Source organism: Epibacterium sp. HA2-3, assembly GCF_055693725.2.
In genome coordinates, this window is sequence record NZ_CM172490.1 from 994518 (window position 1) to 1052188 (window position 57671).

The following is a 57671-nucleotide window of genomic DNA, read 5'->3' on the forward strand; positions in this document are numbered from 1 at the left end:
AGGGCTGCGAGGAACTCGGTGTGGCCGGGATAGGCAAAGCCGGCGCCATCAATCAGCGCTTTTTTGTGAATCGGAGCCGTGCAGAGCGCTGCGGCCTTGCCCGAAGTTACAAGCTCCACACCGGTCTTGATCGATTGGATCACACCTGCTGCGTTTTGCGGGTCGGCCTCGCCCTTGGTGGTGTTTCCGGCAAATTCCAAGGGCCATACCGGCAGCGCATCTGCGCTGACTTGCAACGCCTCTGCGGGGGCAGAGACGGATTGCCAAGGGTGGGATGAGGGCAGGTGACGCGGATCGCCGATCCAGACGAAGGGGCAGTCCGCGCGCAGTTGATCCCATGCGGCGACAGCGATTTCCGGTCCGATCCCGGCAGGTTCGCCGCAGGAGAGCGCAATGACCTGCGGCGCGCCTGTCATTGGAAATCGATCCGGGCGTTGGCCTTCAGCTGTTCGACATGGGCCTCGGCGAGTTCATTCAGGCGCTGTTGCACAAGAGCGTTGGCCACAGCGACACGGGCGTTTTCCTGCGAGGCGACAACTTCGCTGGTGCGGCCGCAGAGCATCACAAACAGAAGCGTCTGGCCGTTGTCACGGGTGAGCGTCGCTGAGGATTCATTCTCGTCGAAGCGAGAGAGTTCCAGCGCGATATCCTGTGGGATTGCACCGGGGGCCTCGCTGCCGCGGAACAGACGATCGGGGTCTTGCCCTTTGTTGATGCCATAGAGGTCATCGCAGGTGTCGATCTCGTCGCGGATTTCAGTGGCGCGCGCAAGCGCCTCGGGGCTGCGCCCACCGGGGATGCGGTAGGTGGCGTAATCAATCGCGGCGTAGGTCGCGCTGCGCCCGTCCACCTCGCGCAGACCACGCATGCGGAAGATCGCGATGGCACCCTGCATGGGCAAGGGCTGGGTGATCTCGCCGGGTTCCAGCCCGAGGACCACTTCCTGCAGCTGCGGAGGCAGGCGAGAGAGCGACATCCACGGCAGGCGTCCGCCGTCAGTGCGGCTGTCGGCGGCAGAGAATTGTGCGGCGGAGGCGGCGAAGGCCTCGGCGCGGGTCAATTCGGAGATCTGGATCGCAAGATCCTGAACCTGTGCGGCGTTTTCTTGCGTGAGGGGAAGGATGATTTCAGACAGCAGCACCTGAACGCTGCCGGAGCCAGCGGTGCCCATGGCACGATCAATCTCGGCTTCGGAGGGGCGGGCCTGCGACAGGAACCGGCCGCGGACATACTCGCGCCAGCCAAGACCTGCTGTGGTGAAATCACGCACGGTTTCCGGGGCGACACCGGCCTGGTTCAGGCTGGCGAGAAACTCCTCGAGCGTCAGATTGGCACGCTGCGCAAGCTCGCGCATGCCTTCGGTGACTTCTTCTTCACTGAGGGTCAGGCCCACGTCTTTCATGACCTGACGCTTGAGCCGATCCTCGATCAGATCATCGCGAGCGGTTTCAAACGGATCGCCCTGCACCGAGCCCAGAACGCTCAGGAAAAGGGCACGTTGCTCCAGTTCATAGGTGGTGATCACATCCTCGTTGACGGTGATCGCGGGCGAGAACAGCCCCTGTGCCTGAAGATCCGCCGGGGCAGCCGCGGCAATGGCAAGCGCCAGACCTGCTGCGTAGCTCGCGCGACGGGTCCAGTTGATCAGGGCCAGCGAAATCTGGCGGAAGGTTAGGTTTTGCTGCATGATCGCCTGCTTGTTGTGTTGCCGCTTTTGACGGAAAAGCCGTTGAGCGACAGTGTAAATCCGAAATCCGTTGATGGCTCAACACTTGTCGTCGAGGTATAGCGACGGCTGAGCGATAGGTCGAGTGTCACGCATTCATTGCTGTAGGTGAGGCCAAGACCCGCACGGGTCGCGCGCCCATCGGTGATGTCGTAGCGCATGTTGGCGCCCGCGCGCCATGTCTGGTTCAAGTCATAGGTGCCATCGAACCAGAGTTCCGAGGTTTCTTCAGTGCGGTTCTCGCTCGCGTCGGCCTGCAGCCAAAGATAGCTCCCTGCAAGACTGACCCGGTCACGTTCCAGATCGCCGCGAAACTCTGCCTTGGTCACCGACCACTCCTCGTCAAAGAGGGTTCGGGCGGTCAGCGTCAGGTCGTTGCGCAGGCCCAGCTGCCCCGCCACCAAGACGTTGGAGTTGCGGCCATCCAGCCCCGAGGAGGAGGTAAAGCCCGATTGCGCTTGATCGCGGTGGATCTGCGCAATGGTACCTGTTGCAAACCAGCCGGAGGTGTCGAAATGCGCAAAGTTCACGCCATAAACAAACGTCTCGCCATCCTCGCGCACGTCGGATTCGGGGAACCGCGAGAGCGCCATCAGGTTGCCCTGATCGAACTCGGAGATATTGCTGGCCTCATTCGGGGTGTCGTCGCCATTCACATGGGTCCAGCCAAGCTGCACGATGGGCTCGAGCACCTGAACCGCCCCTGATGCGGTCTGGCGCGTCATCGGGCGGCGCAGGGTCAGCGCCGCCTTGGGCGTGACGCGGGTGGCATCATTGTCAAAGGCTGCATCATCTGACAGCGCAAAACTGTCGATCCCGATCCCGGCGGTCCAGACCGATTCAATCCCCCAGGGCAAAATCCAGCTGCGCAGCCAGGTGGCATCGGCGGAAACCCGGCTCATGTCGCGCCCGTTAGCATCTGTGAGGGTGGCATCAAGCGAGGATTCGCGTCTGAATTGCGAGGCGTTGAGCCGCAGACGGAGCTCGCCGCCAACGGCCCTGGGAAAGAGGCGCTGCTCGAAGGTGCCGGTCACGATGGTCGAGGGAATGAAGTCCTGGTTCTCGGCGTCGCGCAGGGTTTTGTAGTTGGAGATCTTGCCTTCGATCAGCTGGTCGCGCCGCACCCGGATCAGCGAGATTTCGGAGCGAATGCGGTCGGTGTCAGAGATGTCATAGTCCGCGTAGTATCCGTCATCCGAGACAGTGTTCAGATCAAAGCTCAGCTTGAAGTCTCGCGGGATGTCGAAGGCGCCGCGCAGGCTGAGGTAGCCCCGGCCATCATCAGGCTGAATGTCATCGCGGCTGAAGGCGCCGGTGATCTCGATCTGGCCGTTGCGAAAGGCCTGACGGTAGCGCAGGTCGAGCGTTCTGGTCTTCTCCGACAGGTAGGGCGTGATGGTGAGGTCTCTGTGCGGGCCGATTGTTTTGAAATAGGGGATCTTCACCCCTACGCCAAGCGTCGAGGAACTGGAGAGCGAGGGCACCAGAAAGCCATCTGCCCGCTCGAGTGTCGGGTCTGGCAGGCGCAGTGCGGGAAAGTAAAAGACCGGAACATCTTTCACCATCAGCTGCGCACCCTCCAGATAGAGCTGGCGCTCAGCCTGATCATGGGTGATGCGCTCGGCGCGGATTTGCCAGAGCGGGGGGCTGCCATCTTCGCAAACATGGCAAGAGGTCACGGCGGTCTTGTAGAGCTGCGAATAGCGCCCCTCGACGCGGGTCATCTGCAGGGCTGCGAGCTGCACCTGCTGATCAAACACCATCCGCGCCCCACGCAGTATGCCATTGCGCAATTCACTGTCCAGCTCGGCGGCATTGGCGAGTACCGTGATCGAGCCGCTCTGGTCGATGCGGATCGGCCCCTCCATCTGAAGGATGCCGGTTTGGCGATCATAAGAGATGCGCCGCACCTGAAGGCGGATATCGCCCTGAAATGCCTCGACATTTCCTTCGGCTACCAGCTTGCGGTCGGGGGATACAAATACCCGGTCCGCCACCAGCATCGCCGGGGCTGGGGTTTCCTGTGCAGAGGTCGCGTTTTGCGCCAGGGCGGGCGCTGCCGCAAGCGCCAACCACAGGGGCACCACCGTCCGCAGCAGCGCGCCTCGCCGCCGTTTCTTCAATTCAACCGTCTTCGGCATGCAGGAGCAATCCCATCGTCAATAGTATCGAGGCCACCGGCGGCGCCCAGGCGGCCAGCAAGATCGGAATCTGCCCGTTTTCGCCCAATATCCGCGCGAAATTATGGACAAAGTAAAGCGCAAACCCCAGGAGAACCGAGGTCAGCACGGCAACGCCAGTCCCGCCAAGGCGGGTGTGGCGCATGGTAAAGGCAGCGCCCACCAGCACCATCGCCACCAGAAACAGGGGGCGTGCCAGTTCGACTTGCAGCCAGACCTGGAAACGGGTGGTTGAAAAACCGGCCTCGGAGAGAGACTGGATCGTCTGGGGCAGGTCATAGATCGAAATCCCCTCCGCATAGCCAAGCGTGTCGCGAATGCGCTCATTGGTGAGCGTGGTGGGCAGGCGCAGCTCGTCATAGCGTTTGGCGCTGCGTTCGGGGTTCACACCAAGGATCAGCTGCCAGACTTTTGCATCGCGCAGCACCCAATCATCGCCTTCAAGGCGCGCTTCGGCGGCAACGGTTCGCCGCGTTGGGCCGCCATCGGGCGCGTAGGTCAGGATCGAAACATCGTAGAGATAGAGGTTCTCGGCATCGCCCCGGTAATTGGCAGCGTGAATAACCGATTGTCCGTTCTGTCCCCCCTGACGCAGCCAAAGGCCTTCTCCGCTCAGCGAAACTGCGGCGGGGCCACCGGTCTGGCGGTAGCTTTCCGAGAGGGTCTCAAACCGGTTTGTGGTCGCCGCAACGATGGGATTGAGCGTGCTGACCGCAAGCCCCCCCAGCACCAGCGCCACCACCACTGGCGGCACGAGGGCCCGAATGCCCGAGCGCCCGATCGCGCGCGTGACCACCAGCTCGCTGCTGCGTGCCATGCCGACAAAAAGCACAATCGTGGTCAGGATCATGATGAGCGGCAGGAACTCGCTAAAGGCTGCGGGCGCATTGAGCAGTGTCAGCTCCAATAACTGCCCAAACTGCAGGTCTTGCGCGTCAAAGCGGCGGAATTGTTCGCTGAGGTCGATCAGCATCACCAGACTCATGAGGACGGCGGCGATCACCATGAACCATTGCAGGAAGCGGCGGGCATAATAGAGATCAAGGATCATGCGTCTGTCTCCTGCGTCTTGCGCCTCGTGAGCCGCATCAGGGCCTGTGGCCGCGTCGCCAGATGCAGAAACAGAACCGAAATCATTACGCCCAACGTCGCGGGCAGGTAAATGAGCGGCCACATCGCCGCATTTTCCCGTACCGGGTCGGCAACGACCCCCCGCATGCCTTCGATCAGGATCAACAGCACAAAGGCCCCAAGCACCTGTTTCCAGATCCCAAAGCGACTGAAGCCCCCCATCAAAAGGGTCGAGACCCCGATCATCACGACAGCAAAGGTCACCGCCGCTCGCGCAAAACGCAGGTGCAACTCTTCGGCCTGAGCCCCGGCGCTATGGCCTTCCTCTTCGGTGATGCTTGCGCGTTCGCGCAGCAGATCAAGCGTGGGAATATTGCGCAGCGGGCGCGCGCCTGCAGCGCGTGCGGGCGACAGATCCCCAAGCGGATATGAAAAATCCGAGAACGCCGTGGTCGAAAGACGATCGTTATGGGCCTCTTTGCGCTGCGCGAGCCCGTCCACAAGGATCAGGTGGGCTTCGTCGTCTTCACGCACCAGATAGGCGCGATCACTGGTGTATGTGATTTCCACAGAGGGGTCGCGCTGATCCGTGAGGAATACATTCTGCAACGTTCCATCCGGCTCAATCGAGCCGATGAAAAACGTGATGCCCGCGCTGGGATGAAGAAAATTCCCGGCATTCAACAGCTTGGCGCTGACACTGCGCGAGAGTTCCGCCTCGCGAAACTGCATTTGCGCAAGCGAGGCCGGCAAGAGAAACAGGCTCAGGGCCGACATCATCGCCGCGCTCAACAGCCCAAAGACCATGGCCGGACGGGCCAGTTGCCACGGGCTTGAGCCGGTTGCGCGCAATACCGTCAATTCGCTCTCAGAGTTCAGCCGGTTGGTGACCCAGACCGTCGCCGCAAACGCGGCCAGCGGGAGCACCATGCGCACAAGGTTCGGCAGGCTCAGCGCAGAGATCTCGAGGAACGCGAGAACGCTTTGGCCATCGCCAATGAGCCAGTCAAACAGGCTTACGGCCCGGTTGATCCAGAACACGGCCACCAGAATCAAGGCAAAAAAGCCAAAGAACAAAAGATATTGCGACAGCACATATCTGTCGTAGCGTGACACTCGATCCCCCCATAGATCTTGCGATCGAATTGTTCGCAGGACCTTAGAGGAATTGTGCGAAGGGGAAAACTGCAATCTTCCGCGCCAGATGTCGGATGGGCAAGGATTTCAATTGACGTGCTGCCGCACTGGTATTCGGGACCACCAGCCGCTACCTGTTAGGGGACGATCGCCGCGATGTCTGAACGGCGACACGAGCAGATCAACCACAGGAGACCCGAATGAGCGCGCTCACCCCGATCCGTTTTTCCGCCTTTGATCCCAAATCCCTGGCCGATGTCGAAGGTCATCTGGCTGTGGTGGTCACGCCCGAGGGCACAATGGATCAGGCCGCCCGCAGTGCCAATCGGCTGACCAAGGGCGCGCTTGCCCGACTGATCGCCTCCGAGGCCTTTGCCAAAGCCAAGACCGGGCAGGTGATTACGCTCGCCTGGCCGGCCGGTCTTGCGGTCGAGGCGCTGCATGTCGTTGTCCTGCCGCGTCGCCTCACGCCGATCGAGGCCCGCAAGGCCGGGGCGAAACTTGCCGAGGCAAAAGGGCGCAAGCCGCTGGTTGTGAAGGCGGGGAATATGGCGCGCGCCGCGGATCTGGCGCTCGGTCTCGCGCTGCGCAGCTACAGCTTTGATGCACATAAATCCGCCGAGACCGAAAAGGCGGGCACCATCACGATTGGTCACAACAAGCCTGAAGAGATGGAGGCTGCCTTTGCGCCGCTCCTCGCGGTGGCCGAGGGCGTGCATATGACCCGTGATCTGGTCAGCGAGCCTGCAAACATCCTCACAACAACCGAGTTTGCCAACCGCCTCGAAGAGATGACCGCGCTTGGTCTCGAGGTCGAAGTCCTTGAGGAAGCCGAACTCGAAAAGCTTGGCATGCGCACGCTGCTCTGCGTGGGGCAGGGGTCTGCCAGCCCGTCCAAAGTGGTCGTAATGAAATGGAACGGCGCCGATGATAAAGAGGCCGCGCCTCTGGCCTTGGTCGGGAAGGGCGTGGTCTTTGACACCGGTGGCATCTCGTTGAAACCCGCCGCGGGCATGGAAGACATGACCATGGATATGGGCGGGGCCGGCGTTGTTGCTGGCACAATGCGCACGCTTGCGCTGCGCAAGGCCAAGGCCAATGTGGTGGGGCTTGTGGGGCTTGTTGAGAACATGCCCTCAAGCACCGCCATCCGCCCCGGTGACGTGGTTAAATCCATGAAGGGCGATACCGTCGAGATCATCAATACCGATGCCGAAGGGCGACTGGTGCTCTGTGATGTGCTCTGGTACGCGCAAGAGCGTTTCAAGCCCGCCGGGGTGATCGATCTGGCGACTCTGACAGGCGCAATCATCATTGGCCTTGGCCATGAAAACGCAGGCGTTTTCTCAAATGACGATGCGCTCTGTGGAGCCTTCCTCAAGGCCGCCGACGCCGAAGGAGAAGGGGCTTGGCGCCTACCGCTCGGTCAAGCCTATGACGATCAGTTGAAATCCAATGTGGCGGATATGAAAAACGTTGGTGGTCGTCCGGCGGGGTCAATCACTGCGGCGCAGTTTCTCCAGCGTTTCATCAAGGAAGGCACGCCCTGGATTCATCTCGATATTGCAGGTGTGGCCTCGGTCAAGGCCGCAACGGACTATGCGCCCAAAGGGGCGACCGGCTGGGGCGTGATGGCACTCAACCGGCTGGTGCAAGATCAGTTCGAGGCCGAGTAACGCGCAATGGGGGCCGCCTATTTCTACCATCTGACGCGCAAGCCCTTGCAGGAAACGCTTCCCGTGCTTCTTGACAAGGCGCGCGGCGCGGGCTGGCGAATTGCCGTGCGCGGCCGCGATCCCGAGCGGCTGGCGTGGCTCGATGATACGCTTTGGCTTGCGGGGGATGCGTCCTTTCTGCCCCACGGCATTGCAGGAGGCCCCCATGATGCGCTGCAACCGATCCTGCTCACCACTGCGTCGGAGGCTGCTAATGGTGCCGATTGCGTGATGTCCGTGGATGGTGCTGAGGTGCAGCCAGACGAGGTGGACGCGCTGGAGCGGGTCTGCATCCTCTTTGATGGCACAGACCCCGAGGCCGTGCAGCATGCGCGCGGGCAATGGAAAACCCTCACTGCGGCAGGTTGCTTGGCGCAGTATTGGTCCGAGGAAAGCGGTCGCTGGGAAAAAAAGGCTGAAAGCGGAGGCTGAGGGGCGCTGCCCCTCTTGGCCTGCGGCCAATTCACCCCGGGATACTTGGCGTTAGAAGAACGCAAGATCCGCGGCGCAGAAGGATTTCGTTAACCAAGATCTGTCCTGATATATGTGCGGTACAGGCTGGGAAGCCGATGGCCGCGTTAGGAGAAGGCCTGCTGCAGCGGCGCGCGGCGTCTGTGCAGCAGGTTTTGCTTCTTCTAACGCAAAATATCCCCGCCGGAGGCACGCGCCCCAAGGCGCGTTCTCAACGGGTCAGGATCAGCTCATTGTTGCGAATTTCAAACCCTGAGAACCGCTGAAGATATCCCATGCCCAGGAGAGACTGCGCCAACGCGCCCTCGTTGACCCAGGCCGACACATCACGATCCGTGATCGGCCCCAAGGCAACGGTATCGAGAGTCACGCGCGCGGTGCGTACTTCGCCATTTGCAGTCATGGCGCGTCCAAAGTAGCTGAGCGCACTGGGATCTATGCCGAGGCGCTCCGCGGTGTCGGCATTGAGCACCATATCGCTGGCACCCGTATCGACCAGGAATTGAACCGGCTGATCATTGACCTGCAAAGTGAGGTAATAGTGACCATCGCTGGCACGGGGGACGCGGATCTGGCCGTCCTCCGAAAGAACTGCCTGCTGCGGGACTACGGTCGTTCGGATGTCATCCCAAAGCCCATAAGCCGCAATCACGCCCAGAAAGATCAGGGCCCATATCATGAGTTGCTGGGCGGTTTTCCCAAGGCTCTGGCGGTTTTGCACAAAGACCCAGGAGCCCACCACCAGTAGCAGCAGCACCAGATAGATCAGCTGGCCAATATCGTCTGAATTCATGGATCAACATCCTCCGTCACAAGGAGGTAGGTGCGGGCGCCGGCTCTGTCTAGCTGGCAAACCCAAAAGCGCTCAGCCCGTCGAGGACAAATTGCACAGAGAGTGCCGCGAGAAGCATCCCCAAAAGGCGTGTCGCGACATTGATACCCACGGGGCCGAGCAGGCGTTCCAGTGCGCCGGAGATGGAAAACATCCCAAGCATCAATGCGATGACCGCAACAACGATGGCCATGACCGAGGCAAACCCTTCGATACCGGGGTGCTGCCCGGTCAGAAGGATCACTGTCGCAATGGAGCCGGGTCCCGCGATCAGCGGAATCGCCATTGGAAAGACCGAAGGGTCATCCTCGGGCGCAATCTCGTCGCCCTGGTGCTGACGACGGGCCGTGCGGCGTTCAAAGAGCATGTCGAGCGCGGTCAGGAACAACAGGATACCACCCGCCACACGGAAGGCCGGCATGGAGATGCCGATAAAGCCCAGAACGCTTTCGCCAAAGAGCGCAAAAACCGCAAGGATGCCAATACCAGTGATCGAGGCGCGAATGGCAATGGCGCGGCGCTGCTTGCTGGTCATGCCTTGGGTCAGGGCCAGGAACACCGGCATCAATCCAATCGGGTCGATGATCACAAATAGCGTCACAAAAGAGGTAATCAGAAACGCGGTATCAATCATTAGGTTTCTGCCAGCTCCAGTTTTTCCAGCGCGTCCATCCAGATCGCTTCCGCGCGCTCCAAGGCCTCGATGCACTCGGCATGCTTTTTCTGCCAAACTTCGATGTCGGCCTGTTTGCCACTTTCATAGAGGGCAGGGTCCGCGAGCTTGGCATCCAGTTTTTCGCGCATTTCGCTGAGTTTTTCCACCCGCGCCTCGGATTTTCGCACTTCCGAGCGCAGCGCAAGGAGCTGATCGCGACTGGCGCGTTTGGGTTTCTCAGTGCGTTTCTCGGCTGCACTTGCAGCCACAGTTGCGGCCTTGGCGGCGGGTTTGTCGCGCGCCAGAAGCATCTCGCGATAGCTGTCGAGATCGCCGTCATAGGGTTTGACGGTTCCCTCCGAGACCAGCCACAGACGATCGGCCACCATGCTCAGAAGATGCATGTCATGGCTCACAAGGATGACCGCGCCGCTATAGGCGGTCAGTGCCTCGACCAATGCTTCGCGGCTTTCGATGTCGAGGTGGTTCGTCGGCTCGTCGAGGATCAGCATATGCGGCGCATCAAGGGTCGCAAGCAGGAGGCTCAGGCGGGCCTTCTGCCCTCCCGACAGACGCTTTACCTCTACTTCTGCCTGCTGGGCGCCCAGGCCAAAGCCTGCAAGGCGCGCGCGCCATTTTGCGGGCGGCTCGTCAGGGCGCAGGCGGCGCAGATGGTCCAGCGGGGTCTCATTGATATAAAGCTCATCCACCTGATGCTGCGCAAAATAGCCGATCCTGAGCTTTGAAGAGCGCACCATTTTGCCCGCCATCAAAGGCAGCCGGTCCGAGAGCAGCTTGGAGAGCGTGGATTTGCCCTGACCGTTCTTGCCCAACAGCGCGATCCGGTCGTCCTGATCAATCCGCAGGTTCAGACGCCGCAAGATCTCCACATCGCCGTAGCCGGTGATCCCGCCTTCGATCTGGATGATCGGCGGCGACATCTCCTCAGGTTCGGGAAAGCTGAAGGCGCGTAGCGCCGCTTCTTGCGGGGTCGAGATCGGCTTCATCTTCTCGATCATTTTCAGGCGCGATTGGGCCTGCTTGGCCTTGGAGGCCTTGGCGCGGAAGCGATCCACAAAACTCTGAAGATGCGCGCGGCGGTTTTCCTGTTTTTGCGCTTCGGACTGCGCCACGGCGATGCGGGCGGCGCGGGTCTCGGCAAAAGTGTCGTAAGGCCCCTGATAGAGCGTGAGCTTGCGATCCTCGAGGTGCAGGATGGCGCTCACCGCGCGATTAAGAAGCCCGCGGTCGTGGGAGACGATCAGAACCGTGTGCGGATAGCGCGCGATATAGCTTTCAAGCCAGAGCGCACCTTCGAGATCAAGGTAGTTCGTCGGCTCATCGAGGAGCAGCAGGTCGGGCTGCGCAAACAGCACTGCCGCAAGCGCCACCCGCATGCGCCAGCCGCCCGAAAAGTCAGAACAGGGACGCAGCTGATCCTGATCGTCAAAGCCAAGCCCCTTGAGGATCGAAGCGGCGCGGGCCTCAGCAGACCATGCATCAATATCCACCAGACGGGTCTGGATCTCGGCGATCCGGGTGCCATCCGTTGCGGTGTCGGCCTCCGCCATCAGCGCGGCACGTTCGGTATCTGCGGCCAGCACCGTGTCGATCAGCGACACCTCCGAGGAGGGCACTTCCTGCGCAACGCCGCCAATCCGCGCCTTGGAGGGCAGGGTGATTGTTCCGCCTTCCAGCGCCAGTTCGCCTCGGATCAGGCGGAATAGCGTGGACTTGCCAGTGCCATTGCGTCCGACAACGCCAACCTTGTGACCGGTTGGAATGCTGGCAGAGGCCTCCTCCATAAGGGGGCGGCCTTCGACGGAATAAGTGATGTTTTCGATCCTGAGCATGGCGTCTCTCATGTCGAAAGGCATCGAGAGGGTCAATCACTATCCTATCTTTGCAGGTCCTTTGTCAGCCCGGATGTCTTGCGCGCCATGGGGCGGGTATTCCCGCCTTGGCGATCCGCGCGCGCGTGTTAGGCTCGGGGATATTTGAGGCGCGCTCCCCCGTGGCGGGACTGAAGGGCGCGAGTTTGCGGAAAATGCGTTTTTTGAGGAATGAGTGATGCGACGACTGGTCATTTGCTGTGATGGTACCTGGAACACCCCGGATCAGCACCGGGGCGGTGTGCGCACGCCTACCAATGTGGCCAAGCTCCACTCTTTGATTGCCAAAACCGGTGGCGGCGCGGGGGCTGAGATTGCGCAGATCAGCTACTACCGGCGCGGGGTCGGCACCTCCGGGGGGCTGTTTCGTCGTCTGTTGGGAGGCGCCATTGGGCTGAAGCTCGAAGATGACATCATGAGCGCCTATAAATTCCTCGCCGAGACCTATGAACCCGGCGATGAGATCTTTCTCTTTGGGTTCAGCCGGGGCGCTTACACGGTGCGCAGCCTTGCGGGCATGGTTTCTGCGGTTGGACTGGCCGATCTGCGACCGGCGCATCTGTCGCCCTATGTAGAACCCTGGGATGTGGTGAAGCGGTTGATGCGCAGCTATGCCGCGCGCAAAGCCCAAGGCGATGCGGGCGGCACCACGTCACCGGACACACGCCCCGCTGCCGTGAGGTTCCACTCCGATCGCTCCGAGGTCGGATTTCGCTTTATCGGGGTCTGGGACACGGTTGGCGCGCTGGGCATCCCGGACGACAAGGGCGTCTTGCGGCTGCTTCTGGGCGATCTGATGCGGCACGAGTTCAGTAACACGACGCTTGGGGCCAATGTGGCCTGCGCCCGCCACGCGCTGGCGATGGATGAGCGACGCAAGGATTTTACTCCGACCCTTTGGACACGCTGGGCTGCGGGGCAGGATGTGGAGCAGCGCTGGTTTCCCGGCGTCCACGCCGATGTCGGCGGCAGCTACGAGGACAGCGGCCTCGGCGACCTGACGCTTGACTGGATGCTGCGCGAAGCACAGGCGCAGGGGTTGGCGCTGCGCGAGATCGCGCCCGGCCATCTGCGCCCGGATGCCTACGGGCGGCGCCATACATCCTATCTGGGGTGGTTCCGCCTGCGTCCGACCCGCCCGCGCGCTGTGCCAGAGGTGTCGGCTGCGGGTGCAGAGGTCTTTGACTGGACCAGTCGCACCTGTTTTGACGCCTCGGTGCTGCAGCGCCAGCGCATGCCACCCCCGGGCGAGACAACATATTGGCCTACCAATGTGCTGCTGAAAGGGCAGAGCGCGACCACTATCGCCGCGGCACGCAGGCGTTGGAACCCCACGGGGATCTATCTGGAACGTGGCGGCTGTTACCGGGTGGTGGCGCGTGGGAGCTGGCAGGACGCGGCAATCGAGGCCACGGCAAATGGCGCAGGTCCCGGGCTTGCCATTGGCAAGATCGGCTATGCGCTGGCGGCGCTCCCGGAGGCGTTGCGCCGGATCATTCGCAAACGCAAAGGCTTTGCCACCGCAGACGTGGCGTTTTCACGCCGTGTCGAAGCTGCGCCCTGGTTTGCGTTGATTGGAGCGATTGCCAATGGGCAGGTTCGTGAGGGCAGCGGCGATGAAATTGCCGATCATGAATATCACCGCCTCGGAGAAGAGGCCGCCATGATCGTGCGGCAGAGTGGCTATCTCTATCTTTTTGCGAATGACGCCTGGCAGATGTACGGTAATAACGCGGGTGTCCTGAAGGTCGAGATCACGCGGCTTTCGTGAGGGGGCGGGGGCGCGAATGCGCGGAGTTGCGCCCCTTGTGTCTGACCCGAGGGCGTTGTTTAACACATGCAGTACTCAAGGCTTGCGCCACGTGCGGATGCCGCAGAGGGCCAAGAGAACGGAGTGTCCCATGCTGCGCCCAGCTCAGACCCCGCCGATGTTGATGACATTGGTCTTTGGCACCGCGTTGTCGGTGCTCTCGCTCAATATGTTCCTGCCCTCTCTGCCCGGCATCGCACAGGAGTTCGGCGTGGACTACGGGCTCGCGAACCTTGCGATTGCCGGCTATCTGACGATTTCCGCGGGGCTGCAGCTCATTATGGGGCCGATGTCCGATCTCTACGGGCGCCGGAGGGTGATGCTCCTGTGCTGCGCGCTCTTTGTGCTCGCCTCCGTGGGCTGCGCGCTGGCCAGCAACATCTGGGTGTTTCTCGGCTTTCGCTTGCTGCAGGGCGCGATCATCAGCGGGCAGGTGATTGCACGTGCCGTGATCCGCGACATGTACCCACCAAGCGAGGCGGCCAGCAAACTCGGCTACATGAGCATGATCATGGCGCTGGCGCCGATGACAGGGCCGATGATTGGGGGCGCGCTTGATATGGCGTTTGGCTGGCGCGCAGGGTTCTGGCTCTATTCCGGGCTTGGGCTGCTGGTGCTCTGGCTCACCTGGGGCGACATGGGAGAGACCAACACCAAGCGCGCGGCGACCTTCCGCGCGCAGATGCGGCTTTATCCACGTTTGTTCAGCTCGCGCCGCTTCTGGGGGTATTCGGCCTGCGTCGCCTTCTCGATCGGCGGATTCTATTCCTTTGTGACCGGGGCGCCAATGGTCGCGGCGGCGTGGTTTGATCTGAGCCCGGCCATGGTGGGCCTTGGGATCGGAATTATCACCTGCGGTTTTATGGTTGGCAATTTTGTCACCGGCCAGCTGGCACAGCGCCTGCGTTTGCTGACGCTTATCCTGATCGGCCGGGGGGTGGCCTGTCTTGGGCCGGCGGTGGGTCTTGGGCTGTTCTTCATGGGGCAGGGGAGCGAACTGGTGTTCTTTGGGTCCGCCATCTGCGTGGGCTTCGGCAACGGGCTGACGATCGCAAATGCCAGTGCCGGGCTGATGTCGGTGCGCCCCGAGCTTGCCGGGAGTGCCGCAGGGCTTTCGGGGGCGCTGAGCGTGGCGCTGGGCGCACTCCTCACGGCTGTCACAGGTGTGGCCGTTGAACCCGAAACCGCGCCGTTTGCAGTGCTCGGCATCATGTTGAGCGCAAGCGTGCTGGCGCTTGTGTCTGCACTCTATGTGTTGGTTGTGGACCTGCAGGATCCGCTGGAACCCGCGCATGGGTAATCTTCATCTGGCTTTCGGAGCTGCAGTGCGCACAAGGCTCTTCCCAAGGGCGGGCTGTCGTGCTAGGCGGCGCCAGATCGTTGCGGCACCCTGGTTTCGGGTGCCGTGACACCTAATCGACCTTAGTATTTCTCAAGGAGATCGCCCGATGGCACTGGAACGCACCTTTTCGATCATCAAGCCCGATGCAACCCGCCGCAACCTGACTGGCGCAATCAACGCCAAGTTCGAAGAAGCAGGCCTGCGCATCGTTGCTCAGAAGCGCATCCACATGACCAAGGCACAGGCCGGTAAATTCTACGCCGTGCACGCCGAGCGTCCCTTCTATGACGAACTGTGCGAATTCATGTCCTCCGCTCCGGTTGTGGTTCAGGTTCTCGAAGGCGAAGGCGCCATCGCAAAGAACCGCGAAATCATGGGTGCAACCAACCCCGCTGACGCAGCTCCCGGCACCATCCGTGCCGAGTTCGCAGAATCCGTGGGTGAGAACTCCGTGCACGGCTCCGACGCACCGGAAACCGCAGCAGAAGAAATCGCCTACTTCTTCTCCGGTCTCGAACTGGTTGGCTAAGTGCTGTGTCGTCGCAGCTGCGACGACGGGCAGGGGCCTCGAGGGGGCCAGCTGAAAATCAAAAACCGCCACGCTGCATGCGTGGCGGTTTTCTTTTGAGAGGGGCCGGGCGCGGTATCAGTCTGTGCGTCGCTCGATCACACCGATCTCGTTCAAGATCGCATCCAGCGCGGACCGGTCGCTGTCAAAGTTCTGCGCCTTCAGCGCATCAAAGCGCTTGCGCAGGACCTTCTTCTCTTCGCCCTTGCAATCGTTCCAGGGCCGCCCCTGAAGCGCCATCACCAAAACATAGTAGCCGATGAAATGCGGTTTGCTGCCGGATTGAAGCAGTTTGCCGTAGGCCGCGTCCGCCCCGAGGGCGCGCAGCTCCTCGGCGGAATGGATGCCCGCGCGGGTGCAGGCGGTCTCATAGGCGGGGCCGAGGTTTTTAATCGAGGAAACAGGTGTGCTCATGCGGCGAGTTTAATCTTTGCTGTTGGCGACGTCAGCAGAAGATCCGCACGCAGCCCCTCTTTTTAAGGGCGGATATGGCACGGGCAGCCTGTTGATTCTCTCAATCATGGTAAATGATTCCAGCGCGTTAGCCGTTTTATGGTTAACCGGCGTTAGCATTTTTTACACGAAACAATGTTACCTGAAGAAACGGTGATTTTGTAACCCTCGGCGTCGGTGTGTCCTATCCCTTAGGTGGGACCCTATCCTTTGGCGAGCGGTGCAACACCCGATGGATAGGACGTGCGGCAATGAAAGTTCGAATAGATTTGTGCACAACGGAATACAATCAGTTAGAGGTTCAAATGTTGCACCCCATTATCCTCGCAGGAGGCGTCACACAGACCAGCGAATGGTCCACCGGGGTGTGCCATCTGGCACTTGAATCCGCACCCGGTGTTCCCAGCAGATTTGAGAGCGTGCTCGATGCGATATCCGGCGATGTGTTTGCTGACCCGGTGGTTGTGACCACCCGGGACAACATGTCCCTGGTCGAGCGCCAGATCGCAGCGCGTCCGGCGGCCCTGATCGTCGAGCCGGAGACCCACAAGCCAGCCGCCGCCCTCCTGAGCGCCGTCCTCTCGCTGCGCCACATGCCCGGTGCACTTGTGGTGGTTGCGCCTGCATCCGCAAACCTCGCCGATACACGCAATCTCGACAAGGCCCTGTGCAATGCCATCCCCGCAGCACAACGCGGCGAGATCGTGATGTTTGGTCAGCGCACCACCCGCGCCTATGGCGGCTTTGGGATCATGGAGGTGGTTACGCAACCGCATGAAAACGCGCCCGTCGCCGTCAGCCGGGTGCTCGCCTCAGGGCGAAAGGTGACGCTGTCTCATCTTCTCCATGGCAATCACCAGCTCTGGGGCACCGGGCTCTATGTGGCACGTGTCGATGTCTTGCTTGCCGCTTTCAAATCCCATGCAAGCCGCCTGTTCCTGCCGGTGAAGAACGCGCTTTTGCGGGCCGGGACGGTGGACCGCACCACCTTGTTGGACCGGGCCACTTATCGACGTGTAAAGGCGATTACCTTTGAAAAGGCCGTTGCCGAAAAGATTGAGAACATCTGCGCTATTCAGCTCGATCCGACCTGGAGCGCGCTGGAAGAGTGGGATCAGGACGCCGCCGCCGACAGCGCTGTTGCGCAATGGGACGAAGATCTGGCGCAAGAACGTGCGGGTGTCCTGAACGCGCGCGCCGCCGCGCCATTCCCGCATTCGGCAGACATGATGGCGGTTTATGCCAGCCTGTCGAAAATCTCGGCGGAGGATGCCCTGTCGGCTCATGCTACCGAATATGACTGGGGCCGTCTCGAAAGCCTCGCCATGGGGCCGGGGTTCACGCTGCAGCGCATGTCGATCGCTCCGGGTGCGACCCTTGATCTGAACGCCGCGCCCGGCGGGGCGGAACATTGGATCGTCGCGCAAGGCTCGGTGCTGATTACGATTGGCGATCATGTGCGCCTTGTCTGGGAAGGTCATAGCGCCCGTATTCCAGCTGGCCGCTCCCGCCGGATCGAGAATCCGGGTTCAGGCACGCTGGTTCTGGTTCAGCTGCAGGTCATGCCCCTCTCTGCAACAGGGCAACCTCAGAGCGCCGCAAGTTTTTCGCCCGCCGGTGTTGCCTGATCCGATCGCGCCCCCCGCGCGCTGCATCCGAGGCTGACGGTCTGTCTGACAGGCTTTGTGGTCAGACCGTCCAACCGAACCCTCGTCTGTGACAATGTCGGTGCGCTCGGAATTGGCCTGCTTTTTACGGCTACCCAGCCGAAGATGGTTCGGGGGTGAGAGGGCGAGGTCGTTGTTTCACCCAAACACGTTTGGCCGCTGCAGCTGTCTCTCCTTGAAACTCCCCCAGAGGCTGACCCTCATATCTGGCTACTCTTGAACGTGAGTGCGCGCACTGCGGCGAAGGAGCCGGACGATCCACGCGGACTTTGGCGTTCTGCACGGCTCCCCTTGGGAGGTTTTCCCAAGATGCGATGCGCGTTTGGATGGGGACTATCCTATGCGCGGCTACCTCTCAGTAGGGCGTACCCGGAAGCTGCGCCACATGAATAAGCTCGGTCTGATTGAATCAGATCGCGTGGTGCCAGCCCGGAGGAAGCAATCCCCCAGACCTCTACGCGCGCCGACGCGCATATGGTTGTGCATAGTGAACCATCGACCGGTGCGCGGCGCGTATTGGTGTGACATGCTGCATCCGTTGCCCATCACAGAGCCCGCCTTTGCCCAACAGAGGGCCCGCGCGACACAGCGAGGTAAAGCTGATCCGCTGAGCGGATGCTGAGACGCGACCGCTGGTTGGCGGTAGCGAGGTCAAGTTTTCAAAAGACGAATAGGGAGTGCGGTTTGACCGCCTCGCCAAAGAGGTTGCGCGGGGTTAGAACAACCCTGCTTCTTTGGCGGTCATTGCGGCCTGCGTGCGGTTCTTTGCGTCGAGCTTGCGGCAGAGCGTGCGCACATGCAGCTTGATCGTCACCTCTTGAAGGTTGAGATCGCGCGCGATTTCCTTGTTGGATTGCCCGCGACAGAGCCCACTCAGAACTTCGACCTCGCGGGGGCTGAGTTGGGCCAGGAGCGGATGCTCCGGGGCGGAGGCCTCTTCGCGCATCAATTCGACCGGCACATAGATTTCGCCCGCGCTCATGAAACGCACCGCATTCAAAAGCGACTGCGCGCCCATGGTCTTGGGGATGAAACCGATGGCACCGGCGTCCAAAGCATCCTGTGCGGTGCGCGTCGGTGCGCTGCCCGAGAGGATTGCAACGCCACGCCCGCCATTGGCCTTCAGCGCACGCTGAAGTCCATCGAGCCCGTTCATGCCCGGCATATTGTAGTCCAGAAGCACCAGGTCAAAGGGACCGTTGTCTTCAAGTTCCTTCATGGCGCGAGGCAGATCAGTGGTCGCAGTGATTTGCGCGCCGCCCTCGGAAGCGAGATAGGCAGAAATCGTATCGCGCACCATATCGTGATCGTCGGCGAGAAGAATACGCATATTGATATTAAACCCGTTTACACTGTTCATTCACGATCCTACCTCCTGAAACCTTTATATTCTATCAACTTTTAGACCGTTTTCGCGACCGCGCCACAGACCGCCTGCGTGAAATACGCAATTTGCGTTGGGTTTATGGCGTCCAGCGGTTGAATTGAGCCGGCTCCAAAATGGTTGACCAATGGCAATTACATAAAACCCTGTCCGTGCGCCCAAGTCACGGGCACAGACGATTTACCGAACGTATACGAAAGTCTAGCAGACTATACACAGGTGCTCATGCTCTTCGATGTCAGATGTGGCATGGTCTTGCCGAGCCCATCTTCGGGCAACACTATTTTGGAGGTAAGTCGTGAGATCACTGTTGGTAGCCATGCTGGCGCTTATTGCATCGATCGGGAGCGTCTCCGCCTCCGAGGGTGAGGTTGTACTGACGCTGAAAAATGCAGATCAGGTCCATGAATTTACGGTCGAAGACCTGCGCAGCATCGGCGAGCGCGAAATCGTGACCACGACGATCTGGAGCGAAGGTGAACAGAGCTTTGTCGGCGTCTCGCTGGATCGTCTCCTGGCTGAAACCGGCGTCGAGGGCCAGACACTCGAAGCCGCGGCGGTCAACGACTACGCAGTGGAAATTCCGACGTCGGATGCGCAGCCTGGCGGGCCAATCATTGCCTATATGCGCAACGGTAACCTCATGTCCCTGCGTGACAAGGGGCCGCTTTGGGTGATCTATCCCTACGACAGCGACGTGGCCTTTCGCACCGAAGAGGTCTACTCTCGCAGTATCTGGCAGTTGAACAGGATAACGGTGAAGTAACGCGCCTTGCGGCGGGCCCATACTGCAGGAGGACTCCAGCGCTTGGTGCGACAGAAGATACCGATTATGCATCGCTGGGTTATTTCCGCAGCCGCCGTGGTTCTTATACTGCTGGCGGCTCAGGCCTATCGTTTGGGAAGCGATGTTCAGTCGCGGATCGAAGCTCTGTCGAGCGCCGCAACCGACAACCTTCAGTGGACTTTGTCACAGGCCGAGGTCGACTATCTGAAATATCGCTCCGCCGCGATGGTGGTGGAAGATCGCAGCGATCTTCCACGCCTTCGACGCCAGTTCGATATCTATTACAGCCGCATCGCGACTTTTCGCGAAAGTGCGCTTTATTCGGAAGTGCGCGCCACCCCTGAAGGCAGTGAAACGCTCGGGCGGCTGCAACAGGGATTGCAGAGACAAGCGGCACTTATTGACGCATCTGACGAGGTTCTGCTCTCCGAGAAAGACAATTTGCTGCAGCTGATTGCCGTCGATGGCAATGATGTGCGCGATCTCGCGCTTTTTGGCGTGGCGCTACAGGCCGAGACGGCGGGCGCGGAGCGGGTTTTGCTGCACACATTGTTCACCCGTCTTGCGATTGTGGTTCTGGCGCTTCTTGGGACGCTTGCGCTCACTGCTCTGGTGATCCTGCGCCTGTTCCGGCGGGGGCAGCGGCTTTCGATGCTGCAGGCGCAGGAGGCCGCCCGCACAGAGGCGATGGTCACATCTTCCCTCGATGCGATCCTGATGGCGGATGCGGAGGGTCGCATCACCGCCATCAACGGCGCCGCTGAGGAGATTTTCGGCTACAGCGAAGAGGAGGCGATCGGGATGAATTTCGACTCGCTGATCCTGCAATCGCCCGAAGGTGCCGAGGCTGGCGATCTTGACAATATTCTGAACGAGAACGATGGCCGGTTCCAGATGACCGCCCAGAGGAAGACCGGCGATGTGATCCCGGTCGAAGTCTCATTGACGGTGAGCAAATCTGATGGAAATCAGGTGCTTGTCAGCTATGTGCGCGACATTTCCCATCGCCTCCAAGCCGAGGAAGAACTGCGCCGGGCACGCGATGACGCGCTTGCAGGAGAACAGGCCAAAGATCGCCTTCTGACGGTGATGAGCCACGAGATGCGCACGCCGCTCACGGGTATCCTTGGCTCGCTTGATGTGCTCGAGGGGCTGACGCCGAGCGCAGAGCAACAGCGATACCTGCAGGCCATGCGGGTGTCGGGCGAGCTGCTGTTGCATCACGTCAATGACGTCTTGCAGCTTTCGCGACTCGAATCCGGCGCCGAGGCGGACGCGCCCATTCGCTTTGATCTCGACGAACTTGTGCGTGGCATCGGGGAGAGCCAGCAGGCCAATGCGGCCCGCAACAACAATGACTTAAGTGTATTCTGCAGCCTTGGCGCCGAAACCGGGGTCGAGGGGCATTGTCGTTATGTGCAGCAGGTCCTGCTCAATCTCATCGGAAACGCGCTGAAGTTCACCCAGGATGGCGCTGTTTCGGTGGATGTGATGCGTACCGAAGGCGACCTGGTGGAATTCAGTGTCGCAGATACCGGGAAAGGCATCGCAGCCGAGGATCTGGAACGCATCTTCGACGAATTCACCATGGTAGACCCCAATTACAATCGCGGCTGCGAGGGTACCGGTCTGGGGCTGGCGATTTCACGCCGGTTGGCCCGGTTGATGGGGGGAGAGATCACCTGCGAAAGCGAACCGGGCGAGGGCAGCCTGTTTAGTTTCACCATTCCCCTGCCGCCCGTCGCTCTGGAACAGGGCAAGCCGGTGTTTGCCGCCGATGCTCCAACCCGCCAGCAGCGCCTTCTAGTGATCGAAGATAACGATATCAACCGGTTGCTTCTCGAGACCATGTTGAACGACATGGGACATGAGGTGGTTTCCGTCAACGGCGGCGCGCGCGCTATCGAGGAAATTCGCACCCACCGCTTTGATCTGATCATCTCGGACATCAGCATGCCGGATATCGACGGTATGGAAGTCTTGCGCCGCGTCCGTGCAGAGCAACTCGCAAATGATACCGACATTGTTGCCCTGACCGCTCATGCCGCGCGTGACGATCACGAACGCATCCTCGCCGCTGGCTTTGCAGAGGTGTTGACCAAGCCCATAGATCGCGCGGCGCTGGCCGAGATGGTGCTGCGGCGGTCCGCGGCCGATGCTGCGGCGCCCATTCCTGCGCAATATCCGGGAGAGTCTGACATTTCTCAATTCGTCGCGGCCGTGGGGCCGGAGAAAGCGCGCCATTTTCTCGCAGAGTTTCGCGATGATGTCCGCGCTTTGCGTGAGGCCCTGACCCAGAGCGTTGAATTGACCGATCAGCACCGTAAGGAAGCTCATCGCCTCGCAGGGTCTGCCGCGGTGCTGGGGCTTGCGACGCTGCGCAGCTCGATGCTCGAGATTGAGCAGGCGAATACCAATGCTTTGCCCGAGTTGGCACCTCTGCAAGATGCCTGGGGCAACGCTGAAAAAGTCCTCGCGATCCATGTGGCATCCTGACCGGGGCTTCACCAAAGTGCACGTCCCCCCTCAGGTTGGCCAAGGGTATCACGGCAAGCTGCGCCGCTGTCCGGAGCTGCGCCGCTGTCCCGAAAAGGCTGTTCCCTTCTCAACCTTTCTACCGACGCGCATGAGACGGGGGGGCGGCGTGCGCGAAAGACAATGCTCAAGGGAGAGCATTACAACCGAAAGCATAAAAAGATCGATTTCAGGGCGGTTTCCGCCGTAGGGTCATCTTAACTTTTAAATAGGAATATAATACTTACCTTACGTGATTTGCTGTGGGCGATGTTTGGCCCAATGATAGGAATGAACACGAATGTCGAAATCGCACGCTGTCGTTCACTCCGCTTTGGCTGATGAAGCCAGCCAACATAACAACACCTTGTCCTGGTTTGACATTACGCCTGCCGATCAAGAGCGGGTACGATCGCTTGCCCCCATCGCGGACCACGTTGGCGAGGAGATCATTGCAGATTTCTATGCGCATATTCTGCGGTTTGAGGACGCGGCCCAACAATTTGCGGACGACACGCAAATCGAGCGTGTAAAACGCGGCCAAAAGAAATATTTTCAAGAGCTGATCAACGCCGAGCTTGACGAGTCCTATGCCGAGGAACGCAAGCGGATCGGTGGCATTCACGAACGTGCAGGTATCACGCCCACGCTCTATGTTGGCTCTTACGCCTACTACCTGCAACGACTGAGCCAGTCTATTCTCGAGAACGGGAAGGAGGATCCGCACAAGCTCTTTGGCCTTGTGCTCTCGATGATGAAGATTGCTCATTACGACATGGCGCTCGCCCTGGAAACCTACGTCGAGGCGCGCGAAAAGACGATTGAAATCCACGAGCGGCAGATGCGCGAGCTGCCCACGCCGGTTCTGGAACTGCGCGAGGGCCTGCTGCTGGTGCCCGTTGTTGGTGCGCTGGACAGTCATCGCGCCAGAACGTTGACGATGCAACTGTTGGATGGGATTCGGGATACACGAAGTCGCGCGGTGGTGCTCGACATTACAGGTGCCGTTTCCATCGACAGCAGCGTTGCAAACCATCTGTTTCAGGCCATGACAGCAGCGCGGCTCATGGGCGCAAAGTCCATCCTCGCCGGGATCTCTCCGACTGTTGCGCAAGAGTTGTTTCGGATCGGCGTTGATACCAAGACCTTTACCACAGCCAGAAACCTGCAGCAGGGGATCGAGCTCGCGGCCTCCGCGCTTGAGGCGCATTCCAAGCACTCGGTCTAATCAGTCGGTTTTCATGTCACCCCCGTCGTCTGAGCGCACGCCCCTTGCGGCCTATTGACGGCCTCGCTTGCCTTGATCCATCGCACCTTGCATGGCTGGCGTCTCGCGCCCAAAGCGCAGCTGGCTTGCCGCTCACCCTTCACTCTGGCGACAATCTGTGCAAATTAAGCCTTCGATTCATGGCTATGATGTTTTGGGCAAGGACGTCGTCTCCCGATCCCGCACCAGAGAGCCGCGTGCCTCGCGGCATTTGGCGTTCATAGCGAGATGCGCGGCAATCACACGGCTAGAGGCGCTAGGAAAACCTGGATGAGCACTGGTACTCTTTCAAAAGCAGACCTTTGGCGCGCGGCACGGTTGTCGGTTGCGCCGATGATGGATTGGACCACACGGGAGTGCCGCTATCTGCATCGGCTGCTCTCGCGGGAGACCCTGCTCTACACCGAAATGGTGACGGCGCCGGCACTGGTGCGGGGGGGGGCTTTGCATCTGCTCGATCACGACCCAAGCGAACATCCGGTTGCGTTGCAGCTTGGCGGCTCCGACCCCAAGGAACTGGCAGAGGCCGCGCGGCTCGGGGCCGAGGCGGGCTATGATGAGATCAACCTCAACTGCGGCTGCCCGAGCGACCGGGTGCAATCTGGCGCTTTTGGGGCTGTCTTGATGCAGACGCCCGAACTGGTGGCCGACTGTGTGGCCGCGATGGCCGAGGCGGTCTCTGTCGAGGTGACCGTGAAATGCCGCATCGGCGTGGACGATCAAACCCCCGAGGAGATCTTGCCAGACTTTCTCGACAAGATTCGCGCGGCGGGGGGCAAGCGGGTGACAATTCATGCCCGCAAAGCCTGGTTGCAAGGGCTTTCACCCAAGGAAAATCGCGACATCCCGCCGCTGGATTACGAGCTTGTGCACGCGATGAAGGCGGCCTTTGCCGATATGCATATCTCGCTCAATGGCGGCATCACCTCGCTTGATGAAGCCCAAGCGCAGCTTGAACGCGGGCTGGATGGGGTGATGGTTGGACGTGCCGCCTATCACCAGCCCGCCGATGTGCTCTGTGCTGCAGATCCGCGGATCTACGGCACCGGGACGGCGAGCGATCCGGTCGAGGTGGTGCGACAAATGCTGCCCTATATCGAACAGCAGATGCAATCGGGATCGCGGCTTCATCAGATCACGCGCCATATGCTTGGGCTTTTTGCCGGTCGCCCGGGGGCGCGGCAATGGCGGCGTCACCTCTCCGAAGGCGCAAACCGAACCGGCGCGGGCCCAGAACTTGTCGAAGAGGCCCTCTCCCTCGTGTTGGCGCGGGCGGCCTGAGGCAGATGTCGGCAACCGAGGCTTACCTGCAAAAGGGCTGGCTGCGTTTTGCAGCAGAAGAGAGCATCAGAGATTGGGCTGCCCGCGCACAGCGCTGTGCTGAGACGGCAACTGCAGACCCGGCCCATGCGAAGTGGCTGGATTGCGAAGGCACCTGGTTCATCGGTGTTGATGCCTTGCCGAACGATCCGGACGGACGCTTACCGTCCGGTCCGCCTCTCGCGGGGGCAGCGCTCGACTTCATTCGAGCACATTTTGGCGAAATCCCCGCCCTTCACAGGGGGCAGCTTTCGGTGATCTATCCGGGTTACCCCCGACCACGACGCGGCGAGAGCGACGCGGCCTTTGGCTACCGCTGCAAACGGGATGGCGCGCATGTGGACGGCATCAAGATATATGGCACCGCGCGCCGGCGACGGGTCGAAGAACCGCACGCTTGGGTTCTCGGTCTGCCGCTGAACAAAACCAGCAAGGACGCCGCGCCGCTGGTGGTTTGGGAGGGGAGCCATTTGATCATGCGCGAGGCCTTTCGCCAGGCGTTTGAGGGGATCGCTCTCGAGGACTGGGCCCATGTCGATATCACCGACATCTACACTGCAGCGCGGCGCGAGGTGTTTGAAACCTGCAAACGTGTTGAGGTTCATGCAAACCCCGGCGAAGCTTACCTCATGCACCGTCTCTGCCTGCATGGGGTCGCGCCTTGGGCCGATGGGGCCTCGGCCACGGATGGGGCAGGGCGGATGATCGCCTATTTCCGCCCCGAAATGCCGAACTGGCAGGCCCATTGGTTGAGCGACCTTTAGGCGCGGGCGCACACGCGCCCAGTCGCAGGCTCTGCCTGCATACCGCAACAGAATTGCTGATCGCAGCGCCCAGCTTTTTCTAACGCAAAAATATCCCCGCCGGAGGCCGCGGGCGCAAGCCCGCTCAGGATTTGCTCTGCAAGCGAGCGGCGCGCCCGCCACGGCGTGCCTTGGGGGCCGCAGTGCGAGTCGGCAAGGCCGCCATGATTTCTGCACGCTCCGCCGGACTCATCTTGGACCAGCGGGTGATTTCGTCAATGGAACGGGCGCAGCCGGTGCAGAGCCGCGTCTGCGGCTGAATAACACAGAGTTTGATGCAAGGGCTCTCGATTTCCTGCCGCTTCCAGACGTCATCGGTCATGGTCTAACTGCTCCTGATGTGGCGCATCCGATCCAGCGCCCCCTGCAGGATATACGACGCCGCCACATGGTCGATCACCTCTGCGCGACGTTTTCGAGACGTATCGGCCTCCAACAGTGCGCGTTCTGCCGCCACCGTCGACAATCGTTCGTCCCAGAAACCGATTGGCAGATCCGTGACCCGTGACAGATTGCGTGCAAAGGCGCGGGTGGATTGGCAGCGCGGCCCTTCAGAGCCATCCATATTCCGCGGCAGGCCAAGTAGAATGCCATTGATGTCGCGTCCGGCGATGATCTCAAGCAATCGATTGCTGTCGAGCGTGAATTTCTTGCGCCGGATGGTTTCAAGCGGTGTTGCCACGGCGCCGATCCGGTCCGAGACCGCCACGCCAATGGTTTTCTCCCCGAAATCGAGCCCCACAAGCGCGGTCATCTGCGGCAGGGCGGCGGCGAAGTCTTCAAACGCGTCGTGTATCATCGGGTGGCCTCCAATGGGGCAAAGGCGGCGCCTAGGATGTCAAGAGCACCATCATCCCCGGCAAATTGCTGCTGGGCTTCCAAATAGATCACGCGCGCCTCTTCCATGCGTCCCAGCACACCAAGCGCCGTGATCAGCTGGGCCCATTCCGCCGGGCTTCCACCTTCTTCGGCGAGGCGTGTCGCAAGGCCCGAAACCATTCCTTCGATCATTTCCTGGCGTTCCTCGGGGGAGAGATCCTGCATCGCCTCAACCTGCTCGGCGCTTGGGCCGTTGAGCGGGGCACTTTCGCCACCGGGTGGGATCGGCTGGTAGGCAACCCCGGCAAGCCCTGCCATCTCCGGGATCTGGGCTTGGATCGCGCGGATCCACGGCGCGCCGGCAGGACCATCCTTGAGCGTCTCCGCCCAGATCCGATAGCCGCGATCGGGACGCCCGTTCTGCCCCATCATCAGGCCGTAATAATACCGCGCGCGCCCGTCTTCCGGCACCTGCGACAAAGCCTGCTCCAGCAGCGCCTCACTCTCGGGGGATACATATCCGCCAGCCGCCATCACCTGCAGCTCTGCCTGATCGATCAGGTCGCGCGGGTCGGGGGCGGTATCCAAAAGCGCGATATAACGCGCTTTTGCCTCATAGGCTGCCTTGAAATTGCCCAGCCGCGCTTCGTGCTGCGCAAGCAACGCCTGTCCCTGCAAATCGTCTGGCCGATCTGCGGTCGCACTGCGCAGCTGCTCCACAAGGTTGAGGTAACTGGCATCAGCCTCTGGGGCGGGGGGGGCTGGCATGCGGGCTTCGAACTCGGACTGGCTCGGACGTGTCTCGGCGCGCGTCTTGGCGAGCGCGATGCGCTCTCGCAGCCCGTAATCGCCGTAGCCGGGCGCGCCCAACCGCCAATACAGCCCACCCGTGCCAAGGACGATCACCGCGATCAAAACAACTGCCATCACGCGACTGGGGCCATTGGGCTGATCTTCTCCGGCTTCGGCGGCCTGAAGCAGTGCATCCGCAGACAGGATCCGGCGCGAAATCTCGGTCCGCAGCCGGTCGGCATCGGCGTCGCTCACAACGCCGCGCGCGACATCTTTGTCCAGATCCTTCAATTGCTGGCGATAGACCCGCAAATCATAGGCCGCAGCCGGTTCTCCCGCGCCATTGCGATTGCGTAGCACCACAAGCGCCAGAATTGCCGCAAGGGTCAGGGTCACCGCACCGGTCAAAATCCAAAAAGCCATCGTCTCTCCGCCGTTTGGTCCCATCTATAGGTGCAGAGGCGCGGAAAAAAGCCCTATTGCTGCGACCCGCTGTCTCGCCTTGGTGCAGATCGGCGCGCCGGAAGCAAATGTTGCGCGCAATGGCGCGCGTGGAAACCTGCACGGCATGTCGCAAACCTGACGAAACGCGACGATTAACGGCGCGGGGTCCGATGCGATCCCGGTCATATCTGGGGGCCAGACACGAAGCATTGGATTCGCTCATGAAACGCTATTCAGCCTTTGCAGTGGCGCGGGAAGGCCTTCGCTACCACAGCGGATGGGAACGCGCCTGGCGCTCCCCGGAACCCAAACGTCACTATGACGTCATCATCGTAGGTGCGGGTGGCCATGGGCTCGCTACGGCCTATTACCTTGGGAAAAACTTTGGCATCACCAATGTTGCGGTGATCGAAAAGGGTTGGCTGGGGGGCGGCAATACGGGCCGCAACACCACCATCATCCGTTCAAACTACCTGCAGGATCCCTCTGCCGCGATCTACGAGAAGTCGCGCAGCCTCTACGAGGATCTGTCGCAGGACTTCAACTACAACATCATGTTCAGCCCGCGCGGCGTGATCATGCTGGCGCAGACTGAGCACGAGGTGCGTGGTTACAAGCGCACCGCCCATGCCAATGCGCTCCAGGGTGTGTCGACCGAATGGATCGAACCCGCCCGCGTGAAGGAACTGGTGCCGATCATCAACCTCGAAGGTCCGCGCTATCCGGTCCTTGGTGGGCTCTGGCAAGCGCGCGGCGGCACCGCCCGTCACGATGCGGTGGCCTGGGGCTATGCGCGGGCCTGCTCGGCGATGGGCATGGACATCATCCAGAAATGCGAAGTCACCAATGTTCGGACTGAAAACGGCCGCGTGGTAGGTGTCGACACCACCAAAGGGGCGATCGACTGCGATAAGCTGGGCATGGTGGTTGCGGGCAACTGTTCGGTGCTGTCTGAAATGGCGGGCTTCCGTCTGCCGGTGGAATCGGTGGCGCTGCAGGCGCTGGTCTCCGAGCCGATCAAACCCTGCATGGACGTGGTCGTGATGGCCAACACCGTGCATGGCTACATGTCGCAATCCGACAAGGGCGAGATGGTCATTGGTGGCGGCACCGACGGCTACAACAACTACACCCAGCGCGGTTCTTTCCACCACATCGAGGAAACCGTGCGCGCCCTCAACGAGACTTTCCCGATGGTGTCGCGCCTCAAGATGCTGCGCCAATGGGGTGGGATCGTGGATGTAACCGGCGACCGCTCGCCGCTGATTTCCAAAACGCCGGTGCAGAACTGTTTTGTCAACGCTGGCTGGGGCACCGGGGGCTTCAAGGCGATCCCCGGCTCGGGCTGGGCGATGGCGGAACTGATGGCGACAGGGCATTCCAACCTCGCGGAAGAGTTCTCCATGATGCGCTTCAAAGAAGGCAAATTCATCGACGAGAGCGTCGCAGCAGGGGTGGCACACTGATGACGACCCCGCTCACTTTTGCACCGGCCACCCCCACATCGGAGCACGCATCATGCTGATCCTCGACTGTCCTTATTGCGGCGTTCGCGCCGAGGAAACCGAACTCCATGGCGGCGGCGAAGCGCATCTGAAACGCTTCGGCCCCGGGTCCACGGATGATGAGTTCCACGACTACCTCTTCATGAAGGAAAACCCGCGCGGGGTGCATCTGGAGCGCTGGCGCCATGTGAACGGGTGCGGCAAGTGGTTCCACGCAGCCCGCTGCACCCAGACGCTCGAGGTCTTTGGCACCTACAGCGCCCAGACCACGGAGCCGCCGCAAGAGATCAAGGACAAGATCTCTGCCAAACGCCCCGGCTGGTCCTGGCGTGAGTTCAAGGGCTGATCCCACATGTTTCATCTTCTCCTAAATATCCCCGCCGGAGGCTCCCAGACCTCCTGCCGCGAAAGGGTCGCATCATGAGCACGCGTCTCGCCAAACAGGGTCGTCTCATCGACCGCTCCAAGCAGATCGAGTTTTCCTTCAACGGCAAGACCCTTAAGGGGTTTGCTGGCGATACTCTGGCCTCTGCGCTTCTGGCCAACGATCAGATGCTGGTCGGGCGGTCCTTCAAGTACCACCGTCCGCGTGGCCTCGTGGCCTCCGGATCTGAGGAGCCGAACGCGCTGGTGGGCCTCGGTGTCGGCGACCGCTTCGAGCCGAACCAGCGCGCCACCACCACCGAGCTTTTCTCGGGCCTCAAGGCGCAATCGCAGAACCACTGGCCGAGCCTCGAATTTGACGTGGGCGAGATCAACTCCAAACTGTTCTCGCGCTTCCTGACTGCGGGCTTCTATTACAAGATGTTCATCCACCCGCGTCCCTTCTGGAAGCATGTGTATGAGCCCTTTATTCGCCAGTCTGCAGGGCTCGGCAAAGCCCCCGACAAGGAACTGAAGGACGCCGACACCTACGAGCATTTCTACTATTTCTGTGACGTGCTGGTGATTGGCGGCGGTGTGGCTGGCCTTCAGGCTGCAAAGACCGCCGCGGCGACCGGCGCCAAGGTTTTGGTGCTCGAGGAAAAATCCTATTGGGGTGGTCGGACGCCCGTCGACGGCGGTACCATCGAAGGCCAATCCGCCGAAGCCTGGATCAGCAAGACCGTGGCCGAGCTTGAGGCAATGGACAATGTCACGCTGCGCACCCGCACCATGGGGGCAGGCGTTTACGATCATGGCTACATCCTTGGCTATGAACGCCTCACCGACCATGCACCGGGGCAGGGCGGTCCACGCCATCGCCTCTGGCGCATCCGTGCGACGCAAACCGTCACCGCAACCGGTGCCATCGAACGCCCGCTGTCCTTTGCGGGCAACGACGTGCCGGGTGTGATGCTGGCCGCTTCCATGCGCGACTATGTGGTGAACTGGGGGGTGACTCCGGGGCAGAAAGTTGTGGTTGCGACCAACAATGATGATGCCTACCGCACCGCAATCACCCTGCATGAGGCAGGCATCGAGGTCGTGCGCGTTCTGGACACGCGCGAGAGCGGCGGCGGCGATCTCGCTGACAAGGTCCGCGCGCTTGGTATCCGCGTCGAATGCGGCCGTGCCATCGCCAAGGTGAAGGACGGCAAACGCGTCACCAAGGTCGCCATCTGCGCCCAGAACGGCGAGGGCGGCGCCCATGAGGAGATCGAAGCCGATGCTGTGGCGATGTCCGGTGGCTGGTCGCCCGTGGTTCACCTCTGGTCCCACTGCGGCGGCAAGCTCATCTGGGACGAGGCGCAGGCGCATTTCCGCCCCGACCCGGATCGCGCGCCCACTGGCCATGATGGTCTGCCCTTTGTGGTGACGGCTGGCGCATCCTCTGGTCCGCTCACGCTATCTGGCGTGATGGCCGATGCCGCCGAAGCTGGCGCGCGTGCTGCCGAGGCCGCCGGGCGTCCTGCGCAAAAAGTGTCGCCGGTTGCCACCTCGGATCTCGCTGAGGCGCCTATGGAAGCCGTTTGGATGATGCCCGCCAAGGCCGACATCAAACTGCGCATGAAAACCTGGCTCGACTATCAAAACGACGTCAAGGTGTCCGACGTGCAGCTTGCGGCGCGCGAGGGCTATGAAAGCGTCGAGCACACCAAACGCTACACCACGCTGGGCATGGCGACGGATCAGGGGAAACTCTCCAACATCAACGGTCTGGCTGTGCTGGCCGATAGTCTGGGCGCAGAGATCCCGCAGGTCGGGACCACCACGTTCCGCCCGCCGTATCACCCGATTTCCATGGGAGCGATTGGCGGTGAGGCGCGTGGCGAGATCTTCCAACCCCTGCGCAAGACGCCGATGTATGACTGGCACGACAGCAACGGCGCCCATTGGGAGCCGGTGGGCCACTGGCGGCGTCCCTACGCCTATGTGCGCTCGGGCGAGAGCGTCCATCAGGCGGTCAATCGAGAGGTGAAAAACACCCGCGAGAACCTTGGCCTTCTGGATGCCTCCACCCTCGGCAAACTCATCGTCAAAGGGCCGGATGCGGGCAAGTTTCTCGACATGCTCTACACCAATATGATGAGCACGCTGAAGATCGGCAAATGCCGCTATGGCCTGATGTGTTCCGAGAACGGCTTTCTGGTGGATGACGGCGTGGTTGCGCGCATCGACGAGGACACCTGGCTCTGCCACACCACCACCGGCGGCGCGGATCGCATTCACGCCCACATGGAGGAATGGCTGCAGACCGAATGGTGGGACTGGAAGGTCTATGTCACCAACGCCACCGAGCAACTGGCGCAGGTCGCCGTCGTTGGCCCCAACGCCCGCAAGGTGCTGGAAAAGCTGAATGAAAAAGCAGGCGGCGGTATGGATCTCTCGAAAGAGGCGCTCGCGTTCATGGAGTGGAAAGACGGCGAGATCGGCGGCTTCAAGGCGCGCGCTTACCGGATTTCCTTCTCGGGCGAGCTCTCTTATGAGATCGCAGTTTCTGCGTCCGAGGGGCAGGCCTTCTGGAATGCGCTCATCGAGGCGGGCAAGGAATTTGGCGTCATGCCCTATGGCACCGAATGTCTGCATATCCTGCGGGCCGAAAAAGGCTTCATCATGATTGGTGACGAGACCGACGGCACCGTGATCCCGCAGGATCTTGGTCTGCACTGGGCGCTCTCCAAGAAGAAGGAAGACTATCTTGGCAAGCGCGCGCAGCAGCGCAGCCACATGGCCGATCCCGACCGCTGGCAACTGGTGGGTCTGGAAACCGTCGATGGATCTGTGTTGCCCGATGGCGCCTATGCGGTTGGCGATGGAAACAACGCCAATGGCCAGCGCAATACCATCGGTCGCGTGACGTCGACCTACTACTCCGCCAACCTTGATCGCGGCATCGCGATGGGGCTGGTGAAACATGGCCCCAAACGCATGGGCGAGGTGATCGACTTCCCCGGCCTTGATGGGAAAATCTACAAAGCCAAGATCGTCGACCCGATCTTCTACGACAAAGAAGGGGACAAGCAGAATGTCTAAAGCTGTAAGCGCCATGAATGGGGCCAGTTTTGCGGGTCTGGCAAAGGTCGAGGAAACCGGTCTGGGGGGCATGATCACCCTGCGCGGCGACTTTGCCTCTGCTCCGTTCAAAGCTGCCGTCAAAGCGGCGATTGGATGTGACGTGCCTGCCGTGCGCAAGATCGCCTTTGGCGAACAGGGCGCGGCGGCCTGGATGTCCCCGGACGAGTTGTTGCTGCTGGTCGACTACGACTCTGCAGAAGCCGTGGTGGCACAGTTGTGCGACGCATTGGCGGGCGAGCACCATATGGCGGTGAACGTGTCCGATGCGCGGGCGTGTTTCGCCGTGAGCGGTGAAGGCGCGCGCGAGGTGATCGCCAAGGTGGCACCGGTGGATCTGGACGCGGGACAGTTCGAGGCCGGAGATTTCCGCCGCACCCGCTTTGCACAGGTGGCGGGGGCCTTCTGGCGCGATGAGGCAGATGTATTCCACATCGTCTGTTTCCGCTCTGTTGCGGTCTATATGTTCAATCTCCTCAGCACTGCCGCGCATCCCCAGTCGAAGGTCGGCGTCTACGCCTGATCTGACGCTGCCGCAATCGTGCAACAGTGCCTGTTTAATCCGATGGCGGCCTTCGCGAGGGCCGCCATTCTTTTTAGATAACAACCAATAGAAGAATTAACTGGAGTTTTTTTATGCTCAATTTCAAAGGTCGGGCCATAGCGGCCTGTGTTTCACTCGTTGTTACGGCGTCTATGGCCTCTGCAGAAACATGGGTTTGTGAATTTACGGACTCGACGCGCCGTGGAACAATTCCTCAGAAAGTGATCTTTGATTTGCGGTCTGATGGCAGCGCTTTGGTCATGGACCCCTATCTCGTGCATACGGATCAGGCGCCGAAACTTGCACGATTTGTCAAGAATACCTCGAATAAGCTGCGTGTGCGCTGGCGTGTCGATGACATGCCGTTCAGCGGTGGATTGGCCTCTGACATGGATTTCTCGTTGGTACACGACAAAGCACGCGACAAAGCCTTCATTACGTTGAATTTGCCGAGCTTTGATAACCGCGACAGTGGCACCGGCAGCTGTGAGATCGCAAAGTAACTATAGACCTCAGCGAATTCTGTTTGGATGTAGGCTGGCTCAGGAACGCTGTGCCAGCCGCGTCACAACGCACCTCTCATTTGGAGTAAGACCTTGAACTTCTTCAGCCTCTCTGCCGGGGTTGTACTGCTATGTGCGGGGACCACCTTGCAGGCGGCCCAGTTGAAATGCACGCTGTCAAAGGTGTGGTTTGCTCACCCTTATCTGCCGTCCTCCTTGGTCCTTGAGGCAGATGAGCACTTCCTGAACGTCAAGCTGCGTGATGTTCAGATCGAGAACGTGGCAACCAGTGATGCCTCTGCAAAGGTGCTATATCGCGGCCAAAATCGGCTGCGCCTTGAATGGCCCACTGCGGAGTACAGACGCACAGGTCCGGTGGCATTCCCTAATCGTAATGTAGACCGTGACGAAATCATCGACTACCGGCCAACGCTTTCTCTCAACCTAAAAAACCTGAAGTTTAAACTCGAGGTTCAGGACAGGGGAGAGGGTTTACAACGGGGCCAAGGAGACGGCACCTGCAAAAGGTTGCGTTAAGTTATTTCTCGAAGGCGCTCGCGCCAAGATCGGCGTATTTTGGCGCGAAACACTGCACATAAAGAAGCAATTTGAATGATGAAACGAATGAGAGTGACCTCACAGATAGCGGCCGCTATCTTTGGCTTCGCGTTTGCGGCCCAAGGGGCGTTGGCGGCGACCTATGATTGCAAAGTGACCAGGGCTGACGTTAAACACCCCTATCTCGCTGAACAAGTCGTTTTCACAACGGATGCCCGGTTTCAGAAGATCACGATGACGAAAATCGACATCAAGGATGTATCGACGACTGTTGTGCCGGGGGAACTGGCCAACCGGACCCGTAAACGCGTGCGTATCCGATTTCCGGCCCATAGTTTCGTGATGAACGGGCTGCTCCCAAAACAACCCGGACAAATCAAAACACTGAAGCCCTCTGAGTATTTATACGAGCTCTCAATCTCGCTTTCTGATCAACGGTACACAATGCGCGTTGTGGATGCCATCTTTGGTCTCAGTTATGGGGCAGGGTCCGGGCGTTGTAAGGTAAGCAATTGAGTCGGGTTTTCCCGCTCTAGCACTTGACCAACGTCGCAGTGGGACGCATGTATCCCACAGGAACGCAACATTAATTGACAGGGGGCCACCATGGCTTTTGAACTTCCCGATCTTCCCTACGCACATGATGCGCTGGCGTCCAAGGGCATGTCTGCCGAGACGCTGGAATACCACCACGACCTGCACCACAAGGCTTATGTCGACAACGGCAACAAGCTGATCGCGGGCACCGAGTGGGACGGCAAGTCTCTCGAAGAGATCATCAAAGGCACCTACAACAAGGACGCCGTGGCCCAGAACGGGATCTTTAACAACATCTCGCAGCTCTGGAACCACAACCAGTTCTGGGAAATGATGGGCCCGGGCGAAAGCAAAATGCCGACCGAGCTGGAAAAGGCGCTCGTCGAGTCCTTTGGCTCTGTCGAAAAGTTCAAAGAAGAGTTCTCCGCCGCTGGCGCGGGTCAGTTCGGTTCCGGCTGGGCATGGCTGGTCAAGGACACCGATGGTGGCCTCAAAGTGACCAAGACCGAAAACGGCGTGAACCCGTTGTGCTTTGGTCAGACCGCGCTCTTGGGTTGTGACGTGTGGGAGCACTCCTACTACATCGACTTCCGCAACAAGCGTCCGGCCTATCTGTCGAACTTCCTCGACAACCTGGTGAACTGGGAAAACGTCGCCTCCCGCATGTAATTGTGGTTTGAGGTCACTCCAAAGAGGCTCCGTCCGGTTCGGGCGGGGCCTTTTTTATGCTGGGGACGCGCGGAGTGTGCCGCCTGCATCTGCGCGTGCGTGACATCTTCTGTGGCGTAATGCGCGCTGGACACGCTCCGTGTGACGGGATGACTTCATGCTCTGGTCTTGCGGTGGTATTGCAACAGCGAATTTGGAAGGACAGCATATGATTTTATCTGAGGGAATCGCGGGGCAGGAGGCGCAGATCATCGCGCTTTTTGAGGCAACCTTTGCAGCGTCCGAAGGCGCCAGCGAAGGTGCCGTGATCGGCGATCTTGTCAGAGGCCTTTTGTCCAAAACCCCGTCCGAGGACATCTATGTTTTTACGGCGCATGACACACCGCATGACACCGCTCATGACAAAGATAGGCTCATTGGCGGGGCCATTTTTTCTCGCCTTGTCTATGCGGAGGACCCGCGCTCTGTGTTCATCCTGTCCCCGATGGCAGTGGCAAGCCCTCGGCAGGGGCAGGGAGTCGGGCAGGCGCTATTGAGACATGCGTTGACCAAGCTGCGGGATGCGGGTGTCGACGTGGCAATCACCTATGGTGATCCAGCCTTCTATGGAAAGATCGGATTTGAGCCGCTCGACCCTGAGAGGGTCGCCGCGCCCTTGCCATTGAGCATGCCGATTGGGTGGATCGGTCAATCCCTGACGGAGACACCCTTGGTCGCGCTGACAGGCGCCTGCAGCTGTGTTGAAGCCCTGAACGACCCATCCATTTGGTAGCGCACGCCTGTCTTTGCCCGGAGGCACGGACTGCGGCTCTCGGCAGCGTAACCCGTCTCGCGATCATGATCAGGGATTTGGCCCAAAAGCGCGCCTGAGGCACAGCTTGGGATCGGAAAATCAGCTCTGCAGGCTGGCCAGCGCGGCCTCGGGCGTGTCGACCCATTGCAGATGTGCGGCATGTGCCGCATCGGCAAAGCCCTCCTCGACCACATGGGTGATGAGTGCGCGCAGTGGCTCCCAATAGCCTTCGGTATTGAGCACCACGATGGGCTTGTTGTGAAGGCCAAGCTGACGCCAGGTGATCGCCTCAAAAAGCTCGTCGAGTGAGCCCATGCCACCGGGCAGCAGCACCACGGCGTCGGCATTGTAAAGCATCACTTTTTTCCGCTCGTGCATGGTCTCGGTAACCACATATGTGGTGAGATCGCGCTTGCCGACTTCCTGTTTGACCAGATGTTCGGGGATCACGCCAAAGGTCTCGCCGCCGGCGGCCTGCGCCGCGCGGGCCACCGTCCCCATGAGGCCGACATCACCGGCGCCGTAAACCAATCGCAAGCCCGCCTCGGCAAGACCCGTGCCAAAATCGCGGGCGGCGGCCTCATAGGCGGGCTTTGCTCCCATGCGAGAGCCGCAATAGACGCAGACGGATGTGACAGCCATGGCGCACCTTTTTCATTTTCAACGGGATTTTGCACGATACTGCGAAAACATCGTGCTTTGACCCCTCATAGCGGTATTGCTAGGTTTGCTCAACCGAGAGCGCGGCAACAGTGCTCCGGTACAAAGGGACCTAAAGGAAAAAGTCGCAAGATGACGAAGACAAGCGGGATAGGCGCGGGGGCCGGTTTGGCCATTGGCACCGTGGCCACGGTGGTGGTCGTTGGAGGCGGGGTCTTTCTCGCACGGGGTGGGATCTTGGGCGAAGGGGCCAGATCCATGGTCGAGCAGCAGCTGGTGGCCCTGGGCCTTGCAGCGCCGCCGGCGCCCGAAGTGGTGCCCGTCAAGCCTGCGGTGACACAGCCGCAGACGGCCGATCCCGAGACGCGCGTGGTCGAGCCTGAGCCGACGCCCGAAGCCACGGCTGGCGAGACGGTAGAACCACAACAGGACGCACCAACCGCAGAGCCAGCTTTTGTACTGCAGGCGCCCAAGCTGGAGATCGCCCGGTTTGAGCCAGACGGCTCCGGTATCGTTGCGGCGTCCGCTCAGGCGGGGGTCGAGGTGCAGGTGCTTCTTGATGATGAGGTTCTCGATACGCAAACCGTGCCCGCTGCGGGGGAGTTCGTGTCCTTTGTGACCATCGACCTCAGTGACAAGCCGCGGCTGCTGACGCTGCTGGCGCGCCACAACGGGCAGGAGCTGGCCTCGGAAGATAGCTTTATCCTTGCGCCGATGCCCGCGCCCGCCGCGCCGGAACCGCAGGTCGATCAGCTTGCCGCGGCGCAGACCGATGCTGATATCGCTGCCTCCGAGGAGGAGCCGATTGAGCTCGCCGAGGCAACCGAAACCGCCGATCCGAATGCGGCAGATCAGGCGACTGATGCGCCAGATCCAGACGCGCCAGGCGACGGCGCAGCGGAGGGGAGCACAACGGTGACGGCGCAGTCCGAAGAGGTCGCATTGGCTGATGTCGCAGTCGATAGCACCGATCCGGACGCGGTGGGCGATGCCTCCTCGACGGAGACGGCTGCGAGTGGTGCCGCTGACAATGGAGTGGCAACTGATGTGGCCGCCGTCGAAAGCACAGGTGATCAACTCCCCGATGCTGCCTCTGAGGCCGTATCTGAAGCGTCACCCGAAGCGGTAGACCCCTCTGTAGATGTGGCCGAGGCCACCAGCGCTTTGCCAGAGACCGAGGCCACAGCGGAAGACGCGCCCGCAGCAGAGGTACCGGAAGAGACAGTCGAGACCGCCGTCTTGGAACAGGCGATCGACGACGAGTCCGCTCGCGAATCTTCTGAAGACTCGGTCCCGGCTCCTGAGCCTGAGGTGGCAGCTGTTGCAGACACATCAGAGCCGCCCGCACCGGACACGACACCTGCACCGCAGTCCCCGGTCGAGGTTGCCGAGGCCGTGGACACACCCGAGGTGCCATCTTCTAAGACGGACACAATGGCTGCCGTAGAAGAGGTGCAGCAGCCGCAGCCGCAAGACCCCGACACAGAGAGCCCCTCTGGCGAAGCGGCCCCCGCGCCACAGGCGACTTCCTCTGTCGCGGTGCTGCGCGCTGGTCGCGACGGGGTGACGCTGGTTCAACCTGCGGCCCCCGCCGCGCCAGAGCTGGTGGGCAAAGTGGCGCTTGATACGATCAGCTACACCGAGACGGGCGATGTTCAGCTTGCGGGACGGGCCAGACCTGAGGCCCTGGTGCGTGTCTACCTCGACAACAGCCCCGTCGCCGAGCTTGCCGCCGCGTCCGATGGTCAATGGAGCGGCAGCCTCACCTCGGTGGCGCCTGGGATCTACACCCTGCGTCTTGATGAGATCGACCCTGTTGACGGTATCGTTCTGAGCCGCCTTGAGACCCCGTTCAAACGCGAGGCTCCAGAGGTCCTGCAGCCTGCGGTGACGGCGGATCAGGCTCCAGATCAGGCCGCGCCTGTGGTGCGCGCCGTGACGGTGCAGGAAGGCGATACGCTCTGGGCGATTTCCCAGCAGCGCTATGGCAGCGGTTTTCTCTATGTGCGGGTGTTTGAGGCCAACAAGGGCGATATCCGCGATCCAGACCTGATCTACCCTGGTCAGATCTTCACTCTGCCCGAGTAAAGGCATAGATAGATTGATGAAATGGCGCGCCCCCGTCGTGGGGCGCGTTTTCTCTTGTCCGACCATGGCGCAGACCCAAGTCGGACCAAACTGACAGAGGAGCTGCAATGCCCCCGATGGACGATCCAACCGCCGCCGAAGAACGTCGCTCCGGGCTGCGCACGCTGCGCAAGGTGTGGCCCTATGTCTGGCCAGAGCAGGGGCGTGCGGTGAAGATCCGCGTGCTGCTAGCGCTTCTGGTGCTGGTTGCGGCCAAGGGCATCGCGGTGGTGACGCCAATCTTTTACAAGGGCGCGGTGGATGCGCTGGCGGGCGAGGGCGTGCCGGTGCTGGCGCTTGGGGCCATTGGTCTCACGGTGGCCTATGGCATGGCGCGGGTGATGAACACCGGCTTTCAGCAGCTTCGGGATGTGATCTTTGCGCCCGTCACGCAGCGGGCACTGCGGCGGCTGGCGATCACTACCTTTCGCCACATCCACGCGATGTCCATGCGCTACCATATCACCCGCAAGACCGGCGGGCTCAGCCGGATTATTGAGCGTGGCGTCAAAGGGGTAGAGTTCCTTTTGCGCTTTCTGGTGCTCTCCATCGGGCCGCTGCTCTTGGAGCTGACGCTGGTCGCTGTGGTGCTCGCATGGTGGTTTGACATCTGGTATCTCGTTGCTGTCGCGGTGACCGTGGCGCTCTATGTCTGGTTCACTTTTGCTGTGACCGAATGGCGGGTGAAGCTGCGCCGCGAGATGAACCGCCAGGACACCGACGCCAATCAAAAGGCGATCGACAGTCTCTTGAACTATGAGACGGTCAAGTATTTCGGCGCCGAGGATCGTGAGGCGGCCCGCTACGATGTCGCGATGAAAGGCTATGCCGAGGCGGCCCTTAAAACCGCCTATTCGCTGGGCGCGCTTAATTTCGGCCAGGCTGTGATCATCACCACGGGGCTTGTGAGCGTGATGGTGATGGCGGCGATGGGGGTGGAACGCGGCGCGATGACGGTTGGCGATTTTGTCATGGTCAACGCCTATATGATCCAGATCACCGGGCCTTTGGGCTTCTTGGGGACTGTCTACCGCGAGATCCGCCAAAGCCTTGTGGATATGGGCGAGATGTTTGATCTGCTCGATCAGCCGCCGGATGTGCAAGATGCAAACGACGCCCGTGCGCTGCAGGTGAGCGGCGGCCAAATCCAGCTGGAAAACGTGCGCTTTGGCTATGACCCTGAGCGCGAGATTCTAAAAGGCGTCTCCCTCACTGTGGAGGCCGGGCAGACGGTTGCCATCGTGGGTTCGACGGGCTCGGGAAAATCCACCATCGGGCGGCTCTTGTTCCGGTTTTACGATGTGAGCGCCGGGCGGCTGCTGATCGACGGTCAGGATGTGCGCGAGGTTACGCAAAAGAGCCTGCATGCCGCCATCGGCGTCGTCCCGCAGGATACCGTGCTATTTAACGATACCATCCGCTACAACATTGCGTATGGCCGCGATGGGGCGACCGAGGCTGATATCGTGGAGGCCGCGCGCGCGGCCCAGATTCATGATTTCATCGAAGGCCTTCCACAGGGCTATGACACCCCGGTCGGGGAACGCGGCCTGAAGCTCTCGGGCGGTGAAAAGCAGCGCGTCGGGATTGCCCGAAGCCTGCTGAAGAACCCGCCAATCCTCTTGCTGGACGAGGCCACCTCGGCCCTTGATACCGACACTGAGCAAGAGATCAAAGGCGCATTGGCGCGCGCGGGGCAGGGCCGTACCGTGATCACCATCGCGCACCGCCTGTCTACCATCGCCGAGGCAGATCGCATTGTCGTTCTTGAGCAGGGGGAGGTGGTGGAAACTGGCACCCACGAGGCTCTGCTGGCAGAGGGTGGCCGCTATGCGCAGCTCTGGCAGCGTCAGCAGGCAGATCGGGACATGGCCTCGGGCGCGGCCTGATCCAGCACCCAATCCAGAACCGGAGGCGCAGCGCTCGGCAGGCTCGCCTTCGGACGTTGCATTGATGCTGCGATAGGCGGGGCCTTGCCGGATCTGGGCCTTACGTGTGGCGGGTAAAGGTCAACGCTACGTCCATGCGCGCCAAGTTGCCGCTTGCAAACGAAAAATCAGGCTGGAGATCGCCTGAATTCAGTTCCTGCGCGACACCCAGTGGCGCGCGTGTCTCTCGCTCTCTAGCGTCCGAAGTGTCCCTGGCAACCGCGTCGCCCGCGACCAAAAGCAACCTGAGAGGAGAGCAGGACAATGAAAACCATCGCCCAGATTGCCACCGCGATTGTGATGACGGCCGCGGCCCCGGCCACCGCCCAGAATTTTGCCGTCGAAGTCGATGCGGATGGCAATGGCACGCTGTCGTTTGAAGAGCTGCGACTGGCCTATCCCGCCCTGACAGAAGAGGTTTTTGCGCAGGTAGACCTCGACGCCAGTGGAGAGGCGGACCTCGAGGAGGTCATCGCAGCGCAGGAGGTAGGCCTTCTGGTGATCAACGGCTGAACGCGGCAGGCGCGCGCGCCTTGGCGGTGGGCCCTTGAATACCTTCGCGAACCCGGCCCCCGGATGTGTGACAGGTGCAGGGGTATCTTGTTGCGGGCGGTCGACTTGGTCGCAGCTGCGGTTCAGTCAGTTCCCGGCGTATCCCGCCCCCAGGATGCGCCCCTCTCACACCCCCAAAGTGAGCTCAACTGGCGATCCGGTGTTGCAACCGGAGAAGACCTCCCGCTTTTGCGGCGAGGTCTTTTTCCCATGCGGCGCCCCCTTGGCCCGGAGTGTTCTGGCGCAACATATCACATGCTGCGGGAACACGTGTTTTCGTCTTCCTCGAGTGCGATATATATTCGAATAACGTGAATTTGACTAATCCTCTTTGTCCGGGGCGCCATCCACGTAACTCTGCAGGGTCGCGGCGCAGAGATCCTCGAGCACGGGGCCATGGCGCGCATTGAGGGCATCGATCCTGGCCATGCGGCGCAGCACATCAAACCCCAAAAGGGCGCTGAAGATCATTGCAGCGCGTTGATCCGCATGTGCCCCTCCAAGCCAGCCGGAGATTTCAGGCAAGAGCCGTTCTTCTACGGCGCGTCGTAGACGCTCGCCGACAACCGGGCTGCCCAGAGAGTTTACAAATGCTGCAGTGGGGTCAAGGTCTATATATTTGAAATCTTTTGAAAGCATGGCGGATGCCGTTCGCGTGCCAAAGCCGTCCTGCGGGCCTGCCAGCAAGGCGTCAATGGTAATCGCCTCTGCAACCGCCTCCTCGAACAACTGCTCTTTGGAGCCGAAGTACCGGTTCACCAGCGCCACGTTGACGCCTGCCTCTGCCGCGATTTCGCGCATCCCTGTGGCATCAAAACTCTGTTTGGAAAAACGCCGCTGCGCCGCCGCAAGAATGCGCTTACGTGTTGTTTCTGCGTTTCTCTGTTGGGGGCTGCTTTCGCTCATCTTGGCTTTCTCTTGATGTGTAAACGATTGTTGACTATCTGCATTGCCACATGTAAGCGTTCGTATACATGTGGCGATGCTACAAGTACAGCGCATCCCCGCGCTTGACCAGACGGTTGCGAGGTTTTTGGGTGATTGGAGTGAGTGGAACACATATGACAACATCGAAACATAAGGTCATCGTCGTGACAGGCGCATCTTCCGGCATCGGGAAAACCGGCGCTCTGCGGCTTATTTCCGAGGGCTATACCGTCTATGGCGCGGCCCGCAGTGTCGACAAGATGCAGGATCTCGTCGTGGCAGGCGGCCATGTGCTGCCTCTTGATGTCACTGATGCAAGCTCGGTGAAACAGGCCGTGGCGCAGGTTCTAAAGGAGCAAGGGCGGATTGATGTGCTGTGGAACAACGCTGGCTATTCTGTTGCGGGCGCTGTCGAGGATGTGCCACTGTTGGATGCCCGTCAGCAGTTTGAGGTGAACCTTTTTGGTGTTGCCGAGATCACAAAGACGGTTCTGCCCCAGATGCGCAAGCAGCGCTCTGGGCTGATTATCAATACGAGTTCCGTCGGTGGCAAAGTCTTTTCCCCACTCAACGCGTGGTATCACGCCTCTAAATTTGCGCTTGAGGGGTGGAGTGATGCGCTCCGGCTTGAGCTGGCCGCGTTCAACATAGACGTCGTTGTTCTTGAGCCCGGCGGGATCAAGACCGACTTCGGCCGCACAATGTATGAGCCGCTCCTCAAAAGAGCCGAAGGCGGGGCTTATGAGGCATTTACGCAGAGGATCGCGGCCTCCTACGAGCGCTATTACACCGCCAATGACAGCACTCTCTCACCGCCTTCGGTTGTGGGGGAGGCGGTTGCAAAGATCGTTCAGAGCACACGCCCCCCTACGCGCTATGCGGTCGGGTACATGGCGCGCACCGCTCTTGCGCTGCGCTGGCTTCTCAGCGACCGCCTATTCTCGCGGATGATAATGACACAGTTCTAGGGGCCCGGCGCTCTGTGTTCGCGCCAGTCGTAGGAGCAGGGCCAACACCCCATGTTGCTGGGTGTCCGTAGATTGAGTTGCCAAAGGGAAGTTTTGGCTCCGGCGGTAGGGATCGAACCTACGACCAATTGATTAACAGTCAACTGCTCTACCGCTGAGCTACGCCGGAGTGTGAGCGCTCGTATACCGATGCCCTCCACGGGCGTCCAGCGGAAATTTGCACCCGCCAGAAAATTTCTTGTCTCGGCCTTGTACCACAGGGGTATTGGTCGCTTGCGGATCGCATCACGACACCCGGTGGATCGTTCGGATGTCTAGAAAATTGTAAGATTTATGCTGCTTTTGTGGCAGAAACCTTATCGGCGCTTAAGAGAATAACAATGGATTTCGGCCAGAGTGTTCCCAACTAATTTGGAGAGACACCATGTTCTTAGCGTCTTGGTTCCGGAACATGCCCGTGAAGCGTAAGATCCTGCTTCCTGGGATGGCTGGATTGCTCATGATGATCTGCGTGATCACGACTTACTGGACTCAGCGCCTGTCGACGGCGCTCTATAGCGGCTTTGAAGAGCAGGTCGCGCTGACTGAGTCCTACATCGCGGCGCCCCTCGCGACGGCCGCATGGAACTATGATGGCGACTTGGCCAATACGACACTGGCTTCGCTTGCCGAGCGCGAGTCCTTTGTGTTTGCGCGTGTGGTCAGCAGCGGCGATGTGCTTGCCGAAGCCTTCAAGGGAGAGGCGATGGAAGAGGCGTGGATCGCGCAATCTACCAGTCTGCTTGAATCCGATCAGGTGCGGCTGGAGGATGGCGATTTCACCTACTTCAAGACGCCCTTGATGTTCGAAGGTGAAGAAGCCGGCAATATGGTCTGGGCGCTCGACACCTCGATCATTGCCAACCAGATCATGAATGCCAACATTATCGCGGCCAGCCTTGGTTTTGCGATTTTCGCAGGCTTTTCGGTCGTCTTCTACCTCATCGCAGTTGCGGTATCGCGCCCGATCGAGAATGTGGTGACGCATATTGACGCGCTGCAGCACGGTGACACGACGCGTGAAATCCCCGAGGCGAACCGCCGTGATGAAATTGGCGCATTGGGCAAGGCGCTGGTCGATTTCCGCGACACATCCGCCGAGCAGAAGCGCATGGAAGAAGAAAAACGCAAGCAGGACGCGGTGCAGGAACATGTCGTGACCGTTCTCTCCGAGGCGCTTGGCAAGCTGTCCACCGGCGACCTCACGGTGAGCATCAAGGACGATTTCCCGGCGGATTACGAGAAGCTCAGCAAGGATTTCAACGCTCTGGTCAATCGCCTGTTCGATACGGTTTCGGCTGTGGTCGATGCGGCGGACAGCATCCAGAACGGTTCCACCGAGATCAGCTCGGCCTCTGACGATCTTGCGCGCCGCACCGAGAGCCAGGCGGCCACCCTTGAAGAAACCGCTGCTGCACTGGATGAGCTGACTGCATCGGTGCGTCAGGCCGCCGAAGGGGCTGGAAGCGTGTCCAACACCATGGAAGAGGCAAAAGCCGAAGCCGTGAACAGCGGCACCATCGTCAACAATGCCGTTTCGGCCATGACCGAGATCGAGCAATCCTCGAATCACATCTCTCAGATCATCGGCGTGATTGATGACATTGCCTTCCAGACCAACCTTCTGGCGCTGAACGCGGGTGTCGAAGCCGCGCGTGCAGGTGAAGCAGGGCGCGGGTTTGCCGTGGTGGCCTCCGAGGTGCGCGCCTTGGCGCAACGCTCCTCCGATGCAGCCATGGAGATCAAGACCCTCATCGGCGACAGCTCCAAACAGGTGGAACGTGGTGTGGATCTCGTCGGCAAGGCAGGCGATGCGCTTCACAACATCGTTGAGCGTGTCACCCAGATCTCCGGCCTGATCTCTGACATTGCACAGGGCGCGAGCGAGCAATCTGCAGGTCTTGGCGATATCAACAGCGGCATGGTGGAACTGGATCAGGTGACCCAGCAGAACGCCGCCATGGTGGAAGAGGCGACTGCCGCGAGCCATATGCTCAAGGCCAATGCGGTCAACCTCGCGCAGATGGTTGCTCATTTCCAGCTCGGCGCCGGTGGGCGCGCGGCTTCTGCTGCTCCAGCCCCTGCTGCAAAGGATGCAGCTACGATCGCGCCGTCGGCCCATGGCGAGGATTGGGATTACACGCCCGAACCAAGTCAGGTAGCCGTCGCCAGCAGCGGCAACGCGGCGGCGAAGATCTGGGAAGACTTCTGACGCAATTGTTGCTGGTGGCCAAGACGCGCCCGCCTCGATTGCAAAGCTCAGCTTACCCCGGCGCCACCTGGCGCCGGGTTTTTCGATCTGAGCCCAATATGCAGTCTCATCGCACGCTGTACAGGGACGTATGGCGGCGGAACGGAGGGAGCTGTGACGGGCTGACTCGAGATGCGATGAAACTGAGCCCCCATGCCGTTGTGTTCACGCGGAGAGATGCATTGTGATCCACGTTTTGGCCTACGAGCGCTCCGAGCGTGATGAATGGTGCTGTGTTCAGTTTTTCCATCGGGACCGGCCCAATTGAGATCAGACATGTGATGGGCGCAGGCTCATTCGTGCCCTGTGCAATGCGCGCCATCCTCGAGGCGACCGCGCCTATCAGGTAGAGGATGAGTGGGCGTGGCCGTGTGGCAGTCAGCGTGTCACCGCGATGGCACCACACGCGCCACAATTCGATTTCTTGTTGAGAGGCTTTAGGGGACGTGGTTTTTCGCGCCGATCCCGTATGGACTGGGATCGCTGATCGAACACTGTGGTCTTTCGCGAGGCTCAACTAAGGTATTGAAAATATTCGATGAAAGGCAGATGTTTCATTGGTGTATCCGCTCCTTCGGTCAGCCTGAAGGACGCGCAGAGACACGCGCTTGGCGCGATCCGCAAAGAGCAGGGGGGGCAATTCCGCCAAAGGCCCTCGTAGCAAGATTGTCCCGAACAAACGCAGAGGGCTCTGCCATGTAAGAGGGCTCTGCCATGTAGAGGACGCTTCAACACGCGCGGGTATCGGTTGAGTGACTTGAAGCGACTGGTTGGCGACAATGTGGGTAGGGACAGGCCAGAGTGTTCTGGCGCGGGGATCTCTATGATTTTCCGAAGAACCTGCGCGCGGCGTGGCAGGCCAAGGGGCGGCATTTACGGGACGTGTGACTGAACACGTCAGTGCACCCGCGCTGCCTCACTCACAGTCTCTTGCGCGAGACTTTGGATACAGACAATGGGGATCAAAAAACGCCCCGCTGAAGATCCAGTGGGGCGCCTATGGTGTTAGTGCTATTCGGCTGCCTCAAGGGGCTTTGGGCCGATGCGCGGCGGCTCTGTCGTGCCCTTTTGCGCGGCCGGCTTCGTGCTGTCCGGCCAGTCTGGCGCGGTCCAGTCCACCTCTGTCGAGGGCAGTCGCCGTGCTTTCTTGGCAAGCTCCATATCCCGTGCGATCTGGCTGCCGCGACCTCCCGTCAAGCGGGCCAACAGACGCAGCAGGGCCACCACATAGGTCCAGAACCAAACACGGATCGCCAGCAACGAGGGCGTAACGACCAGCGTCAGAACTGTCGCCACGCCGAGGCCGAACACAACCGCAGTGGCCAACTGTTTCCACCAGAGCGCGGTCGGGCTGTCGATGGAGTAGCCGCCGTTGACGAAGTCGAGACTCACGCCAAACATCATCGGGGCAAGGCCCGCCATGGTTGTGATCGTGGTCAGCAGCACCGGACGGATGCGCGCCTCCGCGGTGCGAATGATCGCCTCAAGGCGCGGCATGTGCTGGCTGAACTCCTGGTAGGTATCGATGAGAACAATGTTGTTGTTCACGACGATCCCAGCCAACGCCACGATGCCGGTCCCGGTCATGATGATGGAGAAGGGCTGCTCCATGACCATCATCCCGATCAATACGCCCGTGGTGGACAGGACCACCGCCAGAAGCACCAGTATCGAGTTGTAGAAGCTGTTGAACTGCGCCAGCAGGATCACAAACATCAAACCCAGTGCGCCCGCAAAGGCTTTCATCAGGAAGGCACCGGATTCGGCCTGTTCCTCCTGGTCGCCGGTCCATTCCCAGTCGATCGAGGCGTCAAACGGAGAGCTTTCCAACCAGGTAGTCAGTTCCGCGATCCGCTCGTTGGCATTGATCGCGACGGTCTGCGTGCTGCCGCTCGACAGGGCCTCATTGAGATCGGCAACAGAGCCGACACCGTTGAGGGTCTTTACTTCGACCAGAGCGCCACTCGGTAGGGTGACCGTCTCGCCGGAGGGCGCAATCCCTTCTGGGATCGCCTTAACAACAGCCAACGAGACCGTCTCGCCACTGTCGTCCTCGGTGAGAACACGGCTCAGCCCGGGTTCAACATCTGCCTTCACGTCATAGTAGCGCTGCTGCTCGACGCGCGAGATTTCGGCGAGTTTGGGCACGGGCTTGCGGGTCACAAAGTTGGAGAGTGGCACCAGGCCTTCCTCGGTGCGCAGCTTCAACGTGTCGAGCGTCGACAGAACGCGCTGCTCATCGGGAAGGCGCAGGCGGATTTCGATTTCCTCGTCCGAGCTGTCAACACGCATGGTATCAAGGAGGATGCCGCGGGTCACCAGCTGCACCATTGCGCCCACGGTGGCCACGTCGGCGCCGTAGCGTCCGGCCTTGGCCACATCGACGTCGATTTCCCAATCGATGCCCGGCAGGGGCAGGCTGTCTTCGATCAGCGTGAGCCCGGGCGTGGTTTCGAATTTTTCGCGCGCCATTTCTGTTGCGGCGCGCAGTGGCTCCCACTCGTCGCCCTTGATGCGCAGGTGCAGGGGCTTGCCCGATGCAGGTCCGCCCTCCAGCGCCTTGATCTCCACCTCAAAGCCCGGAAGCGTGTCGGTGAGTTGTGTCAACTCGTCCAGAACCGTGTTGCCGTCAAAGGCATCTGCCGTGACTTCACGTTCAAACAGTCCACCGAGGATCGGCTCGGATTGGGTGGGGCGGTCTTCCCACGGGATGATCTCGAATTGGACCTGGCCGATGGTGTCGGGCGGCGTGCTGGCGCCCGATGCATCTGTGTTGAGCCCGCCTTCGCCGGCAAAGGAGAACACGTTGATCACAGCGGGGTGCTGCATGATCAAGGTCTCGGTGGCGCGCACCATCTCGTCTTTTTCGCGCAGAGAGATATTGCCGCGCGCGCGCACATAGGCTGTGGCCTGTTCGGGTTCGCTCTCGACAAAGAACTCGACGCCGTGGTTGTTGGTCTGAAAGAGGCCAAAAACCGTAACGATGCCAAATCCGACCACCACAAGGGTTACGATCGGCATCACCGGGTTGCCGACGATCATCTTGATGACCCAGCCAAATCCACCAAGGCGCTGGCCTGCGACCACGCGGCGCTGACGCCGTTGCAGTTCTGCTGCGCCAAGCGTGATGGAGGCCGCAACCGCAAACAGAATGAAGATAAGCGCCCCAAGAAACGTGGCCCAGATGCTCTCGCCGGCGTCAATCAGGTAGCCGGGGTTCAAGAGCTGCATCGCACCGGCAAACATGCCCCAGAGCGACACCGGCACCAGTGCGACACGAACCACCCAGGGCAGCGTGCGGCGCAGGGCGTCAGAGGCCACACCAAAAGCACGGCTCAGGCGGCCTGTGACACCGCCCATCACGGGCAGATAGATCAGCGCCACCACGAGCGAAGCCGAGAGAACAAAGATCAGCGTCACCGGCAGCATGCCCATGAACTCGCCCGGTACGCCGGGCCAGAACAGCATCGGCAGGAAGGCGCAGAGCGTGGTTGCGGTCGAGGATACCACCGGCCAGAACATGCGCTGCGCAGCCTCTACATAGGCGTGCATCGGGCCGGAGCCTTCGGCGATGCGTTTGTCGGCGTATTCCACCACGACGATGGCGCCGTCCACAAGCATCCCGACCGCAAGGATCAGGCCGAACATCACGATGTTGGAGACCGAAATCCCCATGACTGCAAGGAAGGCAAAGCACAAGAGGAACGAAGTGGGGATTGCAAAGCCCACAAGCAGTGCCGCGCGGCTGCCCAGGGCGGACAGCACCACGATCATCACCAGCGCCACCGCCGTCAGAACCGAGCCTTCAAGCTGGCTCACCATCGAGCCGACCACGCGGCTCTGGTCGTTGGAGGTGCCAAGGGTCACGGCGGCCTGCAGTTCGGGCGGCCATTTTGCCTGCGATTTTTCAAGCGTCGCCTTCACCTGGTCCACGGTGTCGATGAGGTTGAACCCTTTGCGTTTCACCACCTGCAGGGCAAATGTATCGGCGCCGTTGAACCGTGCGGTGCCCTGGCGATCCTCGAAGGTAAAGTTGATCTCGGCAAGTTCGCCCAGGGTCACAACCCGGTCGCCATTGGTCTTGACGGGCAGGCCGTAGATGTCCTCGACACTGTCAAAGGAGGAGGGGATCTTGACCGAGAATGTGCCCTGATCGCTCTCGACCTCGCCGGCGGCAATCAACTGGTTGTTGTTCTGCACAACATTGATGAGTTCAACGGCGGTGACGTTGTAGGACTCCAGGCGCAAGGGGTCGATCAACACCTCGACCATCTCGTCGCGGTTGCCTGCGATCCCGGCCTCAAGCACCGAATCCAGCGCCTCGAGGTCGTCCTGCAGATCCTTGGCGAGCCGCGCCATGGTGCGTTCTGGCACCGGGCCGGACATGTTCACGATGACGATGGGAAACTCAGAAAAGTTGATCTCGTGGATCGCGTATTTCTCGGCCCCTTCGGGGAATTCCGCCTCGGCCGAGTCCATCGCGTCGCGCACATCGGCCATGACGGCTGTCTTGTCCCAGCCGAAGTCGAACTCCAGCGCCACGCCCGCATAGCCTTCGGCTGCGGTGGCAGACATTTTGTCGAGCCCGTCAAGATCGGCAAGCTCGGTCTCCATCACCTTCACCAGGAGTGTTTCAGAGTCCTCGGCAGAGATGCCGGGGAATGGCACGGAGATGAAGAGGGCAGGGATTTCGATGTCGGGCTCGCCCTCTTTGGGCAGGCTCACATAGGCAAATCCGCCGACCAGCAGTGAGATCGCGATGAAGGCGAGGACCATCCTCGCCCGGTCAGCGGCCCAGTTAACAAGACCGATCATTCACTCATCTCCTGATAGGTGGGCGCAAGGGCGACGCCTTCGGTGACAAAGTCCTGTCCCACGGTGATGACATTTGCTTCCTCTGGTAGCCCATCGAGCCAGACACCGCTGGCTTCGTCGCGCAGCAAGGTGACGGGCACAAAGCCCGCGGTCATGTCGTCGCGCACCACGCGCACACCAAGCTGGCCTTCGTTGTTGAGGGTCAGCGCCGATTGCGGCAAACGATGCGCCTTGGTGCCTTCGGCGGCAATCACGATCTCTGCGGTCTGACCGTCGCGGATTTTGAGGTCCGGGTTGGCGACCGTGATCTCAACCTCGAAGGTGCGGGTTGTTTCATCGGCAGAGCGGCTGATGAAGGACACGGTGCCCGTCACTTGTTGGCCGGTTGCCAGCCGTGCGCCTGCAGCGGCACCCATTTCGACACGGTCGATCGAGGTCTCCGGCACATAGCCAACCAGCTTGATTGTATCGAGCTGGATCACCGTCGCGCAGAGGGTTCCAGCCTGCAACAGGCTTCCGAGCTCTGCGGTGTCGGACTCGAGGATCCCATCAAAGGGCGCGTGGATCACGATGCGTTCGATCTCCTGCTCGGCGGCATCCACTGCGGCAGAGGCGGACTCGATGCTCGCATGCGAAGAGGTGAGCCCGCCCTCGGCTGTCGCGATGGCCGCTTGCGCGGTGCGCTCGGCGGCGCGGGCTGAGGCGAGGCGTGTCTCGGAGGCAAATCCGCCTTCCGAAAGCTTCTCTGCCGCCGTGAGGTTGATGCGCGCTTCTTCGAGTACGGCTTTTGCCTCTTCAAGGCGGGCCTCGGCTGCGGGGATATTGGCACGGGCCTCCGCGAGGCGGGCGCGGGCCTCCAGAAGGGAGGCAGGTCGCGTGCCCGGATCGAGTTCACAGAGAACATCGCCCTTCTTCACAGAGGCCCCCTTGCGCAGCGGCTCAGAGATCACGGTCGAGGACGTCTCTGCCAGCACATTCACCTGCCGAATGGCCCGGGTCTGCCCACGCAGAACCACCGCATTGTCGATGGCGCGCGCCGTGGAGTGCACGGCAACAACTGCGACCTTTGGACCAGACTGCGCCACATCGGTCGATGCGTCGCCCGGTTCAGCCTGCGCGTCAGTGGCGTCAGCAGACGGGGCGTCCTCGCCGCGGGCGAAGGCCAACAGGCTGTCGCGCTCCATGACCACAGCATAGAGGCCAGCGGTCACGACCGCAGCGGTCAGAAGAGGGATGATGCGCATTCTAAAATTCGACTCCGAAATTGGACACTTTTCTGTGATGTCTACCGTGTTCCAAGGCGTCACACTGTGAAGCAGGTCACATTCAGCGAAGGTAATAAGGGCGGCACAAAACGGGACCGCTGCGCGGCTAGAGGTAGAACTTTTCCGCTAACAAGAAAATGGCTCAGATTGCTGATGTTGTACAAATTGGCGCAAATGACGTGAAAAACGGGGTGTTTCAGGCTGGTTTGTTTCCGAAGAGGGGCATTTTTACGCGCAGCCGAGGGGACTTGGCTTGCTGCGCGCCACAGGCTATGTCACATCGACACATATATTATCCGCACCACGCAGGGGCGGAAAGACTTGCGGGACAGGGGCCGTTTTTATGAGCGATACCGACAGTTTTATCGACGAGGTCACAGAAGAGGTTCGCCGGGACCGGCTGTTCTTGATGCTCAAGCGCTATGGCTGGATTGGCGCTGCGGCTGTTTTGCTGATCGTGGGCGGCGCCAGCTGGCGCGAATACAGCAATGCCAAGGCCGTGGGTGCGGCGCAGGACGTGGGCGACAAGATCTCCGCCGCGCTCGCCTCAGATGCGCCCGATGCGCGCGCAGCGGCCCTTGCCGAGATTTCCGCAGACCAGGCAGGGGCGCAGGCCGTGGTCGATTTTGCGCAGGCGGCAGCGCTTGTGGATGCGGGCGAGGTTGAACAGGCCGCAGCCCTTCTCGACGGGATCGCGCAGAACGGCGATCTGGCGCAGGTGTATCGCGACATTGCGGCTTTTAAATCGGTGACGCTGCAGGCTGAAACCCTCGCCCCCGAAGAGCGCCGCTTGCGCCTAGAAACACTGGCCGCGGCCGGCGGGACGATGCAGTTCCTCGCCAGCGAGCAACTGGCGCTTCTCGACATCGAAGAAGGCGAGACCGAAGCCGCGCTTGCGCGGCTGAGAGACATCGCAGCCTCTGCCGGTGTGTCTCGAGACTTGCAAGAGCGGGTTTCACAAGTGATTGTGGCCCTCGGTGGATCGCTGGACGAAGCAGCGCAAGAAGGCTGAGGTCGGGTTCGGGCGGGACGCGGCCGAACCAGTGATAATGACCCATGGAAAGTGACAGGGGCGGAGTGATGATGGCAATTCCAGGTGGCTTTGGCCTGCGCGCGGGCGTGATGGCGACGGCGATGGCGGCACTCTTGATGGGCTGCGCAGAGCCGGAGGAAATCCTGCGCGGCCCCCGCGAAGACATCCGCGCCGAAGCCCGGGGCGGAGAGTTCGCAAACCGCTCGGTCGCCATCTCATTGCCCCGCGTCGTGACCAACACCGCGTGGCAGCAAAGTCCGGGTCAGCCGACCACGCGCACCGCCCATGCGGCGCTCTCGGCGGCACCGGCGCTGGTCTGGTCCACCAATATTGGCGCAGGCGACAGCCGCAAACAGCGCATCACCGCAGCTCCCGTGGTGGGCGGAGGCCGGATCTATACGCTCGATGCGGCCTCGACCGTATCTGCGGTATCGCCCGCTGGCGCCGTCTTGTGGCAGCGCACCATCGAGCCGGCCAGTGATGATGCGGACGATGCCACGGGAGGCGGCATCGCTTACGCGGATGGCGTGCTTTATGTGTCGTCGGGCTTTGGCGTCCTGAGCGCGCTTGATGCAAAAACCGGCGCGCCGGTGTGGCGACAGGAACTGGACGCAACCGGCTCTGGCAGCCCCACGATTCGCGATGGGCTTCTGTATCTGGTGGCCGGGGATGACACCGCCTGGGTGATTGACACGAAGGATGGGCGTATCGCCTGGCAACTGGAAGCGACGCCAAGCGCGTCCAACATCCTGGGCGCTCCGGCGCCTGTGGTGGGCTCCGAGATCTCGATCTTTGCCTTTGGCTCGGGGGATCTGATCGGCACGTTCCGTCGCGGAGGGTTCCGTCGCTGGATCGCATCCGTGTCTGGTGCGCGCACCGGGAGCGCGATTTCGCAGATCGGAGATGTGACCGGCGCCCCCTTCATGGATGGAAATCGTGTTTATGTCGGTAACCAGTCGGGGCGTACCGCGGCCTTTGATGTGGACTCGGGCGATCGCCTCTGGACCGCGTTTGAAGGCACGTTCGGCCCAGTCTGGGCGACGGGCGGTAGCCTGTTCTTTGTCAGTGACCGCAGCCAGCTGATGCGCCTCAGTGCCAATGATGGCAGTCCGATCTGGTCTGTGGATCTGCCGGGCTACCTGAAAGACAAGCCCCGCAAACGCGCAGAGATCGTAGCGCATCACGGCCCCATTCTCGCTGGCGGTCAACTGGTGGTGGCCTCCAATGATGGGCTTTTGCGCTTCTTTGATCCGGTCGATGGTCGGCAGACCCGCACCGTCGAGATCAAGGGCGGTGCCACGACGGAGCCCGTCGTGGCCAATGGCACGCTTTATGTGGTGACGCGTGATGGCCAGCTCGCGGCCTTTCGCTAAGAGAGACTTCTGACCCGAGGTTTTGCGCTGCGCCTTGCGCATCGCCGGGGGGCGCACCTTCGGCGCGGTGAGGCCGGGCGCAAGACGGCATTGGTTCTGGTTGGATCGACGCTGCTGCTTCAACTGTGCCCTTACGCGTGTTTCTGGCGCGGTCTCAGGAAGGCGAGCGCGCCTGGGCATTCAGGCTCTGACCTCTGCAAGACGCGTGACCGCGGCAAATTTCTCTACCATGGGCGCGTTTGAATTTATTTACTGGCGTGTGCAGCAAAGATACGCTATGCGCGCGGTTCACCCATCACGGAAAGTTCTGTTCCATGTCGTTTACGCTCGCCATCGTGGGGCGCCCAAATGTGGGCAAGTCCACTTTGTTCAACCGCCTTGTCGGCAAGAAACTCGCGCTGGTTGATGACCAGCCCGGAGTCACGCGCGACCTGCGCGAGGGCGAGGCACGGCTGGGCGATCTGCGCTTTACGGTGATCGACAGCGCCGGTCTGGAAGATGCAACCGACAACAGCCTCGAGGGCCGCATGCGCCGCCTCACCGAACGTGCGGTGGAAATGGCCGATGTGTGCCTGTTCCTGATCGATGCGCGCGCAGGCGTGACACCCACCGATGAGGTTTTTGCCGAGATCCTGCGCAAGAAATCCGCGCATGTCATTCTGGCGGCGAATAAATCCGAAGGGTCTGCGGCGGATGCGGGCGTGCTGGAGGCCTATGGCCTCGGGCTGGGGGAGCCGATCCGCATGTCCGGTGAGCATGGCGAAGGGCTGAATGATCTCTATTCCGAACTGCTGCCGGTTTCGGAAAAGTTCGAAAAGCTCGCCGAGGAGACCGCGCCCGAAACGGATGTGGTCCTCGACGAGGATGAAAACGAGGCGTTCAACGCGGGCGAAGAGATCGCGGCCACGCCGGTTCCGACACTTGAAAAGCCGCTTCAGGTGGCCGTTGTCGGGCGCCCGAATGCCGGGAAATCCACGCTGATCAACAAGATCCTTGGCGAGGACCGTCTCTTGACCGGTCCCGAAGCCGGGATCACCCGCGATGCCATCAGCCTCAAGATCGACTGGTCCGGCACGCCGATGCGAATCTTTGACACCGCTGGCATGCGCAAGAAGGCCAAGGTGCAGGAAAAGCTCGAGAAACTCTCGGTCTCCGATGGCCTGCGCGCGGTGAAATTTGCCGAGGTCGTGGTGGTTTTGCTTGATGCGGCGATCCCGTTTGAACAGCAGGATCTGCGGATTGCGGACCTTGCCGAGCGCGAGGGGCGCGCGGTGGTGATCGCGGTCAACAAATGGGACATCGAGGACGAAAAGCAGGAAAAGCTCAAAGCGCTGAAAGAAGCCTTCGAGCGCCTGTTGCCGCAGCTGCGCGGCGCGCCTCTGGTCACGGTTTCGGCCAAGACGGGCCGGGGGCTAGACCGGCTGCATGCCGCAATCATGAAAGCCCATGACGTGTGGAACCGTCGGGTGCCGACGGCTGCGCTCAACCGTTGGCTTGCGGGGATGCTGGAACAGCACCCGCCGCCCGCACCGCAGGGCAAGCGCATCAAGCTGCGCTACATGACCCAAGCCAAGACCCGTCCGCCGGGATTTGTGGTGATGTGCTCGCATCCCGACAAAATGCCCGCGAGTTACAACCGCTATCTGGTGAACGGGCTGCGGGAAGATTTTGATATGCCGGGCACGCCCATTCGTCTGACGTTGCGCGGTCAGGGGGACAAGAACCCCTATAAGGGCAAGAAAAAGTCGACGCCCTCGCGTCTTCGCAAACACCTTGAAGGCCGCAAGAGCTGAGCGACCCGATCTGAACGGGGTGCGGCGTGCAAACAGGCGTGCCGCGCCAGATCCTGCCTTTCCTCTGCCGTGACTCTCATCCCCCCAGCCGGTTGTTGAACCGGCTGTGGCGTTTGCGTGTGGGGGCTGCGGTTGCCAATCTGCGCCCTGGGACTTGTCTTAGACCGTATGCATATTAACTATATGGAAGTGATTTAATCGGACACCGCAGTCACGCGGGTGTCACAGAGCGTATTTATGGGGTCAGACATGGATCTGAGAGCCTACACACGCCAGTACACCAAAAAGGACAACCGGCTCGCCGCGTTGAACTACTTTGGAACCTTCGTTGTCTATTTTACGAGCCTCTATCTGGCGATTACCTATTCAAATCTATGGTTTGTGATGTGGCCTGCGGGCATTGTTTTTGCCTTCAGCGCCGTGCGGCTTTATGTGCTGCAGCACGACACCGGGCATCATTCTCTCTTTGAAACCCGGGCACAGAACGAATTCGCGGGGCATGTGCTCTCGCCTTTCACCTTCGCTCCCTTTGAGGTGATGAAGCAAAATCACAACCTGCATCACGCCAATGTGGGCAATCTCGAACACCGCGAAACCGGCGAGATCCATACGATGACGGTCGAGGAGTGGAACCGGGCGGGGTTCTTGGAGCGGGTGCTCTACCGGCTCTATCGCAATCCATTTGTGCTTGTGCCCCTCGGTGCGGCGTTCACCTATTTTGTCCGCTACCGCTGGCCCAAAAACACGGTTGAATTCGGCGTTTTTCCGGTGCTCCTGCACAACATCGCCATCATCGCTCTGCTCTATGGGCTCTATCTGCTGGCCGGGACAGAGGGGCTTTGGATCTGGCTTGGGTTCTCTTTTCTGGGTGGCATGATCGGGGTGTTCCTCGTCTATTTGCAGCATAATTTCGAGGATACCTATTGGGACCGGCGTCCCGATCTCGATCCGCGCGATGCGGCCTTGCAGGGATCGTCCTGCCTGGATTTCGGGTGGTTTTTCGATTTTGCCGTGGCCAATATCACCCTGCACGACATCCACCATTATAACGCGCGCATCCCGTGTTATCGGCTGCGCCAGTGCCATCACAATATGCCCGAACATATGGCGCTGCGTCGGATCAAGTTTCGCGAGGCGATCCGCGCGCTTGGTCTGAAGCTCTGGGATGAAAAGCAAAAACGTCTGGTACCTTTCCCGAGCTGAGAAAAGGCCGCAAGGTTGCTGCGCACAATCCGTACGCATGAGAGGTTGGACAGATCGTCGAACCCGGTGCTACGCTCGGGATGTGATTGACTTCAGGCAGTTGTGAGGAACGAGGAACGCATGACCCCAATTTTGAGACTCCCAGGCGTCGGGCCGGCATTGGCGAAGGCTTTGCAGGATCACGGTATTCGCAGTGTTGAAGATGTCGCTGCACGATCCGAAGCCGAGTTGACGGCGGTGCCCCGGCTGGGGGTTGCGCGCGCTCAACGCCTGAAAGCCGCCGCGCAAGACATGACCAAGGTAGCCGCAGAACCTGCGGCCCCACGCGCGGCCAAATCTACGGCGCGTGCCAAAGCCCCAGCCAAGCCCCGCACCGCCCGCGTTAAACCGGCCAAGCTCAAGGCGGTGGAGGCCGCAAAGGATGCGGCGCAGTCTGCGGCCAAGGCCGTAAAGGCAGGCGTGAACGCTTCTGAGGAAGAGACCC

47 protein-coding genes and 1 tRNA gene (2 of these 48 cut by a window edge) are annotated in these 57671 nt (G+C 60.7%); 30 read left to right on the plus strand and 18 right to left on the minus strand.

What is annotated here, in order from left to right; genetic code table 11:
* The 5 genes in view from pdxA to lptF are tightly spaced (each overlapping or abutting the next) and all read right to left on the minus strand, a layout consistent with a single transcriptional unit that may run on beyond the window.
* Positions 1-416, minus strand: the start of a protein-coding gene (gene pdxA / locus ACZ1HH_RS04630) for a 4-hydroxythreonine-4-phosphate dehydrogenase PdxA (protein ID WP_472635992.1). It extends 565 nt beyond the left edge of the window; the window shows 416 of its 981 coding nt (coding positions 1-416); it begins with the start codon at positions 414-416; its stop codon lies beyond the left edge, outside the window.
* Positions 413-1687 (minus strand): peptidylprolyl isomerase, encoded by a 1275-nt coding sequence (locus ACZ1HH_RS04635; RefSeq protein WP_011538289.1) that lies wholly within the window; start codon positions 1685-1687, stop codon positions 413-415. The genes pdxA and ACZ1HH_RS04635 overlap by 4 nt, the downstream gene beginning before the upstream one ends.
* Positions 1672-3867, minus strand: coding sequence for an LPS-assembly protein LptD (locus ACZ1HH_RS04640; protein ID WP_472635993.1), 2196 nt, complete (start codon positions 3865-3867; stop codon positions 1672-1674). The genes ACZ1HH_RS04635 and ACZ1HH_RS04640 overlap by 16 nt, the downstream gene beginning before the upstream one ends.
* Positions 3851-4957: an LPS export ABC transporter permease LptG gene (gene lptG, locus ACZ1HH_RS04645; RefSeq protein ID WP_487320404.1), complete on the minus strand. Its 1107-nt coding sequence runs from the start codon at positions 4955-4957 to the stop codon at positions 3851-3853. The genes ACZ1HH_RS04640 and lptG overlap by 17 nt, the downstream gene beginning before the upstream one ends.
* Positions 4954-6093, minus strand: coding sequence for an LPS export ABC transporter permease LptF (gene lptF / locus ACZ1HH_RS04650; protein ID WP_472635994.1), 1140 nt, complete (start codon positions 6091-6093; stop codon positions 4954-4956). The genes lptG and lptF overlap by 4 nt, the downstream gene beginning before the upstream one ends.
* 221 nt (positions 6094-6314) lie before the next feature.
* Between lptF and ACZ1HH_RS04655 the strand changes: the two genes are divergently transcribed.
* Both ACZ1HH_RS04655 and ACZ1HH_RS04660 read left to right on the plus strand, forming a co-directional pair.
* Positions 6315-7790 (plus strand): leucyl aminopeptidase, encoded by a 1476-nt coding sequence (locus tag ACZ1HH_RS04655; protein ID WP_472635995.1) that lies wholly within the window; start codon positions 6315-6317, stop codon positions 7788-7790.
* Positions 7791-7796: 6 nt separating this feature from the next.
* The gene (locus ACZ1HH_RS04660; RefSeq protein WP_416368207.1) at positions 7797-8261 is read left to right on the plus strand and encodes a DNA polymerase III subunit chi; all 465 of its coding nucleotides are present in this window, start codon (positions 7797-7799) and stop codon (positions 8259-8261) included.
* A gap of 250 nt (positions 8262-8511) precedes the next feature.
* On the opposite strand, the gene ACZ1HH_RS04665 is transcribed toward ACZ1HH_RS04660, so the two are convergent.
* From ACZ1HH_RS04665 to ACZ1HH_RS04675, 3 genes are read right to left on the minus strand one after another with little or no spacing between them, the layout of a single operon-like run.
* The gene (locus ACZ1HH_RS04665) at positions 8512-9093 is read right to left on the minus strand and encodes a retropepsin-like aspartic protease family protein (RefSeq protein WP_472635996.1); all 582 of its coding nucleotides are present in this window, start codon (positions 9091-9093) and stop codon (positions 8512-8514) included.
* A 49-nt stretch (positions 9094-9142) separates the two neighbouring features.
* Positions 9143-9766 carry a MarC family protein gene (locus tag ACZ1HH_RS04670; RefSeq protein ID WP_011538296.1) on the minus strand — a complete coding sequence of 208 codons (624 nt, stop codon included), beginning with the start codon at positions 9764-9766 and terminating at the stop codon, positions 9143-9145.
* A complete protein-coding gene (locus tag ACZ1HH_RS04675) occupies positions 9766-11640 on the minus strand; it encodes an ABC-F family ATP-binding cassette domain-containing protein (protein ID WP_472635997.1) in 1875 nt (624 codons plus the stop codon). Before ACZ1HH_RS04675 ends, ACZ1HH_RS04670 begins: the two co-directional genes overlap by 1 nt.
* A gap of 217 nt (positions 11641-11857) precedes the next feature.
* Here ACZ1HH_RS04675 and ACZ1HH_RS04680 point away from each other — a divergent pair, with 217 nt between their 5' ends.
* From ACZ1HH_RS04680 to ndk, 3 genes are all read left to right on the plus strand, one after another.
* The gene (locus tag ACZ1HH_RS04680; RefSeq protein ID WP_472635998.1) at positions 11858-13450 is read left to right on the plus strand and encodes a T6SS phospholipase effector Tle1-like catalytic domain-containing protein; all 1593 of its coding nucleotides are present in this window, start codon (positions 11858-11860) and stop codon (positions 13448-13450) included.
* A gap of 130 nt (positions 13451-13580) precedes the next feature.
* On the plus strand, positions 13581-14789 hold the full coding sequence (locus tag ACZ1HH_RS04685; RefSeq protein WP_472635999.1) for a multidrug effflux MFS transporter: 1209 nt from the start codon (positions 13581-13583) through the stop codon (positions 14787-14789).
* A 148-nt stretch (positions 14790-14937) separates the two neighbouring features.
* Complete coding sequence (gene ndk / locus ACZ1HH_RS04690) at positions 14938-15360, plus strand: nucleoside-diphosphate kinase (RefSeq protein ID WP_011538300.1); 423 nt, start codon at positions 14938-14940, stop codon at positions 15358-15360.
* A 117-nt stretch (positions 15361-15477) separates the two neighbouring features.
* On the opposite strand, the gene ACZ1HH_RS04695 is transcribed toward ndk, so the two are convergent.
* Positions 15478-15813: a TfoX/Sxy family protein gene (locus ACZ1HH_RS04695; RefSeq protein ID WP_416368210.1), complete on the minus strand. Its 336-nt coding sequence runs from the start codon at positions 15811-15813 to the stop codon at positions 15478-15480.
* A 344-nt stretch (positions 15814-16157) separates the two neighbouring features.
* Here ACZ1HH_RS04695 and ACZ1HH_RS04700 point away from each other — a divergent pair, with 344 nt between their 5' ends.
* Positions 16158-17480: a glycosyltransferase family protein gene (locus tag ACZ1HH_RS04700; RefSeq protein WP_472636000.1), complete on the plus strand. Its 1323-nt coding sequence runs from the start codon at positions 16158-16160 to the stop codon at positions 17478-17480.
* Positions 17481-18234: 754 nt separating this feature from the next.
* Here ACZ1HH_RS04700 and ACZ1HH_RS04705 read toward each other — a convergent pair.
* The gene (locus tag ACZ1HH_RS04705) at positions 18235-18849 is read right to left on the minus strand and encodes a response regulator (RefSeq protein WP_044027064.1); all 615 of its coding nucleotides are present in this window, start codon (positions 18847-18849) and stop codon (positions 18235-18237) included.
* Between the two features lie 352 nt (positions 18850-19201).
* On the opposite strand from ACZ1HH_RS04705, the gene ACZ1HH_RS04710 reads away from it, so the two are divergent.
* From ACZ1HH_RS04710 to ACZ1HH_RS04730, 5 genes are all read left to right on the plus strand, one after another.
* Positions 19202-19669, plus strand: a complete 468-nt coding sequence (locus ACZ1HH_RS04710; protein WP_011538304.1) for a putative pterin-binding protein — start codon at positions 19202-19204, stop codon at positions 19667-19669.
* Between the two features lie 66 nt (positions 19670-19735).
* Positions 19736-22186, plus strand: coding sequence for an ATP-binding protein (locus ACZ1HH_RS04715; protein WP_487320405.1), 2451 nt, complete (start codon positions 19736-19738; stop codon positions 22184-22186).
* A 319-nt stretch (positions 22187-22505) separates the two neighbouring features.
* On the plus strand, positions 22506-23432 hold the full coding sequence (locus tag ACZ1HH_RS04720) for a protoglobin domain-containing protein (protein WP_011538306.1): 927 nt from the start codon (positions 22506-22508) through the stop codon (positions 23430-23432).
* 309 nt (positions 23433-23741) lie between these two features.
* A complete protein-coding gene (dusA, locus tag ACZ1HH_RS04725) occupies positions 23742-24752 on the plus strand; it encodes a tRNA dihydrouridine(20/20a) synthase DusA (protein ID WP_487320406.1) in 1011 nt (336 codons plus the stop codon).
* Positions 24753-24757: 5 nt separating this feature from the next.
* Positions 24758-25555, plus strand: coding sequence for a hypothetical protein (locus ACZ1HH_RS04730; protein WP_472636003.1), 798 nt, complete (start codon positions 24758-24760; stop codon positions 25553-25555).
* A gap of 124 nt (positions 25556-25679) precedes the next feature.
* Here the strand turns inward: ACZ1HH_RS04730 and ACZ1HH_RS04735 are convergent, their stop codons facing one another.
* Genes ACZ1HH_RS04735 through ccmI form a run of 3 tightly spaced genes read right to left on the minus strand, consistent with a single transcriptional unit; the run spans position 25680 to position 27628 of the window.
* Positions 25680-25916: a DUF1289 domain-containing protein gene (locus tag ACZ1HH_RS04735; RefSeq protein WP_011538309.1), complete on the minus strand. Its 237-nt coding sequence runs from the start codon at positions 25914-25916 to the stop codon at positions 25680-25682.
* Between the two features lie 3 nt (positions 25917-25919).
* Positions 25920-26393 carry a Holliday junction resolvase RuvX gene (gene ruvX, locus ACZ1HH_RS04740; protein WP_011538310.1) on the minus strand — a complete coding sequence of 158 codons (474 nt, stop codon included), beginning with the start codon at positions 26391-26393 and terminating at the stop codon, positions 25920-25922.
* The gene (gene ccmI, locus ACZ1HH_RS04745) at positions 26390-27628 is read right to left on the minus strand and encodes a c-type cytochrome biogenesis protein CcmI (protein WP_487320407.1); all 1239 of its coding nucleotides are present in this window, start codon (positions 27626-27628) and stop codon (positions 26390-26392) included. Before ccmI ends, ruvX begins: the two co-directional genes overlap by 4 nt.
* A 242-nt stretch (positions 27629-27870) precedes the next feature.
* On the opposite strand from ccmI, the gene ACZ1HH_RS04750 reads away from it, so the two are divergent.
* The 9 genes from ACZ1HH_RS04750 (at position 27871) to ACZ1HH_RS04790 (ending at position 36232) form a co-directional block, all read left to right on the plus strand.
* Positions 27871-29115, plus strand: a complete 1245-nt coding sequence (locus ACZ1HH_RS04750) for a sarcosine oxidase subunit beta family protein (RefSeq protein WP_044027065.1) — start codon at positions 27871-27873, stop codon at positions 29113-29115.
* 52 nt (positions 29116-29167) lie between these two features.
* Positions 29168-29500 carry a sarcosine oxidase subunit delta gene (locus tag ACZ1HH_RS04755; protein WP_011538313.1) on the plus strand — a complete coding sequence of 111 codons (333 nt, stop codon included), beginning with the start codon at positions 29168-29170 and terminating at the stop codon, positions 29498-29500.
* A 74-nt stretch (positions 29501-29574) separates the two neighbouring features.
* Positions 29575-32610 carry a sarcosine oxidase subunit alpha family protein gene (locus ACZ1HH_RS04760; protein ID WP_472636004.1) on the plus strand — a complete coding sequence of 1012 codons (3036 nt, stop codon included), beginning with the start codon at positions 29575-29577 and terminating at the stop codon, positions 32608-32610.
* Positions 32603-33172 carry a sarcosine oxidase subunit gamma gene (locus ACZ1HH_RS04765; RefSeq protein WP_472636005.1) on the plus strand — a complete coding sequence of 190 codons (570 nt, stop codon included), beginning with the start codon at positions 32603-32605 and terminating at the stop codon, positions 33170-33172. Before ACZ1HH_RS04760 ends, ACZ1HH_RS04765 begins: the two co-directional genes overlap by 8 nt.
* A gap of 113 nt (positions 33173-33285) precedes the next feature.
* A complete protein-coding gene (locus tag ACZ1HH_RS04770; RefSeq protein WP_472636006.1) occupies positions 33286-33696 on the plus strand; it encodes a hypothetical protein in 411 nt (136 codons plus the stop codon).
* Positions 33697-33789: 93 nt separating this feature from the next.
* Complete coding sequence (locus tag ACZ1HH_RS04775; RefSeq protein WP_472636007.1) at positions 33790-34233, plus strand: hypothetical protein; 444 nt, start codon at positions 33790-33792, stop codon at positions 34231-34233.
* Between the two features lie 75 nt (positions 34234-34308).
* Positions 34309-34770 (plus strand): hypothetical protein, encoded by a 462-nt coding sequence (locus ACZ1HH_RS04780; RefSeq protein ID WP_472636008.1) that lies wholly within the window; start codon positions 34309-34311, stop codon positions 34768-34770.
* Positions 34771-34860: 90 nt separating this feature from the next.
* Positions 34861-35460 (plus strand): superoxide dismutase, encoded by a 600-nt coding sequence (locus ACZ1HH_RS04785; protein ID WP_472636009.1) that lies wholly within the window; start codon positions 34861-34863, stop codon positions 35458-35460.
* Positions 35461-35668: 208 nt separating this feature from the next.
* A complete protein-coding gene (locus ACZ1HH_RS04790) occupies positions 35669-36232 on the plus strand; it encodes a GNAT family N-acetyltransferase (RefSeq protein WP_472636010.1) in 564 nt (187 codons plus the stop codon).
* Positions 36233-36352: 120 nt separating this feature from the next.
* Here ACZ1HH_RS04790 and ACZ1HH_RS04795 read toward each other — a convergent pair whose 3' ends face one another.
* Positions 36353-36895, minus strand: coding sequence for an LOG family protein (locus ACZ1HH_RS04795; RefSeq protein WP_011538321.1), 543 nt, complete (start codon positions 36893-36895; stop codon positions 36353-36355).
* A 150-nt stretch (positions 36896-37045) separates the two neighbouring features.
* On the opposite strand from ACZ1HH_RS04795, the gene ACZ1HH_RS04800 reads away from it, so the two are divergent.
* From ACZ1HH_RS04800 to ACZ1HH_RS04810, 3 genes are all read left to right on the plus strand, one after another.
* Positions 37046-39001 (plus strand): LysM peptidoglycan-binding domain-containing protein, encoded by a 1956-nt coding sequence (locus tag ACZ1HH_RS04800; protein ID WP_487320408.1) that lies wholly within the window; start codon positions 37046-37048, stop codon positions 38999-39001.
* Between the two features lie 107 nt (positions 39002-39108).
* Complete coding sequence (locus tag ACZ1HH_RS04805) at positions 39109-40929, plus strand: ABCB family ABC transporter ATP-binding protein/permease (RefSeq protein ID WP_472636013.1); 1821 nt, start codon at positions 39109-39111, stop codon at positions 40927-40929.
* Positions 40930-41232: 303 nt separating this feature from the next.
* A complete protein-coding gene (locus ACZ1HH_RS04810; protein WP_472636014.1) occupies positions 41233-41481 on the plus strand; it encodes an EF-hand domain-containing protein in 249 nt (82 codons plus the stop codon).
* Positions 41482-41841: 360 nt separating this feature from the next.
* Here ACZ1HH_RS04810 and ACZ1HH_RS04815 read toward each other — a convergent pair whose 3' ends face one another.
* Positions 41842-42426, minus strand: a complete 585-nt coding sequence (locus tag ACZ1HH_RS04815; protein WP_472636015.1) for a TetR/AcrR family transcriptional regulator — start codon at positions 42424-42426, stop codon at positions 41842-41844.
* A 155-nt stretch (positions 42427-42581) separates the two neighbouring features.
* On the opposite strand from ACZ1HH_RS04815, the gene ACZ1HH_RS04820 reads away from it, so the two are divergent.
* Complete coding sequence (locus ACZ1HH_RS04820; RefSeq protein WP_472636016.1) at positions 42582-43415, plus strand: oxidoreductase; 834 nt, start codon at positions 42582-42584, stop codon at positions 43413-43415.
* Between the two features lie 94 nt (positions 43416-43509).
* Here ACZ1HH_RS04820 and ACZ1HH_RS04825 read toward each other — a convergent pair.
* Positions 43510-43584: transfer RNA gene (locus tag ACZ1HH_RS04825), tRNA-Asn, on the minus strand.
* Positions 43585-43839: 255 nt separating this feature from the next.
* Between ACZ1HH_RS04825 and ACZ1HH_RS04830 the strand changes: the two genes are divergently transcribed.
* The gene (locus tag ACZ1HH_RS04830; RefSeq protein WP_472636017.1) at positions 43840-45666 is read left to right on the plus strand and encodes a methyl-accepting chemotaxis protein; all 1827 of its coding nucleotides are present in this window, start codon (positions 43840-43842) and stop codon (positions 45664-45666) included.
* 1050 nt (positions 45667-46716) lie between these two features.
* Here ACZ1HH_RS04830 and ACZ1HH_RS04835 read toward each other — a convergent pair.
* Positions 46717-50520 carry an efflux RND transporter permease subunit gene (locus tag ACZ1HH_RS04835; protein ID WP_487320409.1) on the minus strand — a complete coding sequence of 1268 codons (3804 nt, stop codon included), beginning with the start codon at positions 50518-50520 and terminating at the stop codon, positions 46717-46719.
* Complete coding sequence (locus tag ACZ1HH_RS04840) at positions 50517-51764, minus strand: efflux RND transporter periplasmic adaptor subunit (protein WP_011538331.1); 1248 nt, start codon at positions 51762-51764, stop codon at positions 50517-50519. Before ACZ1HH_RS04840 ends, ACZ1HH_RS04835 begins: the two co-directional genes overlap by 4 nt.
* A 364-nt stretch (positions 51765-52128) precedes the next feature.
* On the opposite strand from ACZ1HH_RS04840, the gene ACZ1HH_RS04845 reads away from it, so the two are divergent.
* The 5 genes from ACZ1HH_RS04845 to ACZ1HH_RS04865 all read left to right on the plus strand — a co-directional run.
* Positions 52129-52797 (plus strand): hypothetical protein, encoded by a 669-nt coding sequence (locus ACZ1HH_RS04845; protein WP_472636018.1) that lies wholly within the window; start codon positions 52129-52131, stop codon positions 52795-52797.
* Positions 52798-52865: 68 nt separating this feature from the next.
* On the plus strand, positions 52866-54191 hold the full coding sequence (locus ACZ1HH_RS04850) for a PQQ-like beta-propeller repeat protein (protein WP_472636019.1): 1326 nt from the start codon (positions 52866-52868) through the stop codon (positions 54189-54191).
* Positions 54192-54505: 314 nt separating this feature from the next.
* A complete protein-coding gene (gene der / locus ACZ1HH_RS04855) occupies positions 54506-55984 on the plus strand; it encodes a ribosome biogenesis GTPase Der (RefSeq protein ID WP_011538334.1) in 1479 nt (492 codons plus the stop codon).
* Positions 55985-56233: 249 nt separating this feature from the next.
* The gene (locus ACZ1HH_RS04860; protein ID WP_472636020.1) at positions 56234-57187 is read left to right on the plus strand and encodes a fatty acid desaturase; all 954 of its coding nucleotides are present in this window, start codon (positions 56234-56236) and stop codon (positions 57185-57187) included.
* A gap of 120 nt (positions 57188-57307) precedes the next feature.
* Positions 57308-57671: the 5' portion of a helix-hairpin-helix domain-containing protein gene (locus tag ACZ1HH_RS04865; RefSeq protein ID WP_472636021.1), read on the plus strand. The gene runs 293 nt beyond the window's last position; 364 of the gene's 657 nt are visible here — the first part of the coding sequence; its start codon is at positions 57308-57310; its stop codon lies off the right edge, out of view.

Excerpts from the sequence above, each read along its gene's own strand:
- ACZ1HH_RS04635 (WP_011538289.1), bottom strand. The coding sequence starts at position 1,687 with ATGCAGCAAAACCTAACCTTCCGCCAGATTTCGCTGGCCCTGATCAAC.
- ACZ1HH_RS04640 (WP_472635993.1), bottom strand. The coding sequence starts at position 3,867 with ATGCCGAAGACGGTTGAATTGAAGAAACGGCGGCGAGGCGCGCTGCTG.
- lptG (WP_487320404.1), bottom strand. The coding sequence starts at position 4,957 with ATGATCCTTGATCTCTATTATGCCCGCCGCTTCCTGCAATGGTTCATG.
- ACZ1HH_RS04655 (WP_472635995.1), top strand. The coding sequence starts at position 6,315 with ATGAGCGCGCTCACCCCGATCCGTTTTTCCGCCTTTGATCCCAAATCC.
- ACZ1HH_RS04660 (WP_416368207.1), top strand. The coding sequence starts at position 7,797 with ATGGGGGCCGCCTATTTCTACCATCTGACGCGCAAGCCCTTGCAGGAA.
- ACZ1HH_RS04665 (WP_472635996.1), bottom strand. The coding sequence starts at position 9,093 with ATGAATTCAGACGATATTGGCCAGCTGATCTATCTGGTGCTGCTGCTA.
- ACZ1HH_RS04670 (WP_011538296.1), bottom strand. The coding sequence starts at position 9,766 with ATGATTGATACCGCGTTTCTGATTACCTCTTTTGTGACGCTATTTGTG.
- ACZ1HH_RS04675 (WP_472635997.1), bottom strand. The coding sequence starts at position 11,640 with ATGCTCAGGATCGAAAACATCACTTATTCCGTCGAAGGCCGCCCCCTT.
- ACZ1HH_RS04680 (WP_472635998.1), top strand. The coding sequence starts at position 11,858 with ATGCGACGACTGGTCATTTGCTGTGATGGTACCTGGAACACCCCGGAT.
- ACZ1HH_RS04685 (WP_472635999.1), top strand. The coding sequence starts at position 13,581 with ATGCTGCGCCCAGCTCAGACCCCGCCGATGTTGATGACATTGGTCTTT.
- ndk (WP_011538300.1), top strand. The coding sequence starts at position 14,938 with ATGGCACTGGAACGCACCTTTTCGATCATCAAGCCCGATGCAACCCGC.
- ACZ1HH_RS04695 (WP_416368210.1), bottom strand. The coding sequence starts at position 15,813 with ATGAGCACACCTGTTTCCTCGATTAAAAACCTCGGCCCCGCCTATGAG.
- ACZ1HH_RS04700 (WP_472636000.1), top strand. The coding sequence starts at position 16,158 with ATGTTGCACCCCATTATCCTCGCAGGAGGCGTCACACAGACCAGCGAA.
- ACZ1HH_RS04705 (WP_044027064.1), bottom strand. The coding sequence starts at position 18,849 with ATGCGTATTCTTCTCGCCGACGATCACGATATGGTGCGCGATACGATT.
- ACZ1HH_RS04715 (WP_487320405.1), top strand. The coding sequence starts at position 19,736 with ATGCATCGCTGGGTTATTTCCGCAGCCGCCGTGGTTCTTATACTGCTG.
- ACZ1HH_RS04720 (WP_011538306.1), top strand. The coding sequence starts at position 22,506 with ATGTCGAAATCGCACGCTGTCGTTCACTCCGCTTTGGCTGATGAAGCC.
- dusA (WP_487320406.1), top strand. The coding sequence starts at position 23,742 with ATGAGCACTGGTACTCTTTCAAAAGCAGACCTTTGGCGCGCGGCACGG.
- ACZ1HH_RS04730 (WP_472636003.1), top strand. The coding sequence starts at position 24,758 with ATGTCGGCAACCGAGGCTTACCTGCAAAAGGGCTGGCTGCGTTTTGCA.
- ACZ1HH_RS04735 (WP_011538309.1), bottom strand. The coding sequence starts at position 25,916 with ATGACCGATGACGTCTGGAAGCGGCAGGAAATCGAGAGCCCTTGCATC.
- ruvX (WP_011538310.1), bottom strand. The coding sequence starts at position 26,393 with ATGATACACGACGCGTTTGAAGACTTCGCCGCCGCCCTGCCGCAGATG.
- ccmI (WP_487320407.1), bottom strand. The coding sequence starts at position 27,628 with ATGGCTTTTTGGATTTTGACCGGTGCGGTGACCCTGACCCTTGCGGCA.
- ACZ1HH_RS04750 (WP_044027065.1), top strand. The coding sequence starts at position 27,871 with ATGAAACGCTATTCAGCCTTTGCAGTGGCGCGGGAAGGCCTTCGCTAC.
- ACZ1HH_RS04755 (WP_011538313.1), top strand. The coding sequence starts at position 29,168 with ATGCTGATCCTCGACTGTCCTTATTGCGGCGTTCGCGCCGAGGAAACC.
- ACZ1HH_RS04760 (WP_472636004.1), top strand. The coding sequence starts at position 29,575 with ATGAGCACGCGTCTCGCCAAACAGGGTCGTCTCATCGACCGCTCCAAG.
- ACZ1HH_RS04765 (WP_472636005.1), top strand. The coding sequence starts at position 32,603 with ATGTCTAAAGCTGTAAGCGCCATGAATGGGGCCAGTTTTGCGGGTCTG.
- ACZ1HH_RS04770 (WP_472636006.1), top strand. The coding sequence starts at position 33,286 with ATGCTCAATTTCAAAGGTCGGGCCATAGCGGCCTGTGTTTCACTCGTT.
- ACZ1HH_RS04780 (WP_472636008.1), top strand. The coding sequence starts at position 34,309 with ATGATGAAACGAATGAGAGTGACCTCACAGATAGCGGCCGCTATCTTT.
- ACZ1HH_RS04785 (WP_472636009.1), top strand. The coding sequence starts at position 34,861 with ATGGCTTTTGAACTTCCCGATCTTCCCTACGCACATGATGCGCTGGCG.
- ACZ1HH_RS04790 (WP_472636010.1), top strand. The coding sequence starts at position 35,669 with ATGATTTTATCTGAGGGAATCGCGGGGCAGGAGGCGCAGATCATCGCG.
- ACZ1HH_RS04795 (WP_011538321.1), bottom strand. The coding sequence starts at position 36,895 with ATGGCTGTCACATCCGTCTGCGTCTATTGCGGCTCTCGCATGGGAGCA.
- ACZ1HH_RS04800 (WP_487320408.1), top strand. The coding sequence starts at position 37,046 with ATGACGAAGACAAGCGGGATAGGCGCGGGGGCCGGTTTGGCCATTGGC.
- ACZ1HH_RS04805 (WP_472636013.1), top strand. The coding sequence starts at position 39,109 with ATGCCCCCGATGGACGATCCAACCGCCGCCGAAGAACGTCGCTCCGGG.
- ACZ1HH_RS04810 (WP_472636014.1), top strand. The coding sequence starts at position 41,233 with ATGAAAACCATCGCCCAGATTGCCACCGCGATTGTGATGACGGCCGCG.
- ACZ1HH_RS04815 (WP_472636015.1), bottom strand. The coding sequence starts at position 42,426 with ATGAGCGAAAGCAGCCCCCAACAGAGAAACGCAGAAACAACACGTAAG.
- ACZ1HH_RS04820 (WP_472636016.1), top strand. The coding sequence starts at position 42,582 with ATGACAACATCGAAACATAAGGTCATCGTCGTGACAGGCGCATCTTCC.
- ACZ1HH_RS04830 (WP_472636017.1), top strand. The coding sequence starts at position 43,840 with ATGTTCTTAGCGTCTTGGTTCCGGAACATGCCCGTGAAGCGTAAGATC.
- ACZ1HH_RS04835 (WP_487320409.1), bottom strand. The coding sequence starts at position 50,520 with ATGATCGGTCTTGTTAACTGGGCCGCTGACCGGGCGAGGATGGTCCTC.
- ACZ1HH_RS04840 (WP_011538331.1), bottom strand. The coding sequence starts at position 51,764 with ATGCGCATCATCCCTCTTCTGACCGCTGCGGTCGTGACCGCTGGCCTC.
- ACZ1HH_RS04845 (WP_472636018.1), top strand. The coding sequence starts at position 52,129 with ATGAGCGATACCGACAGTTTTATCGACGAGGTCACAGAAGAGGTTCGC.
- ACZ1HH_RS04850 (WP_472636019.1), top strand. The coding sequence starts at position 52,866 with ATGATGGCAATTCCAGGTGGCTTTGGCCTGCGCGCGGGCGTGATGGCG.
- der (WP_011538334.1), top strand. The coding sequence starts at position 54,506 with ATGTCGTTTACGCTCGCCATCGTGGGGCGCCCAAATGTGGGCAAGTCC.
- ACZ1HH_RS04860 (WP_472636020.1), top strand. The coding sequence starts at position 56,234 with ATGGATCTGAGAGCCTACACACGCCAGTACACCAAAAAGGACAACCGG.